The following is a 57,671-nucleotide window of genomic DNA, read 5'->3' as shown; positions in this document are numbered from 1 at the left end:
AGCTAAGCATATCCGCGGTATTGAGCTTTAAAAACTCGCCGGATTCTTCTTTGCCGGCATTATTGATCAGCAGCTCTACCGACATACCCTCAGTTTCATTGATCACATGCTCTACCCCTTGGGAAGTGGACAGATCCGCGGCAATAACTTTTACCGCTATGCCATAACGCTTGGATAATTCTTCGCTGATCTCATGGAGTTTTCCCCTGTTGCGGGCCACCAAAATAAGCGACTGCTTGCTTTGGGCCAATTCCCAGGCATAGGCCAGGCCGATACCGCTGGAAGCGCCGGTGATCAGTGCCCAGCGGTGTTTGCTTTTGTTACCCTTGTTATTTATTTGCGTCATGGTCTTACTCACTTATGTTGCTCTTACTAAATGTTGTATGTATATGCATGCTTTTATGCAAAAGGAAACTTAGGTTCCTGCCAAAGCCTTAACAAAGCTGTCGGATAAGGTGAGGATTTTTTCTACCTCGGTTTTTCCCAGTTTATGAACGATATCCTGCTGAGCCTTCTCCCAAACGGGCAGGGCGCTTTGGTATAGGGTTTCACCTTGTGGTGTCAAACTGATGAGTTTTATCCTGGCATCATTGTCATCTGCTTGCAGACGCAGGTAGCCGTCACGGAACAGGGGTTTAAGATTACGTGATAATGTTGTTTGATCTATGGCTAAAATACCCTGTAACTCTTTGTTAGAGGTTTGCTTTTTAAAATTTACCGCCCGTAAAATGGAGAATTGTCCAGACTTTAATCCCAGTGTGCTTAACCTTTCTTCATAGAATTTGGTAATAAGTCGGCTGGACTTGCGCATGGCTAAATTAAAGCACATTTCAATTTCCATCGGTTTCTCCGGGTGATTAATGTTTCGAGTCTTTTTAATTGTATGTATATGCATGCTTGTTTGTCAATACCGGTTGTGAAATCTGTGCCGTTTACCAGAAAACGGTCATATTTGATCTAATGGGGGTTTAGATACAGGTACTTATTTTTTATTATTGGTGGTGTAAATGGTGTGTTAAATTTATGTTTTTATCGTGTTTGTTTTTGCTTGTCTTAAAATAAATTAAATGGTAAGTTTTTTATAGGAAGAAAATTGCAGTCTCTTCTTGAAGTTATTGAATTATAAGGTAATGAATTCAAACGTACACTTTAATCATTTAACTAAAATAATATGAATAAGGACTGTTATGAAAACTAAAACGATATTGTTGACCGCTGTGATCGCAGCAACTACCTCATTTGCTTCTTTGGCTGCTACCCACCAGACGGTATGGGGCAGCAGTGCCTGGGGCTCTACCTATGGTGAAGCTTACAACGGGGCATACGCGAATATTACTGCCAAGTATCCGGGCGTACATGAGATCCAAATGCAATGTATTGATATGTCCGGTGGTTGGTGGAAGTGCGCAGCGCGTGGCGTTATCGACGTTTAATGGTTGAAATTTTTTTTAACTGTCAGGTATTACTTAATTTGTTCAGTTAAAAAAGTTAAAACCAAAACACCACCCATAGTCTGAAACCTTATACTGTCATTTTGGTTATGGGTGGTGCCTTATTGCTTAAATCCCGTTACCCCTCCCTTGAGTTTTAACTTGTTTGGCTGTAAACCCTTGGTCATAGCCAGCTGATTTCTTAAAAAGTGCAAGAAAATTCCCCATATCCATATTCACTCCATATTTGGGGGCACTAATAAAGGGATTACTAAGGTAAATTGAAAATTAAGCGTGATAACTAAATGCAAAAAATAATGCTTGTGGAAGATAACCGGGAAATTTCCGGGCCGCTAATCAACCTGTTGACGGTGAAGGGGTTTATGACTTCACTTTGTGAATGTGGCGATCTGGCTGTTGGTGAGGTAAAGCAATTTCAGCCGGATTTGCTGTTGCTGGATGTCAAACTCCCCGGACTTGATGGTTTTGAGATTTGTCAAAAGGTTCGGCAATTCTCGCAAATCCCTGTTATTTTCATGTCGGCGGTGGTCAGTACCGAGATGCATATTAAGGCTTTTAAACTCGGGGCCGATGACTTTTTGGATAAACCTTTTTGTATGTCGGAATTGCTGCTGCGAATTAATGCCGTGTTAAAAAGAAGTATGGATTAGCAGGAAAAAGTATTTGTGAATTAACCGATCAATGTTTTAATACGCCCTAGTGGATAAACGGTACATACAAATCTTGTTAGCTTGTGTGTTTTACCCGTTTATCTTAAGGGATCGTCATCGCCATAAGGAAGTAACAGGCAGTTTACCTATCATGACTCATTATCTTAAGTTCCTATTTTTCATTGTTTTATTTACCCTGAGTCAAGCCGTTTTGGCCGTATCGCAACAGATGGTTGCATTGGAAGAGCGTCTTAAAAGCTTGACCGGGCAGGACAGAATTCCTGTGCTGATTGAATTAAGCGGTTATTACGTTGAAGAAGACCCCGAAAAGGCGAGTGTCTTGGCAGAGGAAACACGGCAATTGCTTAGCCGTTATCCAAATAACTCACAATCATTACTGATCAACCATCATCTGGCGAATGCTTATTTTAACTTAGGGAAAGTTGAACAGGCTGCGGCGCTGGTGATTGAAAATGAAAAGCTGGCGCTGGAAAAAGGTAATCTCGATGAAAAAGCCACGGCAGCCAAAGACATCGCCTATTCGATCATGAATAAAGAGGGCAATTACCTCAAGGCGATTGCTTATTTTCAGCAGGCATTAACAGACTACCGAGAGCTCAAGCACTCTTATGAAATAGGTGTGACTTTGAGTGATATCGGGTTAATGTATTATTACAACGGCGATTATGATCAGGCGCTATCCTACTATAACCAAGCGCTGGAGCAGGGAGGTTATATCCAAAAGATTGAAGCCACCCGTACCTTTAGCGATATTGCCCAGGTGTATATGCATTATGGCCGTTATCATGAAGCCATTCCCCACTATAATAAAGCCCTGGCTCACGCCCGCAAATTTGACCAGGCTACCTGGGTCGCAGAGCAACTGCTTAACGCCAGTGTTGCCTATTTGATGGATAAAAATAACGATAAAGCCATTGTCTACCTGAACGAGGCATTGCCTTTAGAAAAAACCATTGGCAATCAGCATAATTTATTTTTTATCAACAAACGCCTGGGGGAAGCATATCGCAGTAAGGAAGAATACTCACGCGCACTGGAATATCATCGTAAGGCGCTTGCCCTGGCAACCGAGATGGACAGCAAGGCGCTGATTATCCAGAGTCAAATCGATTTGGGTATTATTCACTCCTGGCTGGAGCAGTATGAAGACTCGATGGAGAACTTTCAAAAAGCGTTAACCATGGCGGTTGAGATTGATCATCTGGATATGAAAGCTGAAGCCCATAAAAATGTCTCCAACCTTTATAAGCAATTAAATAATCATGAAAAAGCTTATGAGCACCTGGCGGAACATCATAAATTCAAAGCAGAGCAGGCGGCGCAAAACCATCAGGATCAAGTCAGTGAGTTATCCGATACCTTTAAAACCGAGCAAATCGTCAATGAGTTTAAACTGCTGACCCACCAGGAAGAGCTGGCGCAATTAAAGTTTCAACATCAGCGTAATTATGCCCTGGTCGCTTTTGTGCTGCTGGTGCTGTTGGTGACTTTCTTTATTTACCGGCAAAACAAAAAGCGGCAGCTGGTGATCCAGCGCTCGCAAATGATGGCGGAGTTGGTGGAAAAGAAAAACCAGTTGCTGGCGGATGTTTCTCATGAGCTGCGTACGCCGCTGACGGTGCTGCAGTTAAAGGTTGAAGCACTGCAGCATAACCTGGTCAGGGACGTGAACGCTTCTTATGACGGCTTAATTATAAAAATCGGGGAAATTAATCGCCTGATCAGTGATATTTACCAGGTGGCGCAATCGGATATCGGTGCGCTGAAGCTGGACTTGGCCGAGTATAATTGCCTGTCGACGTTAACTTCGTGGACGCAGGAGTTGGAAGAGACGGTAACAGCCAAAGGTTATAAATGGTCGCAAAGCATTGATATCCCCGATGATATAAGCATTTCCTTTGATCAGGGCAAGATCAAGCAAGTGATTAGTAATCTGATTGATAACAGCATGACCTATACCGATTTGCCCGGGCAGATTGTCTTTGACACCCGGGTGAGAAATGATCGGTTAGATATTCGCATCCAGGACAGTGCTCCCGGGGTTTGTAAGCAAGAATTGCCGCTTATTTTTGAGCGTTTATACCGGGTGGAGGCGTCTCGCAGCCGGGCCACGGGAGGATCCGGATTAGGTCTTTCCATTTGTAAAAGTATTATTGAAGCACACAGGGGAACAATTATGTCTTCACAAAGCCACTATAAAGGATTAGCCATCACCATTCACCTTCCATTGAGCCAGGCGGAGTCGTAGCATGGCCGATATTCTTATTGTTGAAGATGATCTGGAAATTGCTGAAAATGTCGCGCTGTTTTTACAGGCCAGTAACTTTACTACCCGGCATCTGGAAACCGGTGAACATGTGGTTGAAACCGTCAGGGAAAATGAGCCGGATCTCATTTTACTGGACTTGATGCTGCCGGTTATGGATGGTTTGGAATGCTGCAAACAAATCAGAACCTTCTCGGAGGTGCCTATCGTGATGTTGACAGCCAAAACCCAGGAGATCAGCCGCTTGATCGGGCTTGAGGCCGGGGCCGATGATTATATTTGTAAACCTTTCAGCGCGCCCGAGCTGGTATTGCGAATAAAAGCGATTTTAAAGCGTACCCAAAAACATAAGGCCCCTGTGGTTGAGGAAGGCTTATTGTTGAATATGGACAGTTTCCGGCTTAGTTACCGGGGGCAAAGCACGGAATTGACGCACCTGGAGTTTAATTTATTTTCCCTGTTATACCAGCACCCCCAGCGTATTTATTCCCGGGCACAAATTCTGGATTTAGCCTATCCGGATATGCGGGATATTTCTGATCGCGCTATCGACAGCCATGTGAAAAACATTCGCTTGAAAGCGAAAAAAATCGGTCTGGAAACCAATATTATCGAGTCTGTTTATGGTGCCGGTTACCGTTATGTGAAGCCTTAAATCTTGCCTTGGGGTTTTCTATTCTTCCGGATAGGTTAGGTGTTGAGGCAGATCGTCATTGATGCAACACCAGCCTACTTTGGATTGGGTCCAGATATGTTGCTCGGGAGCGGGCAGCTTGTCGCTGTCGAGTACCCCCAGGGGAATGGCGATCATCTGCGGGTATTCAATCGATTCAAACCACAAGGGGGAACCGCAGTTTAAACAAAAACAGCGAATACCCCGTCCGGAATTAAATTTGCCTATTTCGCTGTTTGATGTCGTGATGGTTAAGTTTGCCGTTTCTGCCATGCCCCAGGCTGCAGGGGAGGTGCCGGCAAATTTCCGGCAATGGCTGCAGTGACAGTAGCGCACTGCCGTGATACCGCCACTGAGCTTGAAATCGATGGAGCGACATAAACAAGAGCCCCGGAGCAAATCCTGGTTTTTCATTAGGTATTATTCATCATCAAACGGCGGGCAAAGGGTGCCCTGGTGAAACAGCATCTGCCAGTTGTCTTCTTTAAGCTGCCATAAAGTGCTGCGCAGGGAATAGCTGGTTTGCGCTGCGCCTGCCTTGAGCATAGTGGCTTTATAAAGCAGCTGCACCAGGTTGTCGCTGAGTTGGCGTAATTCAAAATCTTGGGCCGAGAAGGTTGGCGGTGTTTCCTGTGGTAAACGGCTAAGCACTTCATCTTTACCGAAACTTCTGCCGGAGCCGCCAATTTCCAGGAAATCATCACTGATCAGGCGGTCCAGAGCAGATGGCGAGCGCCTGACTTCAGGTTTAAGCAAATCCATTTCAAGGGTGATGATCTCATCCTGTAAACTCACGGCGATTTCTCCTTTCATTGAAGATAAGTCAATTAGATATCAATAATTTCTGCGATTTCTATACTACCACCGCTGGCTAAAATCGGGCAAGCTTTGGCCTGGTCGCAGGCCTCTTCTATGCTGGCTGCCGCGATTATGCTGTAGCCGCTGGCGGGATTACTGCCGCCATTGTTGACGATACTGCCGTCACTGTTGACGGTTGTCGATAATCCCACCGGGTTACCGCTGTCAATCACCGCATCTCCCATAGAGGTAAACCAGTCCCGCCATGCCTGGATAACGCTTTCAAGCTCTGCCGGATCTGAAGTTTTGTTGCCGCCGTGGTATACAAAAAGATAATTCGCCATGTTGATGTCCTTTTTATTTGCTGCTGGTCAGTTGCTATTAAAAAATAGTGTAAATTTTACCGATCAGCGAATGCAGATATTGTCACTTTAGTGAAAAAATATTAATCTGCGGTTTTATGGTTAAGGATTTACTTCCCGGATTTTTATAGATAAGCAATTGAAATGAAGCTCTTTATTAAAAACATGGTGTGCGGGCGCTGTAAGTTTGTGGTTGAAAATGAACTCAAGGCGCTTGATATAACCCCTTTGTCGGTGAGCCTGGGAGAAGTTGATTTTGGTAATGCCACACCGGGACCTGAGCAAGTTGAAATTTTTCGAACCCGCCTGGAAGCCTTGGGTTTTGAGCTGATCAACGATAAAAAAGGCCGGTTAATCGAGCAGACCAAAAAACATGTGATCGCCCTGGTGCAGCAGCCGATGGGGGAAAAGGTTAAATTATCCCGCTTCTTGTCCGAGCATATTTTTAAAGACTACAACTATTTAAGTAACCTGTTTTCTTCGGTGGAAGGGATCACCATAGAGCAGTTTTATATTCAGCAAAAAATAGAGAAAGTGAAAGAGCTGCTGGTTTATGACGAACTCTCCCTCACCGAAATTGCCTTTCGCCTTGATTACTCCAGTGTTGCCCATCTGAGCAACCAATTTAAAAAAATCACCGGGTTAACCCCCAGTGATTTTAAGGCCAATTGCGGTTCACATGCCCGAAAAGCGATTGATGAGCTATAAGCTGTAAATCCTGTAACAGATAGCTGAAATCTTGTAACGGTTTTTTCCCTGAACTGTTTCATACTGCTGTTATTACTATTTTATGAGCAGCAGTTGATGGTTTTTTCTCTTTATTTATTCCAAGACATTCTCTTTATTTTCCCTTTGGGGCTTATACCCGGCTATTGCACCAACCCTTTTTATGAAACAGGAGCTTTGCTATGAGCCAGACCCTGCATTTATCCATTGAAGGCATGAGCTGTGCCGGTTGTGTCGCTTCCATTGAAAAGGCGATTAACGGCGTAGACTCTGTGACTTCCGCCAATGTTAATTTTGCCGAACATACCGCCACCGTTGAGGGCAGTACCAATGCCGAGGCGGTGATTGCCGCAATTCGTTTGGCTGGTTATCAGGCCAGTGAACTTAGTAGCCTTGATGATACCGCCGATAAAGAACAGGCCGAATTTGTCTATTACCGGCAGTTATTAAAGCAGGCAACCCTTGCCGCCCTGGTAGGAGCGCCATTATTTATTGCCGGCATGGCAGGTATACTGCCGCCGTTAACCGGCCCCAATGGCCCGTTATTTTGGTTGCTGATAGCGCTGGCCACCCTGGGAGTTATGATTTATTCGGGAGGACATTTTTTTCTCGGCGCGGTTAAATCGGTGCGGCAGCATAATGCCAATATGGACTTGCTTATCGCTCTTGGGACCGGCACCGCCTGGCTTTATTCTTTGGTGATTGTCATTAAACCTGAGTTAGTACCCGCTTTGGCGCAACACGTTTACTTTGAAGCCGCTGCGGTGATTATCGCGTTAATTAACCTGGGATCGGCGCTTGAAATGCGGGCACGGGGCAAAACTTCGCAAGCAATTAAACAACTTATCGGTTTGCAGCCAAAAACAGCCTGTGTTGTGCGTGATAACAAAGAGGTGAATATCTTAATTGAAGAGGTGGTTATTGATGATATTTTACGGGTCAAGCCCGGGGAGCGCATCGCGGTAGACGGCGTGGTTATTCAGGGCCATTCCAGCCTGGATGAGTCGATGATCAGTGGCGAGCCACTGGCGGTAGAAAAACAGCCGGGAGACCAAGTGCTTGCGGGTACCATCAATAAGTCCGGCAGCTTTTTGTTTCAGGCCAAGCGCATAGGTAAAGACACTACGTTGGCGCAGATCATCAATATGGTACGAACCGCCCAGTCGTCCAAGCCGGCCATTGGCCGTTTGGTGGATAAGATTGCCTCGGTATTTGTTCCTGCCGTGCTCATTATTGCGGTATTAGCTTTTCTTGCCTGGATTAACTTTTCAGGTGGTGAGCAGGCGCTGACATACGCGATAGTGACTATGATGACAGTACTGATTATTGCCTGCCCTTGTGCTTTGGGTTTGGCTACGCCGATTTCTATCATGGCGGGGGTAGGGAAAGCGGCGTTATATCAAACTCTGATCCGCAATGGCGACGCCCTGCAACAGGCGGGCAAACTTGAGACGATAGTGCTGGATAAAACCGGCACGGTAACCCAGGGCAAACCCGGAATAAGCAAAATGATCCCCCGGGGTAACTGGGATGAGAATTCTCTGCTGTTATGGGCAGGCAGCGCCGAAGCCAATTCAGAACATCCTTTGGCTGAGGCAATCGTTTCGGCGGCAAAAGAGCAGCAGCTAGAGCTGTTGCCGGTCACGGACTTTGCTGCTATTGCCGGGCAGGGGATCCGCGCCGAGCTTGAAAATAAGTCTTTGCTGCTGGGTACCCGCAAGTTAATGCAAAGTTTTGATATTGATATCCAGGCGCTTGTAAGCCAGGCGGCTGAGCTGGAGCAAGAGGCCAATACGGTGATCTTTATCGCCATTGACGGCGAACTGGCGGGCATCATAGGTATCAGTGATGCGATCAAAAGTGACTCTTTTGCTGCCATCGAACGCATGCACCAGCTGGGGCTGGAGGTGATGTTATTAACCGGCGATAACCGGGCTACCGCCGATGCCGTTGCCAGGCAGCTCGGTATAGATAAAGTGATTGCCGAAGTCTTACCCCAGGATAAGGCCGGCCAAATTGCGCAATTGCAGCGGCAGGGAAAAGTGGTCGCTATGGTGGGAGACGGCATCAATGATGCACCTGCGCTGGCACTGGCTGATGTCGGCTTTGCCATCGGTACAGGCACGGATGTTGCCATAGAAAGTGCCGATATCACCCTGATGTCGGGCTCTTTACATGGCGTAGTCGATGCGATTGAAATTTCCCGGGCAACGGTGAAAAACATCAAGCAAAACCTGTTCGGCGCCTTTATTTATAATGGGTTGGGCATACCGATAGCGGCGGGTGTTCTTTTTCCCTTTACCGGTTTATTGCTTAACCCTATGATCGCCGGCGCCGCCATGGCGATGTCATCCTTAACTGTGGTGACTAATGCCAACCGTTTACGCTTTTTTAAACCCTCCGGGCGGCAGGTGTTGGTTAAGGAGACTCAGTTATGAATATGTTGATGATAAACCTGGCAGGACTTTTTGTTATTTTATTGATTGTTTGGTGGTTTTGGCTTGCTCCTTTGCAATCATCGCCAACAAAAGCTAAAACCAAAAAGCAGCAGGGCAATTAAGCGTACATCCGCATTCGGGTCTTTCGGATAAAAGTCGGCTAAGCTTATTTAAATACCTGTTGTCGTGAGCCGGGCAATTTCCCGGCAAACTGCTCGGCAATTAATGGGCAAAGATGTCCGTCCCCGGAAAGAGGAATTCTCATTTTTGGTACGAGGTAGTGGTCGTTGATGTTATTGAGACGATCACATCCTAAGATGAGGAGTAAGTATGGCGCTTTCTATTTGGGATGTCGGGGATATTATTTCCCGCTGGTTAATTTACATGGGGGTTGCCGCTGCCGTCGGCGGCCCATTTATCGGCGCTTTGATCCGCGCCAACACCAATATCCAAGCTATTATCCGCTATACCCGGCTATGCCTGTGTCTTGGTATAACAGCCGTGATCATTAACTTTTTAATTGGCGTGGGCGCCGTTTCGCAGGCGGGTTTTTTCGGTATGTTTGACGGTGAAAGCTTGCGTCAGCTCTGGCATGGTCCGTTGGGAGATGCCCTGTTTTGGCGGCTATTCGGCTTTACAGCCATTGCTGCTTTATTTTTGCTGCATTTAAGAAGAAAACCCGAGGCTCAGGCCTCGAACCGGAAATTGTTTTTCTTGTGTTACCTGAGCGGAATAGTGGCGTTAAGTTATTCTTTCACCCTGGTGGGCAATACCGCAGAGCTTGGCAGCAGCGCAAGCTGGCTGATGGCCCTGCATATCATAACTTCCGCCTGGTGGCTGGGGGCTTTATATCCCTTGTTGATCTGTTATCAGCTGCTTAACCTGTCGAACCTGTATCGGGTGATGCGCTTTTTTGGCCAACTTACCCTGATCATGGTGCCTTTGCTATTGATTGGCGGCGGGGGATTATTAAGCCAGATGCTGGCAAGTACGGGAGATTTGTTTACTACCACTTACGGGCAAACCATGTTGCTGAAATTAATCACAGTCACTACCGTCTTCCTGCTGGTGGTCTTGCATAAGCATAAATACAAACACAGCCTGGTGCCGGTATTAAATCAGGTGCAGGTGTTAACCCTGAAAAAAAATGCCATCGTCAGTGAGCTGTTCCTGGCGGATATTATCTTAGTGATCACTGCAGTATTATCGAGTATTCTTGGACCGACAGTTTTGTCTTAGTTGCTTTCCCCGGCTGTTATATTGCAGCCGGGGAATTCATTTCTATTGCTCATTTTGGCCCGAAGATTTAAGCCTTTCCTTTCTCCCTTATCGACACTTTGCTTCCTGACAAGCCGTAATAGGCAATAAAGCCGTAACATAGGATGGGCAAGCAAAAAGATGCCTGTATGCCAATGTTATCTGCCAAGACACCCTGAAGCAGAGGAATGATGGCGCCGCCGACGATTGCCAAACATAAAATACCCGAGCCCTGGCTGGTAAACTTGCCTAAACCGTTGAGGGCCAGGCTGAAAATGGTAGGAAACATGATGGAGTTACAAAGTCCCACCAATAAAATCGCTGACATGGCCAATTGTCCGGAAGTAAACATCGCCACTAACACCAATGCCATGGCCACGGCGGCATTGAAACACAGGGCTTTACCTGCGGCTATTTTTTGCATGGCGGCTGCACCGATAAAACGTCCCACCATAGCGCCTCCCCAGTAATAAGCGATATATTTGGCGGCGGCCGACTCTTCCATGGCGCCGATATTCGGATCGGTGAAAAAATTCACCAGGAAACTACCGATAGCCACTTCGGCGCCGACATAGACAAAAATGCCGACAGCGCCAAGCACCAGATGGCGATAGTGCCAGGCACTTTTGAGTTCATGGTTTTCCCCGCCTGTTTTACTGGTCTGGTTTTGGATGCTTTGAGCTGACATATCCGGCAGTTTTAAGGCGGCAAAGATGGCGGCGAGTAGCAGCAACAAAGCGGCCAATAACAAATAGGGCATTTGTACTTGTTGTGCTGAAGCCGTTGCTGATACTGCCTCGGCTGCTTGTTCCAAGATTAAATACGCGCCGAAAAATGGTGCTACTGTGGTGCCCAGGGAGTTAAAAGCCTGGGTCATGGTCAGCCGGGAGGAGGCGGTTTTCACTTCTCCCAGAATACTGACATAGGGATTGGCGGAGACTTGCAGTAGGGTGATGCCGCTGGCCAGGATAAACAGGGCCAATAAGAAAATAGCGTAGCTGTGCAGGCTTGCGGCAGGATAAAAGCATAAACATCCCAGGGCGGCGATCACTAGCCCCAGTACTATGCCTTTTTGATACCCCAGTCGTTTCACCAGTGCGCCTGAGGGCAGGGAGACAACAAAATAAGCGCCAAAAAAGCAAAATTGCACCAGCATTGCCTGGCTGTAGGATAAATCGAAAACCCCTTTTAAATGGGGGATCAGGATATCATTGAGACAGGTAATAAAGCCCCACATAAAAAACAGTGAGGTTAACGATGTCAGTGCGAAACGGTAGTCCTTACCTGCTTGTGCCTCAGGTAGTTGCTCTGCAGGATATGATTTTGAAAATGTTGCCATAATTTCCCCATTAACTTGTTTTGATATGCTTTTATATTTTGTTGAGCATAAAGCGGCTACCGGGAACAAGTTTGTAAGCTTGTTGGTAAACTTCACACATTATTTTCATAAACATAAATAAAAGCGGTTGATCTTTAATACAGAAAACACTAGGCTTGAAAAATGAAAGCGCTTTCATCGTGTTGTTGAAAGCATTAAAAACCAGAAGCAAAAAATTTTCAAGTGATTTGTAAGCGCTTACATTTTTATGTAATAGTCAAAGATAAAGTGTAAGCGGCTAATATTTAGTTGATTTTTTCTTAATGAGATCACCCTGACAGGCAGCAATGTAAATGATGACTAAAATTTCTTTACCCGTTAATTCGCCCATGCTCTCCGCCGATTTTACCTATGGCGTGGCCACGGCTTCTTTCCAAATTGAAGGGGGGGCTGAGCACAGGTTGGCCAGCATCTGGGATCGTTTTTGTGCAACAGAGGGGAAAATAGCCGACGGCTCTAACGGGGAAGTCGCCTGTGATCATTTCAACCTTTGGCGTCAGGATATTGAGCTGATTGAATCTTTAGGGGTGGATGCCTACCGTTTATCCATTTCCTGGCCCCGGGTGATCACCCGGGAGGGTACATTGAACCAGGCCGGGGTGGACTTTTACTTAGGCATACTCGATGACCTCGAGCGTAAAAATATCAAAGCCTTTGTCACCCTATATCACTGGGATTTGCCCCAGCACCTGGAAGATAACGGCGGCTGGCTTAACCGTGAAACCGCTTACCTTTTCCGTGATTATGTCGACTTGATCACCAAAGCCTTCGGTGACCGGGTTTATGCCTATGCCACCTTAAACGAACCTTTTTGCAGTGCCTATTTAGGCTATGAAGTCGGGGTCCATGCTCCGGGCATAGTGGGTAAAGAATACGGCAAAAAAGCCGCCCATCATTTATTGCTGGCTCATGGCCTGGCAATGCAGGTATTGGCGAAAAACAGTCCGGATACCTTAAACGGTATTGTGCTTAACTTTACCCCTTGCTATCCGGCGTCAAATAGCTCGGAAGATAAAGGGGCTGCCCATTTCGCCGATGATTATTTTAATCAGTGGTATATCAAACCCCTGTTTGATGGTGAATACCCGGAAATTTTATCCCAACTGCCAAAGGCGCATCATCCCGACATCCATCAGGGAGATATGGCAATTATCGCTCAGCCGATGGACTTTTTAGGGGTCAACTATTATACCCGGGCAATTTACCGCGCAGATAAGCAGCAAGACTTTGTTGAATTACCGGCGCTTGAGCCGAGAACCGATATCGGCTGGGAAATTTATCCTAAGGCCCTGACTAAATTGCTGGTTTCCTTAAATGAAAAATATTCGCTGCCGCCACTGTATATTACCGAAAACGGTGCCGCCATGGCGGATGAACTCAAGGACGGTTCCGTTAATGACTTAGATAGGATAGATTACTACCAAAGCCACCTGAGCGCGGTACATGATGCCATAGGGCAGGGCGTGGATATCCGCGGCTACTTTGCCTGGTCGCTGATGGATAACTTTGAATGGGCGGAAGGTTATCTTAAACGCTTCGGTATCGTTTATGTTGATTATGCCAGCCAGCAAAGAACGGTTAAAGCCAGTGGTAACGCCTATAAAAACTTTATCAGTAGCCGGGTAGCGAAAAAATAATAATAACAAGTACCATCAAAGGACAGCAGCATGATCAGCATCAGAGAAAAAATAGCCTATGGCTTAGGGGATACCGCAAGCAACATCATTTTTCAGACCGTGATGATGTTTTTATTACTCTTTTACACTGATGTCATGGGTTTATCGCCGGCAACCGTCGGTACCATGTTCTTAGTGGTGCGTATCTTTGATGCTGTCACCGACCCTTTGATGGGCAATATTGCCGACCGTACCAAAAGCCGTTGGGGGCAGTTTCGGCCCTATCTTTTGTGGCTGGCGTTGCCTTTTGCCATTATCAGCATCTTGGCGTTTACCACCCCGGATTTATCCGCCGACAATAAACTGCTCTATGCGTTTGTCACCTATACCTTGTTGATGGTGGCCTATACCGCCATCAACATTCCCTATTGCGCCCTGGGCGGGGTATTAACTGCCGATGCCAAAGAGCGGGTGACGGTGCAGTCGTATCGTTTTGTCTTTGGTATGCTGGGCGGGGTGATCGTGGCCGGGGCAACTATGCCTATGGTGGAATGGTTCGGGCAGGGGGATACCGCCAAAGGTTACCAGCTGACTATGGTAACCATGAGCACCTTGGGACTGGTGATGTTTTTATTATGTTTTATCGGTACCAAAGAGCGCATTTCGCTGCCGGAAGATCAGCGCAACTCTTTTAAGGCCAGTATGCGCTCCCTGTGGCAAAACGATCAGTGGCGCATCCTGTGTGTGGCCGCCTTATTCCTGCTGACCGGACAGGTATTGCGCTTTACCCTGGCAGTCTATTATGTGAAATATTTCCTTGGCCGCGAAGACTTGATCACTTACTTTTTAACCTTAGGGGTTATCGGCAGCATGGTTGGCTGCGCCGTAGCTCAGCCGCTGGCAAAGCGGGTGTGTAAAATCAAGGCTTATATTGCCTTGCAAGCCATCTCTGCCTGTATTTGTGTACTCAGTTTCTTTATTGGCAGCGACCAGCTGGTACTGGCGTTTGTCGCCTTTATTGCCTGGAAGTTTTTCCTGGATATGGCTACGCCGCTGCTGTGGGCAAAAATGGCGGATACCATAGACTACGGCCACCAGAAAACCGGATTGCGTGTTACCGGTATGGTGTATTCCGGGGTGGTGTTCTTTATCAAGATGGGGGTAGCCCTGGGCGGAGCTGCTGCCGGCTGGTTGTTGGCGTTTTATGATTACCAGGCGGATGTCGCGCAAACCGAGGCTACCAAGCAGGGCATCTTGCTTTCTTTTACCCTGCTGCCGGCCATAGGCTCCTTTATCGTTGCCTGGGTGATGCGCAAATATACCTTAAGCGATGAAAAAATAGAGCATATTCAAAGCGAACTTAGGGCCCCGGCTAGTTAAGTCCGGCGGGAGTATGCTAGTATCTCCCCAATTAATTTTTACCTTTTGCTTTAACGTGCCGGAGTATTATGGCGACTATATATGAAGTATCAAAACTTGCGGGTGTATCCCTGGCGACGGTTTCCCGGGTCACCAGCAATAATGCGCTGGTCAGTGATAAAACCCGGCAAAAAGTCATCGATGCCATGGAGCAGCTGGGATATCGTCCCAACTCCATTGCCCAGTCGCTGGCGTCCAAGCGCACCAACAGCGTAGGTATCCTGGTTTCTGAGCTGCACGGCCCTTTTTTCGGCCAGATGATGGCGGGCATTGAAACCGAGTTACGCCTGGCCGGTAAACATGTCATTATCACCACAGGGCACAGTGAAGAAGATAAAGAAAAAGACGGTATTGAATTTCTCAAAAGCAGAAACTGCGATGCGCTGATAGTGCATGTCGAAGCGGTATCAGATGAGTATTTGTTTGATTTATGTCAGGGAGATATTCCCGTATATATCATGAGCCGGTTGGTGCCTGGGGTAGAGCAAAATTGCATCAGCCTGGACAATGAACTTGGCGGCTACCTGGCCACGAAAGCCGTAATTGATCAGGGACATAGCGATATCGCCTATATCGCCGGCCAGCAGTTTAAAGCAGATGCCCGCAACCGGTTAATTGGCCATAAACGGGCGCTGGCGGAAAACAATATCGAGTTTAAGGAATCCCTGGTGTATATGGGGGACTTTAAAGAAACCGGCGGCAGTGAAGGCCTGAAACATTTTGTTGAAAACAAACAAAGTTTTACCGCCCTGGTTTGCGCTAATGATGAAATAGCCTCCGGCGCCATGACCTGTGCCCGCGAGCTGGGTTTTAACTTGCCGCAGGATTTATCCATTATTGGTTTTGATAATGTTATCCTTGCCCGTTATATCTACCCCAAACTCACCACCATAGATAACCCGGTGAATGAAATGGGGCAGATGGCGGCTAAATTAGTGCTGAAAAATGTCTATCAGCAGGATAAGCTGGAGATACAGCAGACCTTTGAACCCAGCTTGATCACCCGGGATTCTGTTCTCCCCAGATAAAAGTCACCATCCCCTCTGCTTTGTATCTTTATCAGGGCCGTTTCAGGGCCGGCGATCTAAAATGACCGGTCCTGTGCCTTCCTGTGCCAGGGTATCGTCCGGGTTATAAAGCGGGCAATTTTTCATCGACAAACAGCCGCAGCCGATACAGCCAGTGAGGGAATCCCTTAACTTTTCCATATAGGCGATACGCTGGTTGAGCTCTTGTTGCCATTGTGTTGATAACCTGGCCCAGTCATCTTTATCCGGGGTGCGCTGATCGGGTAATTGATTAAACATTTCCTGAATATTGGCCAGGGTAATGCCCACTTTCTGTGCCGCCTTGATCACTGAGATGCGCCGCAGGACATCCCGCTTGTAACGGCGCTGGTTACCCTGGTTGCGCCAGCTGCGGATCAGGCCTTTTTCTTCATAAAAATGCAAAGCCGAGACTTTAATACCGCAGCGTTTTGCCACCTGACCTACCGAGAGCTTAGCTTCTTCGTGTTGTCCTGTTGCCATCTTTCCTCCAGAAATCCTTATAAAACTTTTTTTACTTTATTGAAAAAAACACTTTACCTCAAGTTAGGTCGAGGTTTTAAAGTGGCCACATCAAGGCAAATCACGGGTAAAGCCGTAGTCACTTAAGGAGATAAACAGATGAAAAATATGACTCAGGAAAATGTAAAAAATACTTTAGCAGGCAAGCACTTTTTCAACACCTTTTACCGTTTATTCAATGATGCTATGAGCGGAAAATAATCTCGGCTTAGAAAAAGCGGTGAGCACTGGCAGTCCAAATAACAGGGGAAATCAAATGAAAAATACAGAGCAAATAAAAGCAGGCAATAACCTGGCGCCTAATTACTTTCTTAACGCCTTTTACCGTGTGTACAACGGTACTATGTGCACTAAGTAACTCTTGGCAAATGAGGAAAGGGCTGAGGCCTTAGCAGGGCGGTATTGAGGATAAGTTCTGCTAAGGTTTAAATTTTACCGGCTGCAATGATGTTGACCGGGGAAATTTGCCGGGTAAATTAGTTGGAGTGATTTAAAAATGACAACAGGCGTGATTTTTCAGGGGCCGGAAATAAAAAATGCAACTCAGAGAGTCGCATTTTTCTACTAGCTTATTTGTGCATCCTGCACTGTTTAGTGTCCCTCATCTTCCCTGAAAACCTATCCCTGATTTATATCCTGTATCCTTACAGCTTCCAAACCATCCCGGGCAATACATCATCCTGACATATTCACATTACTGTGGGTTCCATGGCTTTCCCTGGCCACTTGTATCTATCTTCCTGACAGATACCTATCCGTGTTTTCCTTTCGTGATGTCCTATCACATGACTTCATCCTGAAGTCTTCCTTTAAGGCGTCCTGCCCTGCGTCGTCCTGACAAAGTAAATATTACGTGAATGAAATTCTTTTTTTAGGTTAATGATCTTCAAATTAAATGGAAATAATGGACAGATTTATTTACGGGTTATATTTTGTTGTTATTTTTTAAGTGTTTACATATTTTAAAATAGAGATGACGTCAACAAATGCCATGATATCGCACCTGTTTGTAGGATATGTCTTACACCAATCCGGGCGTTTGGCTGCTGTGGTTGATTTGAGTGATTTTCCTCGCCGGGTAAAGTGCTGAGGATTAACTGCTCCGGGGGACTCTAATTGCTGGAAAATAAAATTTGAGGGAGGAATTTTGTGCTGATGTCGCTAATCAAGCAAATAGCAATGAGCCGGTGTGCTACTGGCGGTCTTCCATAAACTCCTGCTTGTATCGGGTCAGACTTTTGTTGAGCATTTTTTGAATGTCGCCTTTGGATTTCATGCCTTTAATAAAAGCATTCATCTTTTGGTGAAATTCCCGGTAGCGGCCTGCTTTTTTTGAAAACAGGAAGTAAAGCTCGTTGCTGTTAATGGTTTTACCAATGGGAACAATTTCGACATCAGCAGGAATTTTACCCTGTTGTTTTAAGGTAAAGATCAAGACTTCCATATTCCATCGATTCATGGGGGCATAATCAATGCGGTTGAATGCCAGCTGAGTGAGCACTTGTTCCGGGCGGGCAACTTCTTGCCATTGTGTCGGCGACAGATCTTGTATAAAAGTATCAAAACTTTTGCCATAGCTATTTTCGAAGATACCACCACCGCGAAATTGCTGCAGCGAATCTAATGCTTCAAAGTGCAGTTGTTTATTTTTATTTTTAAAGAGTTGAACAATATCCTGGGCAATAAATTCGTCGATATAATCACCCCATAATTGGCGCTCTGCGGTTTTATAGGCGCCGAGCACTAAATCTATTTTTCCCGACTCGGCCAGTTTCAGGCAGCGGGCCCAGCTGTTGAGGGGGATCAGCTCCAGTTCAACCTGTTCTTTTTCAAAAAAGCGCTTGGCGACCTCTATGGTGGCTCCTTCAAGGCTGGTTGCCGTTTCCCAGTTAAACGGCACGAATAAGGTGCTGGTGCAGGCGGTAACCTTTTCTGCCGCCAGGGCAAAAGGGCATAACGCGAGTATTATCAAAGCTAATGGTTTAAGCAATACGGACAAAACTTCTCCCGTTAAAACACTTTTTTTAAAGCATATCTGATTTTACTTGCTCACCTGCGATGCATGCCGTGATTAAGGTGGCGCTTTTATTCGGCAACCAGGCTCCCGGTCTGGCTTTGTCTTTGCCGGCTATGGGCAAAGCCTTGCAACAGGGCGTATTGGGCAAAGTAATAACTGATCATAATGAAAAACTGGGCCTGGGGGATGCTCAGGTAAAACTTGTTTAATCCTATCATGGCATCTGAGATCACAAAAGATAAACCGCCGATCACCATCCAGGTATTGGACTTTGTTGAGAGCAGGGCGGTAATGGCCATGACCAGTAAAATACTCATATAGGCAATCACAGGCACCAGGAGTTCACCCAGTCCGGGCAGCAGGAGATTAAGTACCAGGCCGCCGCCTGCCAGGTAGGCGAGGACAGCATAAACTTTGGCACCGTTGATTTTTGTGATCGGCATAAGCGCAGCAATATAGGCGATATGGGCAATAAAAAATGCTCCTAAGCCAAAAATAAACCAGTGGTGGCTGTCATAGCCGAGAAAGAAGTCTCCGAGCACAGAGAACACCAGCCCGGCTAAGAATAACTTTTGGGTTTTATCCCCAGGCCAGCCCCTGACGCTAATGATCAATAAGGCTACCGGCAGCATTTTTAACAACCAATGTCCCGGGTGAGGGGGCAGTAAAATTGAAAAACAGTACAGGGTGGCAAAAAAGATAAACAACAGTTTTATTTTTATGGTCATTTTTGTTTTATCCGGTGAAAAGTTATCGCGAATGTCAGAGATTTTCCAGTGTAGCGCTAAGCGAATAAAATTTACACTGGTTTTACCACTTAAGGGAGAAGTTAGGCTTTTTTATGTAAATCACGGATCAATGCCGTTAACCATTGATGACTGGCTTTGCCTGCATTGAGCTTATGGTAGTAAAGGTTGAGTTGGTAGTCAGGCACTGCCAGTGGCGGGGAGTAAAGTTCAATATCCAGATGCTGCACCATTTGCTCTGCCACCAAACGGGGTAGGGTCAGCAGCAGATCCGAATGTAAGATGGTATAGGGAGCGGCCAGAACACTGGTGAGCTGCAGCGCGACATGACGCTTTTTTTGTAATTTTGCCAGTGCCTGATCTACCACGCCAAGTTTTTCTCCCCAGGGAGAGATCCTGACATGGGATAAGGCCAAAAAGGTCTCCAGGTCCAGCCCATGCTTCAGGGCCGGGTGATTTTTCCTGGCAATGGTACAGTAACTGTCTTCAAGCCAGGTTTGATGCATAACCGTGCTAGAGCCTTCTATTTCATGGCTGAAACCCAAGGCAAAGTCGAGCTCGCCGGTGATTAACTTGTCTGTTGGAATTTTATTGTCGGCAGAATAAACGGTGATGTTGATTTTAGGGGCCAGCTGATTGATTTTGCCGATCAAGCGGGGCAACAGGCTGTATTGTGTATAGTCGGTGGCGGCAAAGGTCAGCTCCAATTCGCTGTGCTCGGGTGAAAATCCGGCATTGGTGTTAATGCCGCCATGCAGTATGTTCAGGGCCTGGCTGACACTTTCAGCCAGCTGCTGAGCCCGGTCGGTGGGGGTCATGACATTATTGATGCGCACAAACAATTCATCCCCCAGGCGTTTACGCAAGCGGGTCAGGCCGTGGCTGAAGGCCGACTGACTCAGGCAGATTTCATCGGCGGCAGCGCTCACCGAGCGGTGGCGGTACAGGGCGTCGAATAACACCAGTAAGTTAAGATCAAGCTGATATAAGTCCATGCTGAATATTATACATATATATATGTAGATAATGCACTGTTGTCATAAGTGTAGGAGGAGTATCATGCCTGTCTTGATATCAGTATTTACACCAGCGGGCTTAACGTGATTTGGCCTTGCTTTACACTCAGCGGAGTAGTTAATGAGTTCTCTTACCATACGTGAAGCCGTGGCAGATGACGCGGCCCTGATTTTACACTTTATCACCGAGCTGGCGATTTATGAAAAAGCCGAGCATGAGGTATTGGCAACCGAGCAGACGATAAAAGCGTCTATCTTTAATGACAATCCCCATGTTTTTGGTTTGATTTGTGAGTGCGACGGCCAGGCCATAGGTTTTGCCGTGTACTTTTTTAATTATTCCACCTGGCTGGCAAAACCCGGTTTATATCTTGAAGACTTGTATGTTTCTCCCGAGCACAGGGGCGCCGGTGGCGGCAAGCTGCTACTGAAGAAAATGGCGCAAATCGCCCTGGAAAAAGGTTGTGGCCGTTTTGAATGGAGCTGTTTAGATTGGAATAAACCTTCGCGTGATTTTTATGAATCAATCGGTGCCGTCTCCCAGGATGAATGGGTTGGTTATCGTATGTCGGGGCAGACCTTAGTGGATTTCGCTAAAGATTAACTTAAGTTGGCTCCCGATTTAAATGGCCGCCTTGCTGTTTTGCTAAACAGCAAGGCGGAAAGTCTTTTCCCGGATGAAATTATACCTTCACCACTATCTTGCCCATCTGCTGATTTGACTCCATGTATCTGTGGGCCTCGCGGATATCGTCCAAAGCAAACACCTTATCGATAACAGGCTCTAGTTGTCCGCTTTCACCCCCTTTACCTTCAAATAAGGGCAATAAAGCTGCTTTTGCCTGTGCCAGACGGTTTTTATCTTGCGTGAATTCAAACAAGGTATAGCCACGTATGGTCAGGCCTTTACCCAGGGCGGTAAAGAGCGGGTACGGGGTTGGCCTGTTATCCAGTGCGCCATATTCTATTATGGTGGCAGCCGGTGCCGACACTTCTGCCAGCTGCTCCAGCAACGGACCGCCGACAGGGTCAAAAACCAGGTTAATCCCCTGGCCGCCGGTAATTTCTGCGCTGCGGGCAACCAGGTCTTCGCTATCGGTTTGAATGACATGATCCGCGCCCTGGTTAGTTAAGAAATCAACCTTGGTGTTGCCGCGGGTGGTGGCGATAACTACAGCGCCCAGGCTTTTGCCCAGTTGAATGGCGGCGACACCGACACTGCTGCTGGCGGCAGTCACTAACAGGTATTGTCCGGCCTGTAAATTAGCCAGTTCCACCAGGGCGCCATAAGCGGTCAGGTATTGCATCCAGATAGCCGTGCTTTGCTCGGCAGAAAAGTTTTCCGGCGATTTTGCCACCGCATGTACCGGCACCACGGCACTTTCGCCGTAAACGCCATATTGGCTCATGGAAAAAGCCGGGATAGTGCTGACCCTGTCACCAATTTTAAATTCACTGACTCCCGGGCCAATGGCATCAACTACCCCTGACGCCTCATAACCGATTCGGGCAGGAAGCTGTGGCGTATCTAAATAAGCGCCGTTTCTGAACATCACTTCGGCGCGGTTAAGGCCAAGGGCTTCAACTTTTAAGCGAACTTCATTTTCTCCCGGCTCGGATAAGGGCAGTTGTTCAATATCCAGTACCGAGGCATCGCCGGTTTGATGAAAGCGGACGGTTTTTACTGTGGGCTTGTTCATAAGGTTTCCTTAATCGGCTAAAAAATAACTGACGCCTTTATTAAAACTTAAAAGTTAAAAGTTAAAGGCTGAGCAGCAGTGAAAGTTGACATAGCTTAAGGTTGGATAAATAATTGCACAATAATCAAAAAGTGAACTGATTGTTTTGTTTTTTAAACAATTGAGCCATTATGAATAATCTTAAACTTTTACCCTGGTTGTTAACCTTTGCAGAAGTCGCTCAGCGAAAGTCTTTCACCCAGGCCGCCAAGCAGCTTGGTTTGAGCAAGTCGGCGGTGAGCCAGCAGATAAAACGGTTAGAGCAGCACCTTGGCCAGCAGCTACTGTCCCGCCATACCCGGGGTATGTCGCTTACCAGCACAGGTGAAAAGTTGCTCGGGCGCTGTGAATTGTTGCAGGCCCAGGTGGATTTGGCGTTGGAAGAGGTCAACAGCTCGAAAGAAGCCCCTTCCGGTACTTTTGCCCTGACCATACCCCATTCCTGTGAGCGGGATATAGTGATCCCGGCCCTGAATCAATTATGTTTAGAGTTCCCCAAAATCGAACCTAAAATTCTCGTCACCGATGAAGCGAAAGACTTGATCAAGGATAAGCTGGATGTGGCTATTTACGGCGGCAAGCTAAAAGACAGCAATTACCGGGCATTGCCATTAGGCAGCATGAGGGAAGTCTTTTGTGCTGCGCCCGGTTATATCTCGCAAAAAGGCTTACTGGAAAGCCCCGGGGATATGGCCGCTCACCGATGGATATCGCCTCCTTGGCAGGGGAGCAATATTACTTTTTATCCCAATCATGATCTCAATAACGGCATTTCGATGACGTTTGAAGCTTTTGCCCATACCAATACCTTGCCCAGTGCCCTGGAAATGGCGCTGCAGAATATGGGCATTGCCCTGTTGCCGGAAGTGACCTTGCAGTCGCATATCCGCGAAGGCCGCCTGATTAGAGTCTTACCCGCTTACCAGGGAGCCCAGTGGGACTTTCATCTGGTGCACAGGTTTTTGGGAGAAAAACCCGTGCATATAACCCGTTTCTATCAACTGGTACGCCACTTTTTTGATAAAGCCCATTTAGCGGTGAACTAGCCCCGAGTCGCCCTGATTTTTACCTCTGTTTTGATGCTGTTTTCGCCCAAAAATGCAAAAGACATATTTGTGCCATCTTTTTGCCACAATTGAACAGGGCATTGCCACAACAAGATGGTAACACAATGATAAAATTTAACTTATCTATCAATTAGCGACGAGTCTCGTTTGCCGTAATGCCAGCTTGGTGGTCGCTATTTACTCGTTAAGCAGGAAAGTCCTTTGTTAGTTGAATTTATCTCGGTCAGTGGTTTCGCCTTATTTTGTGCGCCAATTGTCGGCTACCTGGTGGCATTGCAGTTGATTACCCTGATTGAACATAAAGCCTTTGGCAAAAATCTTTAACCTTCCTTTGAAATTATGGGATCTAATGTGTTGTTTATGAAATCATCTCTGGTGCCTACTTCCGGCTCTTATCAGGGTATCCGTCAAGTGTTCTGTTGCGTTGCAACTTTGTTTGTTTTCACTTTGCTGTCGGCAAAAGCTGGTGCCGGTGAGCTTTATACCGACTTTCCCGAAAAGATCCGCGGCGGGGAAAAATATGTTTTTTATTCACACGGTTTTATTGTTGAAGGCACAAATCCCAGGCCGGAAAATAAGCGCTGGGGCATTTATGAATTTCCGGCGATAAAACGGGCGCTGTCGGCGCCGGGCTACAACCTGATCGCCTACCACAGGCCGGCAAAAACCAATCCGGTGACCTTTGCCGAGAAAATGGCCGGCGATATCCGCACTTTATTAAGTCAGGGGATTAAGGCACAAGACATATACCTGATGGGCTTTTCCCGGGGCGGGGCGATTTCGATATTAACCAGCAATGTCTTAAAACTGGACAAAATCAACCTAGTGATCCTGGCGGGTTGCTCTAAATACATGAAAAACAATAGCCAATACCGGATGTACGGCAAGGTTTATTCTATTTATGAAACCAGCGACGGCGTAGGCTCGTGCCAGTTTGTGGTTGACCGCAGCCCCCGGGTACAAGGTTTTGAAGAAATTGCCATCAGCACGGGCAAAGAGCACGGCGCCTTTTACCGGCCGATCCCGCAATGGCTAGTGCCGGTGAAAAAATGGCTCAACGGCGCCGAGGCGTTATAACTTCTTTCTCCCCGGTGATTTATGACAAATTCAGGCCTGTTAAAAAATCATGATGTTGAAGCGAAAGTCTTTTCCTCGCGCATGATACTGGCGGTTATCGGGGCATTTTTGCTGCTGCTGTTATTGTTTTATAACCTTTTTACCCTGCAGGTAAGCAATTATCAAAAGTACCAGACCCGCTCTAATGAAAACCGTATCAAGGTAGTGCCGATAGCTCCCAACCGCGGACGGATATTTGACCGTAATGGGGTTTTGCTGGCGGACAATACCCCGGTATACAGCCTGGAAATGATCCCGGAACAGGTGAAAGACATCAATAATACCCTGGCGGCTTTACAGGACTTGCTCGGATTAAGTGATGAAGAGCTTGCCCGGGCGCAGAAAAAGATCAAAGGCAAGCGGCGCTTTAAGGCCATAGAAGTCAAGGGGCGTTTAAGCGAGCTGGATCTGGCACGTTTTTCGGTGGAGCAGCATAAGTTTCCCGGGGTCTTTATCGATGCCAGGTTAAGGCGCGACTATCCGTTTGCCGAATTAACCACCCATGCCCTGGGGTATGTCGGACGGATAAACCAGCAGGACTTGCTCAAACTTGACCAGGAAGGTATAGCCGGCAATTATGCCGCTACCCGCAATATCGGCAAACTCGGCATAGAAAAGTTTTACCAGCAGGAATTACACGGCAGTATCGGCAATGAAAAGGTCGAAATCAACAATCAGGGCAGGGTGATCCGCACCCTGGATTATACCCCGCCGGTGCCCGGTAAAGATCTGACTTTAACCCTGGATATCGAGCTACAAATGATCGCCAAACGGGCATTGACCGGCAAACGGGGCGCGGTGGTGGCCATTGATCCCCGTGACGGCGCCTTGCTGGCCATGTACAGCAACCCCAGTTATGATCCCAATCCTTTTGTCCACGGCATCAGCAGCCGGGACTATAAAAAGCTGCTCTCTAAAGACAGGCCTTTGCTGAACCGGGTGACCCAGGGGGTCTATCCGCCGGCTTCGACCATCAAACCTTTTCTGGGGTTAACCGGGCTGGCCCATGGTGTGATTACCGAGCATACCCAAGTGAATGATCCCGGCTGGTACCAGCTAAAAAATGTTAAACGTAAGTTTCGCGATCACTTAAGCTGGGGCCATGGCAAGATAGACCTGCACCGGGCGCTGATGAAGTCCTGCAATACCTATTTTTATCACCTGGCCTTTGAACTGGGCATCAATAATATTGCCGATATGATGGAAAGGTTCGGCTTTGGCGAAACAACCGGCATCGATATTTTCGAGGAATACCAGGCGGTACTGCCGAGCCGTTATTGGAAGCGCAGCCAGTATAACCAGCCCTGGTACCAGGGAGATACCATCAATATAGGTATAGGGCAGGGCTTTTGGGCAGTGACCCCGTTACAATTGGCGCAGGCGACGTCTGTGTTAGTTAACCGAGGTGAGGTGAAAACACCGCATTTGCTGATGTCCCGGCAAGGAAGTGTGGTCGAAGGCCAATTGCCGCTTAGTGAGCAAAACAACACTTTCGCTCATCCTTTAGAGGAAGAGCGGCCGCCGATGTCGTTAGTTAAGGATAAGCATTGGGACATTATTTTAAATGCCATGCACGACACCGTGCAGGTTAAAGGGGGCACAGGTTATAACGCCTTTAAAGGCAGCTTTTATGATGCCGCCGGTAAGTCCGGTACCGCCGAGCTGGTGGGCCTGGATGAAAACCAGAAATATGAGGACATCAAAACTCGCGAGCACTTGCGTGACAATGCCATGTTTATCGCCTATGCGCCGTTTGATAACCCGGAAATTGTCGTAGCGGTGGCGCTGGAAAATTCAGGTCATGGCGGTGTTTCCGCCGGGCCTGTGGCCAGGCAGGTGATGGATCAATATTTTGCCCACAGGAGCTTTATTTCACAGGCGAATGGCGGGGGAAATAAATCCGGGAAGTGAGATAGCTTCCCGGATCTAAGTTGGTTTTATAGCCTTAGCCGACGTTAAATAGCCGGTCAGGCTGAAGGTTTAATAAGGGGTGCAATCAGGATTGCCGTCCAGGGTACAAACCCGCTTGCCGCCTGTGGTCCAGCGTTTATAAGTCAGGTTGCCGATAGTGACCGCCAGGGATTGTTTATGCACGACGATATTGCCGACGGAGAACGAGAAGTTGTCGTTGATGATGGTCTCTTTAGCTAACTTGTCCCGGATAACCTGCCCGTAATCTATTCCCTGGAACATGAGTTCGTTCAGCGGGATATATTCTTTTACCCCAAAAAACGACAAGCTGAATGCGTCACCGCCATTATAGAGATAGTTCAGATCTGCCGGCAGCTGTGAATTGATTTTATCGTCGACGATAGAATCAACCAGGGGATCTAAGATATCGCCAATGATCGGGATACTCAGGTCAACATCAACATCTGCCGTTAGCGGGGCGTGAAAGTCGGTAACATTAACAACGCCGTTGAAATAGTCATATTCGCCTGTGATGTTGATGTTATTGATATTCGCTCTGATGGTGCCTTCGGCGTACCAGCTTTTTTCGACCTTGGCATAACCGGTCAGGTTAATGCCGTTAATGGTAAAGTTGAGGGTATTGGGCTTACTGCTGGGGGTGAAGTTGGTCGTTAAGGTTCCGGAAGTATAGACATTTTTATATTTTATGCTCAGACCTTCATCGTTTGCCAGTTTGGTAAGAGCTTCGTTGGTTGCTTCCACCATAGGATTGTCGATGGCATTGTATCTGGCATGGGTAATTTTCTGCAAGGTACCGTCTGCCCATAGATCCCTGTTGGGGAAATCGCGACGGTAGAATTCCGCGCCGTTATATAAACCGGCTTCATGTAAGGCCGCATAATAAATGAATCCGTGAGTATTGCTGTCGGGCAGGGCTGAACTGGTCGTTGATACCGAGAGTAATAATGCGGTACCGGCGGCGGTGACAAGTGTCTTTTTCATTTTACATCCTTATTTTGTGTTTAATAAATGTTAAAATTATCAGTGTAAAATGTAAACATCAACGAGGTAAGATAAACTTATAGTAAGAAAAAGTAACAATAGCTGCACAACCGGCAACAGCAAAAAAGCTAAGAATGTGATTACGGCAAGCGTAAACACCTGCCCGCACTGTGATGCCGACTTTAAACACAAGTAATACCAGTTCGTTAAATTAATTTGTTATTATTTTGGATTACTTGCTAATGGCTCACCTTTGTTGCCATCACAGAGCATAAGAATAATAGGGGCAGGGAAGCATTTATAGCCGGAGTAAAAGTATTTACGCCGGGCTGTAAGATAAGAAAATAAATCCTGATTTTCGGTGACGGAATGAATAACGCTGGCGGACATGAGTTTCCACGAAACCCGTGTAGCCGGCGTTTTATATGCATAACTCCCGGTGTTTATTGTATGAACGATGCGCTAAACGCAGGGAAAACCGAGTTGTTAGGATCAGATCATGTTAGAACTGATGGAATATGCGCTGTGGATGCAGCGTACCAAAGCCGGGATCAATAAGCCCAGAAGCAGTGCCCTGAAAAATATCGATAATAAGCTCAAATGTTATCATCTGCGGGGCAGAAGCCCAGCCCTGAGACAGGAAGTCGCCACCGCCGTTGACATCTGGCAGCAAGAAAAAGGTGTCGCCTGGAAAAACAGCATACGTAATACCAATGGCGCGGTCAGCGACTTAATCAAGCAAATCAATAACGAGTTTGAGTTAAGTGAGCTGGATCAAACGGCAATCCGCTACCTGCAAGATCACCGTCGTCAATATATTGTCCATTTGTTCCAGGGGCGGGAAATAAAACTCTCCAGTAAGTTTTATACCGCTTATGAAGTGACAACTTCTGTTTATCAGGCGGGCAGTGTCGGCAGTGCCGCATATAGCCAGGCGAAAAACCTGGTGAACCTGATCTTGGGTAATGCGGTTAATGATCCCGGGATGATGGCGCTGATCAAAGATATTCTCGGCAAAAGTTTATCGGAATTTATCACTGAAATAGCTCCAGGGGTCGGGCTGGCCTACTCGACCTCTATGGCGACTTATAACAGTTATTTGGCACTTTCTGCTGCCCGTTCGGCCCACAGCATTAAAAATGCCCGGCAAGGTTTGTTACCCGGCGATCCCACAGCCGCTTTTCTGGCGGTGAAAACCCTGATAGAAAGGGAAAGGAATGCCTGCGCCGCCCATGCCGGTATTTATGCCGTGGAGGCGACGGCCAAAGCCGCGGGGATCTTTTTGGATGCGGGGGCGGCCACAGGCACCGCCGCGTCAATTATCGGTATGACTTCCCGGTTGTTAATCACTTTATACCTGCTGAAAAAAGACTGGGATGAGATGCAGGCGGTGAAAGGTTTGTTCCAGAAACCCTGGGAGATAGACAATAGTTTATTTGCCAAGAGTCCCTTGCTCGGCTGTTACTTCCTGTTAAGCGCCGATACTTGGGTGATCGTTAACCTGATCTGCAGCGATTTCGGTAAACCCGGTTATAAATACCAGGTAGAGCAGGCGGTGAAAAATCACTTAAACCCACTAATGGTGGTGGCCGGGCAATGTATCGTCAACCACAGGATGACGTTGACCGGGCCGGTGCCGAAACTTACGGTTGAGCGTGAAGATGACCTGACGCAAATTGCTATCAGGGACGCCAAGCTGGCGGATCAAATCAACAGCAGTTTATATAACAAGTTATACAACAAGCTCTTTAAAACCGAGCTGCAAGGTTACTTTAAATAAACTGTCAGAAAATTGTTGAATTTGACTAAGGCACGACTCTTGCTTTCACTTAGCGGTATTTTTTTATTTATTAAATTATCTGCAAGTATATTATCTGCGAGAGCTGCAAGAGCTATGCTAAACAGGTAGATGTTCATTATAAGGAAGTCTTATGGTAACTAATATCATTCTTGGTACTAATGACCTGGCCAAGGCCGAACAATTTTACGATTCCTTGCTGGCCCTTTTTGGCGCTAAACAAACAATAAAAAATGATAGCTCCGTTTTGTGGAAGTCGGAAACGAACAGTGTCGGTATTGCGGTATGTATACCTTTTGACGGCCTTCCGGCAAGTAACGGCAATGGTACTATGATCGGGCTAAAAGCCGAATCGTTCGACCACCTGAAAAATGTTTATAAAACTGCCCTGATCTTGGGGGGTACCTGTGAAGGGGAGCCGGAAGAGCGTGAGCCGGGTGTTTATGCCGCTTATTTCAGGGATCTTGATCACAATAAGTTTGGTGTGTTTTACCTGAGTGAAAAGTAGTCATTAATTAAAGCAGGTTATTGAAGGAGATAATATCCCGGTAACCTGCTCTCTCTTCATTGGCAAGAAAATATGCCATCCAGCCTAATCGTCCGAAACCTCTAATAAACCAGGTCTCCCCAGCAACCAGGATATAAAGCTTGAAGCTCACGACCATCTCCGGTGTAGTGCTTTTTCATTCTTAGCATCTTTTTCAGGTGTTGTGGCTATGGCAATGAATGCTTTCTCTTCCTGGTAGTACAGGAAGCAAAGTTTTATTCAATTATTCTTTAAGTTTATGGCTTACTGTATTAATAATATTACCTGGTCACTATAAGAGCACTTTAACCAGCAGATGATGCCGGTATCATACGCACAGAAAAAGGAAAATAATGCTGATGAAAATATCTAGAAGGGGGTTTTTAAGGACTCTCGGAATGACAACCGTTATGAGTTTTGATTATTTCTATTGTTCCAGCGCATTCGCCAAATCGGAGCGCTTTTCCTGGACACAGGGCAATGCACTGAATACCCCCATTCAAGAGATATATCCAAGCGTATTTAATGGCGAGATTTATGTTGCCGGTGGCTTTATTCCCAGCAACAGCCCGGTATTCTTCGGGCTGGCGCCTTCCAACCAGGTGCATATCTATACGCCGAATAGGAATAGCTGGCGATACGGTGCTAAGCTGCCAGAAGCGCGGCATCACCTTGGCATGGCCAGTAATTCGCAGTACTTGTATGGCATTGGCGGCTTTTATGGCAGTAAGGGGAATGCATGGCAAGCAAAAGACAGTGTTTACAAGTTAGCAGCGAATGGAAAAGCCTGGCAATCAGCTCCGTCTTTGCCTATTCCATTGGCTGAATCTGTTTATGCTGCTCATGCTGAGAATATTCACGTTATCGGTGGCAAGACATTTGATAAGCTGGCGAGAAGAAACATAGATACGAATAGTCATTTTGTTCTCGTAGACAACAAGCATTGGGAAAAAGCTGCGCCAGCGACAATAACCAGAAACTCTGCGGCTTGTGCAGTATTGGACAAGAAAATATTCGTTATTGGCGGTAGAAAAGCCGGCACTAAAGCGCAAAACATGCAGTTTGCTGAAGTGTACGACACTAAAGCTGACAAGTGGGAAGCTATTAAACCTTTGCCGGCTGCCTTGGCCGGTTTAACTGCTGTAGTGTTAAATAAAAAGATAGTTGTCGCAGGAGGAGAGGCATTCGGGCCTAACGGGAATTGGCGAACAGGAAAAGCATTTAGCCAAATATGGGCATACGACCCGGTCAAAGATTCGTGGACACAAGAGCTGAATATGCCTCAACCCAGGCATGGTCATGGCGCCATAACGCTTAATGATAAAATGTACATTATCGGTGGGGCTGCTAAGGTCGGACCGCAAGAGACATTATCATCGTTACTTATTATGGAAGAGCGGGCTTAAACATTCAGAAAGTGGGGCTGGGCACCAAAAACAGACTTTAGTAAAAACGTCCATGTTCAATCTGGATGTCCGGCTCTACTTTTGCAGCAAGGCGGTTAAAGTTTCACGTTTTGGCGACTATGAACCTTAAGCAGCGAAAAAAACACAACAGGCGGTTATCGCTTACAGGTACCGGCAATCCCATGCTGTAAACCCGGCAGGTTATCTGCTCTTAACCTGCTATCTCATGCTTAAGTTAATCCATAGTGCAATAAAAGTGTTTGACTCTTTGGGCGATTTCAATCACTATTTGGGCGTTATTTATAGTTAACCAATTTAATCAACAAGGAGAATTTGATGATAGTCTTCAACCTAACGCCGGCGACAAAGATCTGAGCTGAAAAAGTTTATCTGCCATTTTATTTTGGCTTTTAGTGATAAATTTGCGTTAAACCTGATAAGTTAAGGCAAGTCCTTGCTTACCATTTTATCGTTCTACCGTTTTTATATTTTTCATATCAAGCGATCTTTGTGATCCCGCTTATTCGTGCCCGTTTCCTTAATAAACTGATGACAAATCAGGAAACTAAGCATTAAGCGATCTCTTACGTCCGGCCCTCACTTTTTCTATTACCTTTTGCCGGAGCAAAACATTGAATTTTTCTAAATTACAGCCACTTGGCTGGTCAAACTATTTTTTACAACAAATGGCTTTAGCCGACACCCTGACGGAAAACGGTCCGCAGCCTTTTCGTATCAGTGCTATTTACCGAAGCCGTATCGATGCCATAGGGGAGCAAGGGGAACAGACCTTAATGTGTCCCGAGCACTTTCTGCCGGTCAGGCAGCATCTTGCCGTGGGAGACTGGGTGCTGGCACGCAGGCGGCATGAGCACTTTTACATCGAAAACATCCTGATGGCGAAAAACCGTATTGAGCGATACTCGGGGCATGAACACCAGCTGATAGCCGCCAATCTCGATTATCTGTGGATAGTTACCAGCGCCAATGAAGACTTTAACCTCAAACGCTTGCAGCGCTATCTGGCACTGGCCTATGAATTTTCCGTTGAGCCTGTGGTGATACTGACAAAGACGGATCTCGGCGACAAAGAAGCCTATCTTAAGCAGATCCGCTCCCTGAGCATCAGTGAAGTGCACGCGGTTTGTGCGCATCAGCTAGAAACCTTGGCGCCGCTATCGGCTTATTTTCATCCCGGCAATACCATAGCTTTGGTGGGCTCTTCCGGCGTGGGAAAATCAACCCTGGTCAATCTTGTTTCAAAGGGAGAGCAGCTCACCCGGGAGATCCGCAGCGATGACGGTAAAGGCAAGCATACCACCACCAGCCGGCAACTGTTTTTCAGTGAGCAGCAGGTCGCATTTATCGATACTCCGGGTATGCGGGAATTACAGCTACCCGGGGCAGCCGAGGGCATTAAGCAGGTTTTTGCCGAAATTGATGAACTGGCGCATGCCTGCAAGTTTAGCAATTGCCATCATGGCGAAGAGCCCGGTTGTGCGGTGCAGGCGGCGATAACAAACGGCAGCCTGAGCGAAGAGCAGTTTGCCGGTTATCAAAAATTATTGAAGGAGGATGCTTTTTTACAGCGCCGTGATGCAGGCACTTATGCCATGAAACAGCAGCAAAGGGCGTTTGCTAAAATGGTCAACAGCCATAAAAAGGAAAAATGGTAGCCTTGCCGGTCGGGGTTGACTATTTTTTCTGCCCGGGCAATAGCCGCAGTTGCTTGCGGCTATTGCTTTATTTTGCCATTTTTTAGCGCCGGTTTGTCGGCAGTTAAAAATTATGGCTTATGATCAACTATAGGGGAACAGCTTATATGAGGTCCTAACATGCCCGCCGGGTTCTTTGCCCTTGTTTGTTTCTTTTTGCTGCTGGTTTTGTGGCCATTGATCTTTATGGATATTATGTTGCTGGCGTTGGTGAAACTTGGTATCCCGCCTTTTTTCGGCTTGTTTATTATTTTGGCGATTGTCGTCGGCAGTTTTATTAATATCCCGTTGAAGCGTTATCGCTTTCGCGAAGAAATCAAGTCCAACTGGCTGAAGTTATATGGCTTAGAGCACAGGTTTTTGCCGTTAAGGCTAAAACAAAATGAAATGGTGATTGCCGTTAATGTCGGCGGTTGTCTGGTGCCCTTACTGCTTGCCCTGTACCAGCTGGGGCGTTTATCCATGACCGGGGGACTGTTGATGGCGATGGCGGCCATTATTATTAATGTCGTGATCTGCTACCGCCTGTCTAAAGTAAAACCCGGGATTGGCATCTTGTTACCGGCTTTTTATCCCGGCATTATTGCCGGGCTTTGCGGGCTGTTATTTTATCCGCAAAACCCCTCGGCGGTGGCTTTTTGCTCCGGTATTCTCGGGCCGTTAATCGGTGCTGATCTTCTTAATTTAAAACAAATTGTTCAATTAAGGGCGGGCACGGCCAGCATAGGCGGTGCCGGTACTTTCGACGGTATAGTCATTTCTGGTTTTATCGCATTATTGCTGACCTGAAAAATTTTGGATACTTATGGCTCCTTCGCCTTGAAGCTAGTTTCCAGGTAATCGAGCAGCGCCCTGAGTTTAGGCATGGCACCTTTATGGCTGGGATAAAGGGCGTAAATATCGGCTTTTTTATAGTGCCACTGTGGCAGGATACGCACCAGGGTTCCCTGATTAACCGCCTGCTGGCCAATATAATCAGGCAATACCGTAATACCGGCATCATCCTGGGCCAGGCGGCACAAGACATTAAAATCATCGCAGCAAAAGGCCGCTTGGATCTCTACCCGACAGCTTTTTTTGCCCTGGTACAGCTGCCACTGCTGCTTACTGTCCAGGCTGGTCATCAATAAGCAGTCTAAGTTTGCAAGCTGCTCGGGGGAGTGAAAATCACCGGCTTTCATCTTCACCGACGTTAAATATCCCGGGGAAGCATAAAGGTAAAGCTCCCGGCTGCAGAGTTTTTTCGCCATCAGGTTAGAGTCTTCGAGTTCACCGACCCTCAAGGTTAAATCATAACCCTCCTCAATTAAGTCTACCCGGCGGTTGCTGAGGTTGAGCTCCAGCCGTACCTCGGGATAGAGGCGCTTAAATCCGGCGAGGTAGGGGGAGAGCAGGCCCTGGCCAACGGCAACTGAGGTACAGATCTTAAGTTTACCCCTAGGGGAGGCCATTAAGGTATTCACCGACAACTCGGCGCTTTGCATTTCTTCCTGAATGCGTAAGCAATGTTGGTAATAGACCTTGCCCACCTCCGTCAGGTGCTGGGCGCGGGTAGAGCGCTCCAGCAGGCGCGCCCCCAGACTTTGCTCCAGCCGGGTAATTTTGCGGCTGATATTGGACTTGGGCAAGTCATAGGCCAGGGCAGCAGCGGTGAAACTGCCTTTCTCGACAACGGTGGCAAATACCAACATATCATTTAAGTTTTTCACCTTTACCTCTTGTTTGTTACTCCAAATAGAACATTGATTTACTTTTTAACTTATATATCCATTTAGTGCAATTAGATAAGCTGTGATCCGTCATTTAGCAGAACCTAAAACCAAGCGGAGAGCGCCAATGCGATTATTACACTTTAACGATCTGCCCCAAGGGGGCTTTGCCGGACTGAGAGAACGTCAACTGGTGATCGACCCAAAAATGAACCGTGGCCGGGTCCACCCGACTGCCGCCAGCGGCATAGGCAATTTTGTTTATCTGGCGGATGCCAATTTTAAGCCCAAAGGGGAAACCGGACTGCACCCCCACCGGGAAGTAGATGTGATTTCTGTGATGGTGGACGGGCGCATCAGCCATGCCGGTTCGCTGGAGCACGGCCAGCAGCTTAATGCCGGTTCGGTGCAGGTGCAGCGCGCCGGTGGCGAAGGCTTCAGCCATAACGAAATCAATCCCGACAACAAAGAAAATAACATGATCCAGTTATGGGTGTTGCCTGAGCAACCCGGGCAGAAAGCCGGTTACAAGGTTTATCAGCCGCAAGCAGGACAGCGCATGCGTATTTACGGCGGCAGCGAAGGGCAAGAAGACACTTTTGCCAGCAAAACTGCAATTGATATTGCCCAGCCCCTGGCCGGCGAGCAACTGGAGCACAAGGGCAAAGTGATGGCCTATATCGTTAAAGGCTCGGCCAGCTTTAACGGACAGACGGTGAAGCCCCGCACCCTGGTGCGCAGTGACGGCTTAACCATTAAAGCGATATCGGACAGTAAAATCATCCTGATTTATGTGTGCTGATATTGAGAGAAACCCGGGGAGAAAAAGCCTGGCTCAGAGCCTGCTGATGCACTCCAACTTACATTCACTAACCAAGAGACTAACTAAGAGAGTAATCATGAAAAAATTTAAAACCTTTACTGCGTTATTAACCGCTGCAACGCTGGCTTTGAGCTCTATGAGCTGGGCTAAAACTGAGCCGGTGGCAAACAAATTTTCTGAAACCCTAACCCCGGACAATGCCATGCTGGCGATGATTGACCATCAAACCGGTTTATTGGTAGGGGTCAGGGATCTCGATCCTATGTTGCTAAAAAACAATATCCGCGGCTTAACCGCCATGGCTAAAGTACTGGACTTACCCAGTGTTATTACTTCCAGTTATCCGGGCGGGCCAAACGGTCCCATCATGCCGGATATCCTGGAAAACCTGCCCGATGCCCCTGTGATTAACCGCCAGGGGGAAATCAATGCCTGGAAATCACCGGAATTTAAAAAAGCCATAGAAAAAACCGGCCGTAAAAAAATCATTATGGCGGGTCTGGTCACCGACGTGTGCTTGTTATTCCCGGCCCTAAGCGCTGTGGCGGAAGGCTATGATGTTTATGCGGTCATTGATGCTTCCGGTACCTGGAATGACACGGTACAACAGGCAGCGATTGCCCGCATGACTCAGGCGGGGGTGAAGGTGACTACTTGGGGCTCGGTACTTGCAGAAATCATGGACGACTGGCGCAGCCCTAAAGGTATGGAGCTTGGCGGAGTATTAGGTGAGCATACCTCTTACGGCTGGGTGTATAGCAGTTATATGTCTCAGGCCAGTCAAGGTAAATAACAAAGTACTACCGGAGGCGGGCAGCTTTAACGGCTGCCCGTTTATAATTCATTTCAGAGTGAGGTTTTATCCTGACAATAGACTGGGCTATATTTTCGTTGACTGTTGCTGCCCTGTAACAAGCCATCAACCTCTATTTTTATTCATATCTTTCATATGGTTGGTGTGTTCGTACTGCTATCAATACAGTACGGACAATTAGCATAAACATTAAATTCCAACCCAGGGAGATTTTTCCGGTATTTTGTACTATCACTAACAGGTGAATTCCCCGTCAGTGGAGGTGTTTAAAGCAGAGAACCAGCAGATAAACCAAGCGCTGCCCCTAAGTGGACCAACACTCAGAGACAGCTAACCACAACAGATATACGAGGTATCCATCATGGCTAAATCTAATGATATGCCAGAGTTTCACTCGGTTAAAGTTTCTTTAACAGAAAATATACCACCCCCCACCGTCAGGCAGCCACCATCAGCTTATGCCAGCAACTATACGCAGTTAACCGGCAAGGGAGGAAACCGTCATGTCTGAATCAAACCTACCACTCACTGAGGATGCAATCAAAAGAGAACAGCTGTCGAGCGATTTTGTCAATCTTGGTGACGATTTTGCTAAATTCAGTGAAGAATGCGCCTTCCTGTTCGATGCGTTCGCAGCGGTTACCCGCGAGCCCGAATGCATCACGGAGCACACCAGTGAAGGTATCAGGCACCTGTGCTATTGGCTCAAATATCAGGTTATCGGCTACCGGGAGAAAATAGGCGAGATGCAAGCATGCTGGAGAGTGCTCAGCCGCAAGAAGTAATGTTAACTACGTAAGATTGACTATGAGGTAAACAGAGCAAAAGCCGGGCGGGTTAACGGCAATAAGAGTTTCAACTATGCCAATAACCCGTCCGGTACTAAATGCAATCCTGGCAACCCTGAGAGGAATTGCCTTCCTGTTCACGCATGTTAACTTAAGCGCTAGTGTTTACCTGTCCGTCACTAGCAATTCATACATTTCATCGCTACTGGCTAGTAATCCTGATGTCGTGATAATCCCCCGTATAGCTGAACTTTTCATACCGCAGAAGAATTAACAGCAACACTAAATGCAAACAAAGCCATAGACTGTCAGGGAGCCGGAGGGAAACAGCTATCTAGATGCTTGTTACCCAAGAACTTTTATCTTAATCTAGCGTCATGCGCAGTGAATAAGCAATCCCGGTTGAAGGGGAACAAATGATAGCTCTGGTTTTAATCAATAGCCTGGTGGTGATTGTATCGGTATTGGTACATTACGAATTTCTTTACCGTCTGAGCCTGTATATCCCGAAAATGAAAATACATCACAGGTACCGGATTGTCATTGGCGTGCTTGGCGCCTTAACGGCACATGCCTTTGAGATCTGGATTTTTGCTTTCGCTTATTATTTTTTCAACAGCGTTGAAGGTTGGGGGCACCTGAGCGGCAATGTTAGCGGCAGTTTATTGGACTGCGGTTATTTTTCCTTTACTGTATTTACCACCTTAGGCTTTGGCGACATCCAGCCGGAGGGAGATTTAAGGTATTTGACCGGCATTGAGTCATTAACCGGGCTGGTGCTGATCACCTGGACCGCTTCGTTTTTATACTATGAAATGCAAAAACACTGGGGGCTTGATTAGGGCCTGTTTATCTTTTTATGCAACGAATTAACAGAAGAAATAAACAAGTCAAAAAAGGCCGGACTCAGTTAGGGCTGTGTCCGGCCTTCGTTTACTCGTTAAGCACAGGCTTAACGGAAAGCCGCAATTTCAGTTTTGGTGGTATTTAATACCAAAGCGTTGAAGCTGCTGGCTTCTGTGCCCATCACGTCACCGTTATACTGGACAAAAGGGTTTGACCAATAGTTGATACGGGTACAACCGCGGCGACAGTTATACGCCATAATGGTGCGCCATCCTGCACGGTCGGCCTGGTAGCCGTGGCCGTAGGCATAAGGGGTTTTGGTCGGATCGTTCTTCGGATCGTGGCGGGCAGACTGCAGATGGCCGACCTCGTGACCGAAAGAGTAATAGCCAGTGGCGCAGTCATAATGTACCGCGGCAAAAGCGGTTTCTGCCGTTGAGCCGATACCGGAAGCCAAGCCGCAATATTGGCCGTTGTCTATCATCAGCATACCGACATCAGCGCTGATTTGATCCCGGGTATTGTGGATGTTATCCATCACGCCGTCACTGGTTTCACGGTAACGGGCAAGATCGGTTTCAAAGCTGCCGCTTTCGGTGTAGTTCACCTGGTATTTACCGGCAAGTTCCATATTAATGGTCACACCGGCATTGGCATATCCCTGGTTGGTTTCGGCAATAGCCAAATCAATCAAGCCGTTGATATCACCGCTGGCGGCCGCTGCTGCCGGCGTATAATGTACCATGATACGAATCGTTTCAGTCGGTCCCGGATCCGGTGGTGTGCCCGGATCAGTGCCCGGTTTGGCCTGGATTGCCGCTTTTATGTCCTGCTTGGCGGCTTTGGCGATATGGTCGAACTCTGCCGGGTGATCTGCCGGTGCCTGGCTCTCATCAACCGTGATCAGGGCATGACCAGAACCTGCCAGCGGGCGTAATTGATACAGCTCACCTTCAAGACGGATATTGGCGGTCACTTTATTATTGTTACGGACAAAAGTGACGGAATTACGCGGGTCTAAACCTGTAGTCGCGCTGGCGGTTTCCAGGATGTTACCCGCCCAAATCAGGGTGCCGTTGCCGGTTTGTTTGGCGCTGTTCTTTAATATCGTAAGATCGCGGCCGTTAACGCTCAGACTGATTTCATCACTGTCTAACATAATACTTTGGGCATCAAGCTCTACCAGGTCGATGGCGCGTGACTGGGCTTTACCGGCGATATTCTGTAATACCCTGTCCTTGCCCCAGGCATTGGCCTGAGCACTGGCATTCATGATGGAATTAACTGGCTTGGCTGCCATGGCAGCTGTGGTTAATAAGCTTAAGCCAAGTGCTAAAGCAATTTTGCTTTTGATCATGTACTTTCTTCCTTTTTATCGGCAGCGGGCATTGTCTGAACTGCTGCTGCACTTTGTTTATAGTTATTATGTTCTTGTTGTCGTTAAGGTCTTTAGTTACTTAAGCTGTCACCATCAGTTGCCTGATATTTCTGCTAAGAAATGCTCGGTAACTCATATCGGGCTTTACCGCAACAAGTGATTTGAGGTTAACAAAGAGCTGGTTTAAGGGATCGCACTGGTGCGACAGAAATTCGAACAATTACGACACGGTAAATTATTCATTGGTGAGTAAAAAATTATTTGTTTAAAACACAGTAACTAAAAATTATGGTCTGATGAGTTGCCGGGATGAAATATATCAATTTAAAATTATTTTCTGTCATGCTTTGTATAATATTCAATCGATAAAGCCACAGCAGAAATAAAAAATTACCTTTACCTGGGATTTTTTATTTCCTCAGCTTGTTTGAAAATCGACCGGGCAAGGTGAGTTGGCCGGTCGGCGTATGAAAAAAAGTTAGCAGCTTTTACTCAAGTGTCTTTTCCAGTCCCCGCGCCAGCTCCTCTATCCCCGGGTTGCGCCAGGGGGTGGATAAGATCTGCCGGTAAAGCTGCTCCGCTTGCTCTGTTTGGCCAAGCTTAAGGTAGCTTTTCGCCAGCAGGGTTTTGCTGTCGGCATTGGGACGGGCATTGAAGTTGAGCTGGGCGCTGCTCAGCAGTGCCGGGTGGGTTTGCTCCAGGGTAAGCAGGCGTTCGACAAAATGTCCGGCGGCGGCTTCGGGGTACATTTGCTGTCTGAGGGTAAACTCTGCCATGGCTTCATTGTGTAATTGCTCGGCTTCTTCCGTCTGTCCGTGTTGCTCAAGCAGCAAGTCTGCCAGCGCCAGTTTTAATTCCGGGTTGGGGTTTTCAGACACCAGCGCCCGGTACATGTCTTTGGCCTCTTGCTTTTTCCCCGTCAGGGTGAGTATTTCGGCGATATGTTCTTCAATCAGCCAGTAGCCGGAGTAGGCGCGGTCGGCGGTTTGATAAAACGCCAGCGCCAGATCATAGTTTTCCTGTTCCAACTCCAGCAAGCCTTGTTGCAGCTTGACCCAGGCATATTGATAAAGCTGTTTGGCGGAAAGCATCTCACCGGCTTGCTGATACAAGGCTCTGGCCCGGTCAGGCTCACCGGTATTAAGGGAGTAGTGGGCGAGGCGGACCAGGTTTTCCCAGCCGGGGGCATCTGCTATCAAGGCCTGTAGCAGGTTTTCTGCCTGGCGGTACTGGCCAAGTTGCAGGGCAATATCAAGGCGTAATGCCCGTACCGGTGTGCTCTCTTGTGCCTGTGGCGGTAAGCTGTCAAGCAATCTGGTGGCATTATCGAACCTGTGCATGCCGGCATTAAAGTTGGCTTTGGCATAACGCAGCGCGGGCGGATCATTTAGTTGACCGGACATCTTATTGAGTAATAACTCAAGTTTCTGATAATCCTGATACCTGCCGGTGAGTACGGCTTTTCTATGGTAGAGCTCGCTGAGTTTGATCAGCAGCTGCTTGGGGGCCTGAGTAATAGCCGCTGGCGGGATAGGCGCTTTACTGTGTTTGCTGGCAACTGCCTTCTCTGCCGTTTCATTGTTATTTTTACCGTCGACCTTAAGCCCGAGCTGGGCGTTGAGCTTGGCAATATCTTGCTGCAACTGTTGCATATCTTGCTGATACGCGCTGACAACAGGTTCGCTGCAGGCGCTTAGCAGCGCCGTGAATATGCATAAGCATAAAGGCGGCAGCAGACGGGGAATAACACCGCTTATTCCCCTTGGTACTTTGATTAACATATCATCAAAAATCATTTGGCTCACCGGCTGTGCTATCTGTTGCGGTATTCATATTCTTCCTCCTGGATATCGCCGCCGGGCCAGGGCGGAGGCATATAAGGAAAGCTTTTGCTAAACGGGGCGTCGTTAAACAGCGGGTTGGGCGGGTTTTTCGGCATTACCGGGGCCTTGTCCCATAAACTTAAATCCCCCAGGGTTTCGACATTACATTTTTGTCCGCCGCAGCCTGATTTCATATCTAAAAAGGTCGACAGGAAGCGGGTCGCTACCTGGTCTTCAAAGCGGCGGCCAAAGGGCCAGGTGCCTGTGGTGTCCATGTCGATGGAGGTCAGGTTGGGAATAAAGAGTTCAAAGGTGCGCCTAAGGGGTATGTCTTTGCCAGAGTTATTCCAGCTGTCATCCGGCATGTTCAACTCCTGGAAGAAGCATTTTTTCGCCCGCGGGAAGGCCTTGGTGGCCAGTTTATAAGTTTTATACACGGAAATCGGTGAGTTGTCGTGGTCGAAACAGGTGTCTATGCCCAGCGCCGTCACCGAAGGGCCAAAACCCCAGCCGAGATGGCCGAAACGTTTAACAAAGTGCAGCGATAACTTGAGGTTGTTGGCGCCGATGTTTCTGTCGTCGTAACGCTCGCTTAAACCGGCATCCAGAAATGGTACTCCCACGGTATCGACCCGGTTGTAGTTGGCATCGTTATCGTTAAATTCCTGTGCGGTCGGGTCGTTGCCGAAGAAGCTGGCGATACCCAGCCACAGGTTTTGCCAGAAGGAGGGGGCATAATGGGCAATTTTGCTCGACGCTTTGGAGACCCAGCTTTCTCCCCAGATGCGCACTATGCGGTCGTTTTGCGGCTTTTTCGTGATAAAGGTCAGTGGTACTTCAAAAACCAATCCGTTGATATTACGGCCTTTTTGCGCATCCATTCCGCTGTAGACCAGACGGTAGTTTCCCTGGGCATCGGTTTTGTATCGTTTGGCGTCCAGGGTGATTTTGGCGTCTTCGGGCAGATAGAACTTGGTGGTGACGCCGTGGCCGGGATGCTCGGGATCGTAATTAAATAAGGTATTGCCCTCTATTTCCAGCAGGGTTTTCGGGATCGGCAGTTCGCGGTGATCCATAGGGTCGGTATCCGGGATGCGGTAATATTGCGGGCCGTAGTTAATGGAGCGAAAGAAACCGGGCAAGTCGTTAAAGAAGGGATCATCGCGCCCGCCGAGGAAGGTTTTGATTTTATGGCCTGCCGGGGTAGTAATATCCAGGGTTTTATTGGTATCGATCACCTTGGAAAAATCCCCTTCGGGAAAACCTAAAAAGTCGACCTTGGCGCGGTTATCTGTGCTGAAGGTCACCCGGATTTCGGCGGCTTTAAGGCGCAGGTATTTATCTTTTAAGCCGTCAACATAAGAGGCGATGCCTTTTAAGCTGTGCTCTTCAAGTTTGATTGAATGCCTGGGCTCGGCGTTGACCTTGATTTTATAGAGCATGTCCCGGTCAAAAATACCGGTTTTTGGCAGCGGGGCGAAGGTCAGTGCCAGTACCACTTTTTCACCGTCAGACTTATCGTCACTGGGATAACCGAACATGCCGTAGAGATCTGCCGAGCTCACCGGAATGTTGGAAAAAATGGAATTCACCGCATTGGGATCGTTATGGTCGGCGGCCGGGGCGACAAAACTCCAGCTCGTTAACAGCAGCGCAATCAAGGCCGGGCTTTTTATTAAGCTTTTAATCAAGGTATTGAGTTTCATAGGTTGTCCATTTTTAAGGTGTTAAAGTCCAAATGTTTTATCCGATTTAAGGGAGTTGGCGCATGGCCTTGTCATCCTGTATTAACTGTTTCGTCAGCTGATAGCCCAATTCCCGATAGGATTCAAATTGCCGCTCGTCAAAAAACTGATCTGAGGTTGGCTGGTTCGGGTATTCCGGATTGGCGGCCTTATAAGCATATAAATCCCGCGGCAGTCTATTCACTAAAGTGGCTTTGATATAAACCAGTTTGCCGACAAAAGCCTTATTTTCACCGACCGTGGGATAGACGATGTCACCAATAGCATAACCGCGCTGGGCCAGCTGATCTTCCTGCTCGCCGATAATATTGCTGTCGGTTTTCTCATCGCTTTGCTCGGGTCTGAGGGCCGCGCTGCCGGGGGACATGCCCCAGAGGTTAAATTCCGGGTCGGGAAAGCGGATGCGGACACCAAAATCGACCCGGATACGTTCTACCGCATTGCCAAAATCATCATAATGGGCATGGGGATCGGCACTGCCGTCAGAGAGGATGATCACAGGCAAACGGCGGCGCACCAGCTCATACAGCGCGGTATTGTCGAAATGGCCGCCGTCGGATAATTCAATGAAATCGCTGTCTTCTTCATGGCCGAAGTTGAATAAGTTGCCGGTGCCGGGACGGATATAGTTGGGTTTGCGCTTTTGATCTTTTTCTGTGGTGTGCTTGGGGTTCAAGGCCCAATAACCCAGGCGCATGCCGAAAAAGGTCAGCAGGTAAGACACCAGTGGCGTCGTGGTTTTGCCTATGCCGGAAACGCCTGCCTGGGGATTTAATGCCGCCCCGGAAATAGACATGGCGGTGGCCAGGGTTAATTTACCGTCGATAAAGATATCTGTTGCCACATAGCTGGTGGCGTCGCTGCCGCAATAAAGGGGGGAGAGCACAAAGCTGTCCCCCAGGCGTCCCCGGTATTTAGGGTGGCTGGCATTATTGAGTATGATATTGGTATTGATCAAATGATACGGCGACCAGTTATTCCCCTGCGCCAGCTCTGACAGCAGGGAGTCGTTGGCGTCTTTTCCCCGCATCTGCAGCTTGTCGCTTGCTGCAACGTTGGGATCTTTTAAAAAGGTTTCCATCAGGCGGTCGCGATACATTTTATGGGGACTGATTTGGTTGGTATTAACCCCCAGGCCAAAGAAGGCGGTTAATGCCAGTGCCAGTATCAGCCATAGTCCCTGGCCGTCAGCCGCTAAAGTGAGCAGTAATTCCGCCAATAAATAGGCAACCACCAGTACCACAAACACCAGGGCAATGACGATTAATGAGCTGATCAGCTTGTCGGCCATACCCGGCGGTTTGCTGTTATCGCTGTCGTTTTTCATTTGTCTCAGGGAGACCAATACTCCAAGCACGCTGCTCAATGAAGCGCCTCCAACCATAGAGCCGCTCCATAAGGGGCTGGAGATTTGCGGATCGACAAACTGTGCGGCAAGGGGCAGGGCGGCCAAAGCCAGCGTGGCTGCCAGGGCGCGCACCAGGTAACCGAGAAACTTTTGTACCTTTATTCGAAAAGGATAATTGCGTGCCAGCCAGTGCATAAAATACGAGCTGATCCCATAAACCAAGGTGGTGGCGGCAAACAGCACGGCAACGGCTGCCAGCAGGAGAAGGGCGACGCAAAAAAAATCAAACCTGGCAGAGCCGGTATTGACATCCAAAACACCGGCCAATACGCCGAAAAACTGCATCAAGACCAGGAATAAAAAACACATCAGCAGGGTGTAGGCGATCAGGGAGTGGAAAATACTCAACAGTACCGTGCCCACTAAAGAAGCGCCTCCTAACTGGTGCGGGGTCAGGTATTTGCCGTGCTGGCGGATATAACTTAAGGTGCTGTTTTCCCTTTCGCTGTTGTGCTGGCTACCGGCATAAGTGCTGCGCTTGCCAAAAGGAAAAAAGTTAAACTTTTTCTGATACCAGCTCAGGGCAGAGCCGGCGTAGCCGCCGCCGGAAGCGGTAGACAGATAGCTGAGTTTATGAAAAATGCTCGGGCGTTTATTGTCACTCTGACGGGTTTTTAATCCCTGGATCACCCCGATGGCAAAAGAGGCTGAACGGATGCCGCCCCCCGATATCGCCAGGGCGTATTCAGGGGCGTCTTTTGCCGGGTAATCGGCGGCCTCGATATCCGGATAACGTGCTTTATCCGGATTGCCACCGTTAACGGCATTGCCATCGAGCAGGCGCTGATAGCCTTTATTCAGGTATTTTGGGTAATCCTGCTGTAAATAGTCTTTATCTTCCTCCGTGCTGAAATGGGCCAGGAACTGCTCCCTGACCCGGGCTTTTTCATCTGCGATTACTTCATCGGCATTGAGGTTAGTGGTTTTATCCATAACTATTCTCTGGCAGCGCTGACTGGGGCGGTATCTGCTTGTTCAGGCGGTGTTACCTTGCTTTCGGTTTGCCCCGCTACTTTTGCCGGTGCTTGCCTGATACCGGCGGCATCCTGCTGCAAAATCACGTCGGCGGCTTTTTCCCCTATCATGTAAATGGCGCTGACAATGAAAAAGCCGGGGATTTTATGGAAGCTGGAGGCGTCCACCACCCTGAGATTGGGGGTGCCGCGTACGATAAACTCGCTGTCGAGTACGGCCATGGGATCCTCGTCTGTGCCTATCGGGCAGGTGCAGGAGGCATGGTGTCCCCAGGCATGGTCGCGGACAAACTTTTTCAGCTGTTCGTCGGTTTGTACTTCGCTTCCGGGTAACTCTTCTTCGGCGATAATGCCTTTTTCAATCAGCGGCTGGGTCATCTTGCGGACAAATTTGATCCCTTCCACCACAGAGTCGAGATCTTCTCCCTTAGCATCATTGCCCTCTTCAAAATAGCGGAAATTGATATAGGGAGTATCCGTGGGATCGCTCGACCTTAACGTCACTTCGCCGCCGGTGTTTTTGGTATGGGCCTTAAGCACCGCCCAGGTGAGGTAGTTGAGGTTGTCTGCCAACACTTTGGAGTAAGTGGGGAAATAACCGCGAAACAGCGCCAGCAGTGCGAAACAGAACAAATCCGGCAGCGGCCTTTCCTGCATGGATTTTTTGATCACCGCCAGCACCGCGCCATTGGTGGTATAAACCCCTTTACGCTCTTTTTCCCATTGCTCGTACTGGGGATCTCCCTTGGCGTATTTGGCTCCCTCAAGCACTTCCCAGGTATCAAAGTTCATGCGGTTAACGACACCGACTTCATACCTGTCCTGTAGATTCTTGCCGACTCCTTCTAAGGGGATGCGTACCTTGATGCCGTGTTCTTCCAGGGTGGCTTTCGGCCCTATACCCGAGAGCATCAACAATTGTGGGCTGTTAAAGGCGCCGCCGGATAAAATCACTTCTTTGGTGGCGTTGACCACCCTAAAGTCCGAGCTTTCATTGCGGGGCAGGGAATGGGCTTTATACAGGCGGTTCCCCTTAAGGTATTCCACGCCGGTGGCGCGGTTATAGTCATCGAACAATACCCGGGTAACCAGGGCATCGAGCTCGATATGCAGGTTGTCGGGGTATTTCTCCTGGACTTCGAGTAAACGCTCGCGCGAACCCATTCTTTCGTGGTTGCGGGTCGCCAGCGGCGGATAGCGCAGGCCAAAGGCGTTGTCTTCCACCAAACGCCAGTCGTTGGGATCCCCCAGGCCCTGTATTTGCCACCAGTTACGTTGCAACGGCTCTTTTAAGTCCTCAAAAGCGACTTTGGCGGATTTGACTATGGTTTTTACCAAGTCTTCATCCCCCAGGGCGCTTTTCGGGATAGACTTTTCTGTTTGCAGCCAGCCGTCATAGCCGTGACGGCTACCGTTGATGCCTAAGGTTTTACCTAAGAAACGTTTGAATGGCCTGTGATGGCAGTTTTCCAGTTTCTGGAAATAATTACGCATATTGTCGGCATTCCAGGAATCATCGCCGGTAAGTTTGGCGATATCATTCCAGTCGTCGTTATGGGGGTAGACGGTTATCATGGCATTATGGGCGGTGCAGCCGCCGAGGCAGCCGGCCCTGGGATACAGGACGCCGTCGACCTTTTCCCCCTGGAATTCGCCGGTATACTTGGGATCTTTTTTCTGCTGTTCGTCATTGCCGTAATGGCGGACGAAATAATCCCATTTCATGGCATTATTTTCCGTGCTAAAGGCATGGAAAACCGGCACCTGGTAATCATCCGGCAGGCGGTCTTCGTCCGGTTTGACCGCATCGGATCCGGACGAGGTCATGGGGTCGCTGCCGGACTCCAGCACCAATACCTTCTTGCCGCTTTCTGCCAGCCGGGCGGCCAGGGTACCGCCGCCGGCCCCTGAGCCCACGACGATATATTCGAATTCATCGGTCATTTTCAGCGTCCTTATCTAAAATGTCTTCAGGAACTTGATTAAGTCTTGTTTTTGTTTGTTACTGAGGGCAACCGCGTTTTTATCGTATTGGGTGCCGAAGTAATGACCTCTGTTGACCACGTAATCGGGGCACTTGCTGGCATCAATCAAGGGGTCGACCAGGTCTTTAAAGATCGCACGCGCCTGTTCGTCGCTGGCGTCTTTTGGCAGGGCCTTGAGGTCTTTTTTGATTTTCAGCAGCAGTTTCAGCACTTTTTTGCGCTGCTCCAGATCCAGATTGGACAGCATAGAAACCGGGGTGCCGCTTGGGATAGGACCTATTTCTATGCCGTCACCGCTAAACAGCCAGGGAAGCAGGTCCGCCAAAGTGCCTTCGAGCGCCTGTAAAAAGCCCGGCAGGTAGCCGGAGGAGACCCGCAAATAACTTTGCTCTGTGGTTTTGTCGATAATGCCCGGGTGTTTTAATCCGGATTTGGTGACGACGGTAAAGTCGCCGTCACGTTTTTCCGGCCACAACAGCTGCTCTATGGCATCGTCAAAGGCCTTCATCCGATCTTGAACCGTACCGCTATACTCGAAGCGGCCTAAAGTATTGTTGAGCAAGAAAGGCGCGGTACTCCAAAGGCTCACCAGGGAGGCGGGGCGGGTATAGCCGCGGCCGCCGCCGGGCATTTCATATTTGCTTACTTCGCCGCTGTAGGGGTGCTGTACTTCTATCGTCCCCACCGACGGCAGGTTTTTATAGGTCTCGGAAGAGAAATTATCCCAGATATTATCTTTCAAGGCGTTGGTGGCCAGCGGGCTGCAGGCATTGGTTTCGAGCTGGCTTACCGGGATACGCATTTCGGTGGAGAGGAAGTTATTGTCGAGGAAATCATCTGCGTTGACGATTTTTCTCATCTGATGCTTGAATTCATCGGTCTGGGTCCAGTCCCAGTATTTGCTCCAGCAGGCGAGGTAGTTGCCGTTATTACAACCCTGATCCGGGAAGAAGCTGATGGTTTTATCCGGGAATTTGCTCGAGTGGCAGCGGGCGCAGGTATCGGCAAAGACATTTTTACCATTGGCCATCTCTTCCTCGGTGGCGTTTAAATAGGCATCGCCGCCGGGGGCGTCTTTCAGATAATCCGGTGTGGCAGAGGCTAAAAAGAATAACGCTAAATCAGGGGTTTGCGCCTCGTTGGCATTCCAGAAAGAGGAGTTTTTCCGGGCATCTGCTATTTTGATCGGGCTGATTTCTTTACCGCCTACCAAGGGCATAAAGTGTTGCAGCCATTCGTCGCTGAACAGGCCGATATTGAGATAAACCCGGTTTAAAGCCCCTAAGGCGCCGACAGAATCCGCCCCGTCTTTAAGCACCCTGGGGGTGAAGACGGTATTCGGCTCCTGGTAAAACTGGGTCAACGGGCTGTTTGCAGGCACATATTCATTGAGCTGGGCATTGTTGCTGCTGCCGCCGGAGAGTTCTTCCTTGCCGAATTTAGCCGCCAGCTCCATGCGCGCCCCCAGATTATAGATGGCGTTCATGGTACGGGGGTTATTGATATAGTCGGTGGAAACAAAAGAGGTATCCAGCGCTCCCGGTCTTGAGGTATGGAATAGCTGGTAGGCGAAGTTTGAAGCATCCGCCCCCCACATAAAGATGCGGTCAATCCAGAAGTATTGTGCCCCCGGGTTGGAGTTGAGGTTGGCCCACTCGGGATTTTCATGATCGGCAGGCGGGTTGCTCGGGTTTGGCCCGACATGACAAAAACCACAGGACATACCGACGCGGTAAGGTTTCACCAGGTCTTTATTAAGATAATAACTGGGGTCGTTATAGTAGCGCTCCGGATCCCAGTTTTTTTCTGCTTCGGCGTCAAATGCCGGGTTGGGGAACAGTCTTAAACCGATAACGCCGCTGCCGTAGCCGTAATAGGAGCCAAGCGGCATGTTATCGCCTCTGGCGCCTATTTTGATCCCCGGATATTTTTCTTCGTTCTCAAACGGGTCAGGGGCACAACCTTCGGCCCGTTCATCCAGCCATAAACCGTAGCGATCGGCCCTGGGGCCGGTGGCTTTTTTAAAGCAAGGTTCGTTGACCAGGCCGAAATAAGACCAGCGGTTATCCCGGCTGTATTTGGTTAAACTGGGGTGGGAGGAAAGGGTTTTGAGAAAGTCGAGGTTGCCGACGCTGGCTTTGGATAACTCGTCCCAGAGGGTGTCGTTGCCTGCGGTCCAGACGATCCAGTTATTGCGTCCCTTGACGAAGGCATCAACCGCCTGGCCGTTGGTGATCCCCGGGACATAAGGGGCAAGGCGGCTTTGGATCAATGCGGGATCTTTACTGACGCCGTAATCCATATCGGCATAATAATCTTCATCGGCGCCGGGCAGGGAATCTGCTTCCCGTCCTACGCATTTCGCTTCATCTAAGGTTTTTCCGATTCCCTTGCCACAAGGTGCCTCACTGCATCCCTGAATCACGAGGAAAAAGACCACGAAAAAGGTTGAACGGGCTAAAAACCTTTTCATAAATAATTTCCTTATTCGAACTGAATTATATTATTTTTTGTTCCCCGCCAAGGGGTTGTAATAAACTATAGGTGATAATAGTCAGTTCGCAACAAGGTTTTGTTTTTCTGTTAACAACAAAAAAAGTTTTTTGTTCCGTCATTTCCAGGCAAAGGGGCTGTCATAATTGCAGGTGATAATAGTCAGTTCGCAACAAGGTTTTGTTTTTCTGTTAACAACAAAAAAAGTTTTTTGTTCCGTCATTTCCAGGCAAAGGGGCTGTCATAATTGCAGGTGATAATAGTCAGTTCGCAACAAGGTTTTGTTTTTCTGTTAACAACAAAAAAAGTTTTTTGTTCCGTCATTTCCAGGCAAAGGGGCTGTCATAATTGCAGGTGATAATAGTCAGTTCGCAACAAGGTTTTGTTTTTCTGTTAACAACAAAAAAAGTTTTTTGTTCCGTCATTTCCAGGCAAAGGGGCTGTCATAATTGCAGGTGATAATAGTCAGTTCGCAACAAGGTTTTGCTTTTCTGTTAACAACAAAAAAAGTTTTTTGTTCCGTCATTTCCAGGCAAAGGGGCTGTCATAATTGCAGGTGATAATGATCCCTTGTGGTTCTTTTTCCTAAAGGATTGCCATAAATTACAAGTGATTAAAAAAAGGCGTATTAACCCGGCAACTGATAGCAGGAATTAAAAGGATAAATGGCTGAAAAGTAAAAGCAGAAATTTGATGTTGCATTGCACAATAAGGTTGACATGTTGAAAATTTCAACATAAATTAACTTGTGTTGCGGCGCAGCATGTTGTTATGTACATGTAGCTAAGGTTAGCAAGAATATTAGCAATAAAACTAATAAAATTTGATTTAAGGATAGATCATGAAAGATAACCAGACACCATTTAACCAACCCTTTTCTTTTCCTCTGGTTCAGGCTGCCACGCTTGGCCAGTCCTTCATCAGTGACTTGATCTCCAGTCAAAGCCAGTTCCTTGAAGCGAGCTTTAATAATGCGGTAGAGCAGGTACAGAAAATATCTACCCTTGATGATACTAAGGATTTTTGGGAACTTCAGCAAAGTTATTTGCAAAAACAAAGTCAGCAATTCTCTGAGTTTGCTGGAGAAGTTGTTGAAAACATCAATAAGGTTCAGGCGGAATACCCGACGATATTTAATTTTACCCAGCCTGGCGATAAGGAAAAAACCAGTGTTGCGGTACCGGCGGAATTAGTGGTGAAAAAGCCGAAAAAAGCCGCAGAGAAAAAGCCTCGGGCTGCAAGTAAGAAAGCGCCGGCTAAAGGTAAAGGTGCAGCCACCAAGGCGGGCGCTAAATCTGGTGCTAAAGCAACCAAGGCAAAAGCCGTTACTAAACCTGCCGCTAAGGCGAAACCGGCGGCAGCAGCGAAACCAGCGGCAGTAGCAAAAACCGAACCCCAGTCCCAGCTGGTGATCCCCCAGGTGGATAAGAGTAACGGCGCAACCCCAAGCTCGCCACTGAAGCCAGCCGCCACCCCGGCTAAATCATAATTTTCTTTGTTGATAGCAAGCCCGACAGATGTTGGGCTTTTGGCTGTTGACCCCTTTTAAATTTGCGCTATCTCAGTGTTAACACAATACTGACTAGTGCTGAGTTTATTTGTATCAAGATTTTTGCCTGACAGGGCAGATAGCGGAGTAGTTTTATGGGTAGCGGTAAGGCAGTAGGTCAAGATTTTATCCAATATTTAAACGATGAAACCAGCAAGATGCTGGCAAATTTTTCTTCCACAGAAACCAAGCAGGCCATTGAAGATTTTAGTCAGCAGTGGTTCAAACTCACCCAGGATGCCTTGAAAGATCCTGCTTCCTGGTTAAGCCTGGTAGAGCAATATCAGCAACAACATATGAAATTATGGACTGCTTTGGTAGGCGGTCAGCCGGCTCAGGCCGCAGAGAAGGCCAAAGAGCTGACCGGCTCTTTGGAGCAGTATCAGAATAATCCCGTATTTGAGTATATTAAGCAGTCATACTTGATGACCTCGAAATTGCTTAATGAGAGTGCAGCCAGTGCCGGCCTTGATAGCGCAGAGCAGGAAAAGCTGGTGTTTTATACCAAGCAATTCATCGATGCCATGTCGCCGGATAATTTTGCCATGACCAATCCTGATGTGATCAAGGAGGCGGTTGAAACCAATGGCCAGAGCCTGGTGAACGGTTTGAATAACCTGCTCTCGGACATGGATAAAGGCCGCATCAGTATGACGGATGAAAGCGCCTTTGTGCTTGGGGAGAACCTGGCGGTTACCGAAGGGGCAGTGGTTTATGAAAATGAACTGTTTCAGCTCATTCATTACAAACCGTTAACGCAGAAGGTTTACCAGCAGCCGGTGTTGATTGTGCCTCCCTGTATCAATAAATACTATATTCTTGATTTACAAGAGCATAACTCTTTTGTCCGTTATTGCCTTGAACAGGAGCAAAATACTTTTTTGATCTCTTGGGTTAATCCCACGAAAGAACAGGGCTCGCTGAGTTGGGATGATTATGTTGAACTCGGGGTGATCAATGCTATTAACCGGGTGAAAGAAATTACCGGGCAAAAATCCCTGCATGCCTTATCCTGGTGTGTCGGTGGTACTTTGCTGGCCTGTGCCCAGGCGGTATTGTCGGATCGTAAAGATAATTCGGTGGCTTCGGCAACTTTCTTAACCACTTTAGTGGACTTTGAAGAGCCGGGTGATATCTCTGTGTTTATCGACCCCCAGCAAATAGAGTCCCTGCTGGCCCAGGCGAAGCAAAAGGGCGTGCTCAGCGGCCGGAATCTGGCGGTGGCCTTTAATATGCTCAGGGCCAATGATTTGATTTGGTCTTATGTGGTGAGAAATTATCTTAAAGGCAAGCAACCGGCGCCGTTTGATATTTTATACTGGAACGGTGATTCGACCAACCTGCCTTATGAAATGTACCGTTTTTATATTACCCAGATGTACCTGGAAAATAACCTGAGCAAACCCGATGCCCTCAATATCTGCGGCAGCGATATTAACCTGGGCAATATAGAGATCCCTTGTTATTTCCTTTCCACCATAGGGGACCATATCGCGCCATGGCAAAGTACCTACAAGGGGATGGAGCTTTTTGGCGGCAATAAGGAATTTGTCTTGGGGGCCAGCGGCCATGTTGCCGGGGTGATCAATCCCGTGAGTAAAAACCGCCGTCATTATTGGGTAGACGGCAATGCTGACCAGGGGGCTGAGCACTGGCTGGCGACGGCAGAGAAAAAAGAAGGCTCCTGGTGGGCGCACTGGAGTGACTGGATTAAGAAAAGTGCCGGCAAGAAAATCGCCGCGCCTGAGCTTGGCTCGAAACAATATCCCGTGATTGAAGCGGCGCCCGGGCGTTATGTGAAAGTGAAACTGGAAGATATCGACAATACGCCGTTGAATGAAGCGGTATAACCTTTAAAGGCAAGTCGTTAACAGCACAGCTAAGGACATCGGGGGAAGCGGGGAGCCGTCTCCCCTGGTGTCCTTTCTGCTAAATAGCCTTTTAATTTACAGGGCCTGCTCCATGCTTTCTTGCTTAGCATTATCCCTGGGTTGATTATATGTGGTAATAAAGCGTCTGATCAGCGGGCCTATTTCCTGGCGGAACCTGCGGCCGTTAAATACGCCGTAGTGGCCGACATCTTCTTGTACATAGTGAAACTTCATGTCTTCGGGGATGCCGGTTAAGATATGGTGTGCGGCCTCGGTTTGTCCCACCCCGGTGATGTCATCGTTTTCGCCTTCTATGGTCAGCAGGGCGACCTGGTCGACCTTGGAGCAATCAATGATTTTTCCCTGATACTCCATTTTTCCCTGAGGCAGTTGGTGTTCGATAAAGACCCGGCGTATGGTGTCGAGATAATAGTCGGCGGGCATATCCATGACCGCCAGGTATTCATTGTAAAATTTTCTGTGGTTTTCGGCGCTGTCGCCATCTCCTTTGATCAGATCGCCGAAAAAAGTGAAATGCTTATGGACATGGCTATTGTAATTCATGCTTAAAAAGCCGGTGAGCTGGATAAAGCCCGGATACACCTTTTGCCCGACGCCGGTGTATGTCTCGGGCACGGTACAGATGACGTTTTCCTCAAACCATTGCAGCTCCTTGGAGATGGCATAATCATTGACATCCGTCGGACTGATCCGGGTATCTATCGGGCCGCCGAGTAAGGTCATGGATTTGGGCTGGAAATCGACTTTTCTTTCGGCCATTACCGTGGCAGCCACTATGCTGGGCACGGTTGCCTGGCAAATGGCCACAATATGAACATCTGATAAAAATTCACAAAAATCAATCAGGTAACTAATATAGTCGTCCAGGGAAAAGCCACCATGGCTGACAGGCACATCCCGGACATTTTCCCAGTCGGTAATATAGACTTCGTGATCTGAAATAAGGTGTTCAACCGTGCCCCTGAGCAAGGTGGCATGGTGGCCGGATAAAGGGGCGACTACCAGTAGTTTGGGCTGATCAAAGGTGGCATTGCGTTTAAAGTGGCGCAATTTGCAAAAAGGTTTATCAACAACAATCTCTTCTGTGACCGCGATTTTATTGCCGCTGATATCGGCATATTTAATGCCGAATTCCGGCTTATGGTAATTCTCGGTGATCCGCTCCACCACTTCAGCGGCGGCGGCGATGGTTTTACCTGTCATGGTATAACTTAGCGGGGACCAGGGCTGGGTGCAAAAATTGCGCATATGCTGCATATAAGCATTAATCGGGGCAACTGTTTGGGTATAGGCCTGGTGTAATTGATATAGCATATAATCACCTTTGCAAAATTACTTGTAACGAAAAAACGGCTTATGACGTCAGCGATAATTTCTTGTAGCGATACTTGTAGCAATACTAGGTTTTCATCAATCAAGTCACAAAATTTTCATAAAACATAAGTACACTTCCCTTTAAGTTGATTGACGCAGGGCAAGCCCTTGGATGTTGCTTTGCAGCAAATAAATCTATAGATGAGTTTTTTTACAATGTAAAGCCAGCTTTATGCCTGTCGGGCCGGGGATTGTTGCCGTTTTGGCTGGAAGTTAACGAAATTCTATTATTTTTCAATGCTATATAAAAAAATAATATCTAATTACCCTAAGTTACTGGTATTTGTAAAATAATGAAATACAATGGTTATTCTTTACCCGAAAATAGAACTAGGATGTTATTTTCGGTAAAGCTAAAAGTAGCCGTTGAGTGAGTGGTTTGGGTATAAATGAATAGCTGGAAAACATTTTTTACCTGAAAGTTTTTCAGTTTTAACCGTAAGCAGGATTTTCAATCCGCTGTATTTATTTCAGGCATTAACACCCGAAATAAAAGGTTGAATGTAGCGTGGCACGGTCATGAAGATCCGTTGTTAATCACAGCTATACTCAGAAAAGAATTTTTAACAACCATAAAAAACACAAGGAAAGGTTTATGACTCAAAAAGTAGCTTTAGTAACCGGTGGTACAGGTGGTATAGGTACTGCGATTTGCCAATCTCTGGTAAAAAGCGGGTATCGTGTCGTCGCAGGTTATAATAGAGGCGGTGATCATGAACAGGCCAGAGCATGGCAAGCCACACAGCGTGAACAGGGTTTTGAAATCGACATCAGCTATGGCGATGTCACCGATTTTAGGTCTTGTGCCATTTGTATCGCTGATGTAAAAGAAAAAACTCGCAGTAATATCAGTGTCCTGGTAAACAATGCCGGCATTACCCGGGACACCCAATTTAAAAAGATGGACCAGGATGACTGGCGCGATGTCATTACCACCAACCTGGACAGTGTTTATAATATGACTCGCCAGGTGATCAATGACATGATCACCGATGGTTACGGGCGCATCGTGAACATTTCATCGGTTAATGGCCAGAAGGGCCAATTCGGCCAGACCAACTATTCTGCCGCCAAAGCCGGCCTCCATGGTTTTACCAAAGCTCTGGCACAGGAAGTTGCCCGTAAAGGAGTCACGGTAAACACCCTTTCTCCCGGTTATGTACTAACGCCTATGGTGGCGAAAATAGCGCCGGAAATTCAGCAAAAAATCATTGAAGGTATCCCGGTAGGACGGATGGGCTCAGTGGATGAAATAGCGGCTGCCGTAGCCTATTTAACTTCCCCTGATTCCGGTTATATTACCGGCTCTAATCTGGCCATTAACGGCGGCCAGCACATGTATTAATGCCTAAGGAAAGATGCCCTGAGAGAAAATCAGGGCATGGCTGTTAACGAAAGGCCGGTGTTATTGCTACACCGGCCTTTTTCTTATTTATCGCTTTAGCCTTGGATATCAATTCATTTCAATCACAGGTACACTTACTGGCAAATGATGAAATTTATATGAAATAAAGAATAAGGTTTTCAATTATGTCAGACTCCCGGATCATCAAAAAATATCCTAACCGCCGTTTATATGATACCGGCGAAAGCCGTTATATTACCCTGAGCGATATCCGCAGCCTGGTATTAACCGGCGTTGAATTTCAGGTGCAGGACAGCAATAGCGGTGAAGATTTGACCCGGTCGATTTTACTGCAGATCATTATGGAAGAAGAGTCCAACGACAAACCTATTTTCAGCGTCGCGGTATTATCACAATTGATACGTTTTTATGGCGGCACGGTGCAGGGGGTTTTTGCCCAATATTTGGAAGAAAGCCTGTCTATGTTTGCCAAGCAGCAAAACATGTTTACTCCAACTGCGGGGCAGGATCCGCTGCAAAACGTCAGTAAGTTGGCGCAGCAAAATATGAAGATGTGGTCTGATATGCAGAAGGCTTTTTTGCAATCAACCGGTCTTGGAGATCGGGATGATAAAGACGGCAAATAACGGGCCAGAAGTCCTGTTTTTAGCAGGAAAAAAACTGCCTGAATAGGTTTGACATCGATTAAAAAATAAACCATTATGCAGAAGGAATGTTGCGGCGCACAATTGCCGACACAAGGTTCATTTTATAGCAACAGGAGCGGCTATTATGGTTAATTTCACAGATAACATGGGCTTATATAAAGAAGTCGGCGAGAAAAGCTTTAAAGGGATAAGTTCACTCGGACAGATCAATTTAAATGCCTGGCAGAAACTGGCCCAGAAGCAAATGGAAATTTTCTCCCTGGCAACCGAAGCCGGGATCAGCAGTTTAAAATCTTTTGGTGATAAACCTGACTTTCAACAAATCTCTTCGCAGCAGGCTGAAATCACCAAGCAATTAGGCGAAGAAATCAGCAGCAAAAACCAAGAACTGTTAGAGCTGACCACAGAATTACGTGACGAATACATAGCCTTTACCGAAGAACAAATATCCGGCATTAATTTCCTCAATCGCTGATGTGAAAAACAGCACGATTTGCTGCTGTTCACTTATCAAAGCATGAATTATCAATGAGCTCTCCCCGGGTGAATAGTCTGCTATTTATTTGCCCGGAGAAGGCGCAACCGATGAGAGGTTTCATCCGCAGCCTTATTTTCCCGTCCTTTACCTCCAAGTTCTTTTATCTGTAAAAGTCTTTTTAAATCAATGATAAATGTTAAAGAATCAATTTTTGTTGCGCTGCACAAAAATAGTGGTGGCTTTTCTTTTTATTAGCGGGTAAACTTGTTTTGAACTCAATTGCTGCAGTGCAGCGTAACAGTGGAAGAGGGAACTTAAATATGTTTAATCAATTTACCCAACAATTTACTAACGTGATGAAACCTTTAAATACTCTGGCTGATATCAATGCAAAAGCGGCAGAGCAACTTGTTAATCAACAAGCTTCATTTGTCACTTCACTTATGCAGGACAGCGTAGCCCATACCAAGGAAATGGCCGGGAAAAGTGATATCGCCAGTGCGGTTGAATCCCATAAGATTTTTGTCGACAGCTTTCAGTCTAAAATCACCAAAACGGCAACAGATGCTTATGCCGTCGTGACTAAAACCACAGAAGAGGTGAGCAACCTTTGGAAAGACAACCTGGCTCAAGTGGCCAAGTAGTTTATTGCGGTTACTGAGCTTATCCGACGCTCTTGATATAAAACGGCCCTTTACTTTAGGTAAAGGGCCGTTGTGATTTTATGACACTGTACTTTGAGAGAGCGGTGCAAGTTTTATCTTTCCTTAATGTTTCTATTACGCCTGTCCTGGCGGCTGCGTTGATATTTGTGATTGCTGCGCTTGGCGTTATGCTTGGCACTCGCTGAGCTTTTTGGCCGGACACTTTTGTTGGTGTTCATCGGGCGGTTATAGC

Annotated in this window: 52 protein-coding genes (2 of these 52 cut by a window edge); 31 read left to right on the top strand and 21 right to left on the bottom strand. The window is 47.6% G+C overall.

Annotation, left to right across the window (positions count from 1 at the left end):
- Positions 1 to 346, bottom strand: the 5' end (the start) of a protein-coding gene (locus tag QL234_RS13620; RefSeq protein ID WP_281558377.1) for an SDR family NAD(P)-dependent oxidoreductase. The gene continues 494 nt to the left of window position 1, outside the view; the window shows 346 of its 840 coding nt (coding positions 1–346); the start codon lies at positions 344 to 346; the stop codon falls past the left edge of the window.
- 69 nt (positions 347 to 415) lie between these two features.
- Entirely contained in the window at positions 416 to 841 is a 426-nt protein-coding gene (locus tag QL234_RS13615; RefSeq protein ID WP_281558376.1) for a MarR family winged helix-turn-helix transcriptional regulator, read from the bottom strand.
- Positions 842 to 1,217: 376 nt separating this feature from the next.
- On the opposite strand from QL234_RS13615, the gene QL234_RS13610 reads away from it, so the two are divergent.
- The 4 genes from QL234_RS13610 (at position 1,218) to QL234_RS13595 (ending at position 5,043) form a co-directional block, all read left to right on the top strand.
- Complete coding sequence (locus QL234_RS13610; protein WP_281558375.1) at positions 1,218 to 1,433, top strand: hypothetical protein; 216 nt, start codon at positions 1,218 to 1,220, stop codon at positions 1,431 to 1,433.
- A 302-nt stretch (positions 1,434 to 1,735) separates the two neighbouring features.
- Positions 1,736 to 2,101 (top strand): response regulator transcription factor, encoded by a 366-nt coding sequence (locus QL234_RS13605; protein WP_281558374.1) that lies wholly within the window; start codon positions 1,736 to 1,738, stop codon positions 2,099 to 2,101.
- 229 nt (positions 2,102 to 2,330) lie between these two features.
- Positions 2,331 to 4,370 carry a tetratricopeptide repeat protein gene (locus QL234_RS13600; protein ID WP_281558373.1) on the top strand — a complete coding sequence of 680 codons (2,040 nt, stop codon included), beginning with the start codon at positions 2,331 to 2,333 and terminating at the stop codon, positions 4,368 to 4,370.
- A gap of 1 nt (position 4,371) precedes the next feature.
- Positions 4,372 to 5,043 (top strand): response regulator, encoded by a 672-nt coding sequence (locus QL234_RS13595; RefSeq protein ID WP_281558372.1) that lies wholly within the window; start codon positions 4,372 to 4,374, stop codon positions 5,041 to 5,043.
- Between the two features lie 18 nt (positions 5,044 to 5,061).
- On the opposite strand, the gene QL234_RS13590 is transcribed toward QL234_RS13595, so the two are convergent.
- The 3 genes from QL234_RS13590 to QL234_RS13580 are packed head-to-tail and all read right to left on the bottom strand — an operon-like array spanning position 5,062 to position 6,203.
- Positions 5,062 to 5,475, bottom strand: a complete 414-nt coding sequence (locus QL234_RS13590; RefSeq protein ID WP_281558371.1) for a GFA family protein — start codon at positions 5,473 to 5,475, stop codon at positions 5,062 to 5,064.
- A gap of 6 nt (positions 5,476 to 5,481) precedes the next feature.
- Positions 5,482 to 5,856 carry a DUF4440 domain-containing protein gene (locus QL234_RS13585; protein ID WP_281558370.1) on the bottom strand — a complete coding sequence of 125 codons (375 nt, stop codon included), beginning with the start codon at positions 5,854 to 5,856 and terminating at the stop codon, positions 5,482 to 5,484.
- A gap of 32 nt (positions 5,857 to 5,888) precedes the next feature.
- Positions 5,889 to 6,203: a hypothetical protein gene (locus QL234_RS13580; RefSeq protein WP_281558369.1), complete on the bottom strand. Its 315-nt coding sequence runs from the start codon at positions 6,201 to 6,203 to the stop codon at positions 5,889 to 5,891.
- 162 nt (positions 6,204 to 6,365) lie between these two features.
- Between QL234_RS13580 and QL234_RS13575 the strand changes: the two genes are divergently transcribed.
- The 3 genes from QL234_RS13575 (at position 6,366) to QL234_RS13565 (ending at position 10,624) form a co-directional block, all read left to right on the top strand.
- Positions 6,366 to 6,929: an AraC family transcriptional regulator gene (locus tag QL234_RS13575; RefSeq protein WP_281558368.1), complete on the top strand. Its 564-nt coding sequence runs from the start codon at positions 6,366 to 6,368 to the stop codon at positions 6,927 to 6,929.
- A 200-nt stretch (positions 6,930 to 7,129) separates the two neighbouring features.
- Complete coding sequence (locus QL234_RS13570) at positions 7,130 to 9,385, top strand: heavy metal translocating P-type ATPase (protein WP_281558367.1); 2,256 nt, start codon at positions 7,130 to 7,132, stop codon at positions 9,383 to 9,385.
- A gap of 330 nt (positions 9,386 to 9,715) precedes the next feature.
- Positions 9,716 to 10,624 (top strand): CopD family protein, encoded by a 909-nt coding sequence (locus QL234_RS13565; protein ID WP_281558366.1) that lies wholly within the window; start codon positions 9,716 to 9,718, stop codon positions 10,622 to 10,624.
- A gap of 67 nt (positions 10,625 to 10,691) precedes the next feature.
- Here QL234_RS13565 and QL234_RS13560 read toward each other — a convergent pair whose 3' ends face one another.
- On the bottom strand, positions 10,692 to 11,981 hold the full coding sequence (locus QL234_RS13560) for a sugar MFS transporter (RefSeq protein ID WP_281558365.1): 1,290 nt from the start codon (positions 11,979 to 11,981) through the stop codon (positions 10,692 to 10,694).
- A gap of 335 nt (positions 11,982 to 12,316) precedes the next feature.
- Here QL234_RS13560 and QL234_RS13555 point away from each other — a divergent pair, with 335 nt between their 5' ends.
- The 3 genes from QL234_RS13555 to QL234_RS13545 all read left to right on the top strand — a co-directional run bounded on the left by QL234_RS13555 (position 12,317) and on the right by QL234_RS13545 (position 16,083).
- On the top strand, positions 12,317 to 13,657 hold the full coding sequence (locus tag QL234_RS13555) for a GH1 family beta-glucosidase (protein ID WP_281558626.1): 1,341 nt from the start codon (positions 12,317 to 12,319) through the stop codon (positions 13,655 to 13,657).
- 30 nt (positions 13,658 to 13,687) lie between these two features.
- Positions 13,688 to 15,016 carry an MFS transporter gene (locus tag QL234_RS13550; protein WP_281558364.1) on the top strand — a complete coding sequence of 443 codons (1,329 nt, stop codon included), beginning with the start codon at positions 13,688 to 13,690 and terminating at the stop codon, positions 15,014 to 15,016.
- 68 nt (positions 15,017 to 15,084) lie between these two features.
- Positions 15,085 to 16,083 carry a LacI family DNA-binding transcriptional regulator gene (locus tag QL234_RS13545; protein ID WP_281558363.1) on the top strand — a complete coding sequence of 333 codons (999 nt, stop codon included), beginning with the start codon at positions 15,085 to 15,087 and terminating at the stop codon, positions 16,081 to 16,083.
- 42 nt (positions 16,084 to 16,125) lie between these two features.
- On the opposite strand, the gene soxR is transcribed toward QL234_RS13545, so the two are convergent.
- The 4 genes from soxR to QL234_RS13525 form a co-directional block, all read right to left on the bottom strand.
- Positions 16,126 to 16,584, bottom strand: coding sequence for a redox-sensitive transcriptional activator SoxR (soxR, locus tag QL234_RS13540; protein WP_281558362.1), 459 nt, complete (start codon positions 16,582 to 16,584; stop codon positions 16,126 to 16,128).
- Positions 16,585 to 17,815: 1,231 nt separating this feature from the next.
- Positions 17,816 to 18,622 (bottom strand): transporter substrate-binding domain-containing protein, encoded by an 807-nt coding sequence (locus QL234_RS13535; protein ID WP_281558361.1) that lies wholly within the window; start codon positions 18,620 to 18,622, stop codon positions 17,816 to 17,818.
- Between the two features lie 86 nt (positions 18,623 to 18,708).
- Positions 18,709 to 19,368, bottom strand: a complete 660-nt coding sequence (locus QL234_RS13530; RefSeq protein ID WP_281558360.1) for a lysoplasmalogenase — start codon at positions 19,366 to 19,368, stop codon at positions 18,709 to 18,711.
- 101 nt (positions 19,369 to 19,469) lie between these two features.
- Positions 19,470 to 20,381, bottom strand: coding sequence for a LysR family transcriptional regulator (locus tag QL234_RS13525; protein ID WP_281558359.1), 912 nt, complete (start codon positions 20,379 to 20,381; stop codon positions 19,470 to 19,472).
- Between the two features lie 142 nt (positions 20,382 to 20,523).
- Here QL234_RS13525 and QL234_RS13520 point away from each other — a divergent pair, with 142 nt between their 5' ends.
- Complete coding sequence (locus QL234_RS13520) at positions 20,524 to 21,006, top strand: GNAT family N-acetyltransferase (protein WP_281558358.1); 483 nt, start codon at positions 20,524 to 20,526, stop codon at positions 21,004 to 21,006.
- A 79-nt stretch (positions 21,007 to 21,085) separates the two neighbouring features.
- On the opposite strand, the gene QL234_RS13515 is transcribed toward QL234_RS13520, so the two are convergent.
- On the bottom strand, positions 21,086 to 22,102 hold the full coding sequence (locus QL234_RS13515; RefSeq protein WP_281558357.1) for a zinc-dependent alcohol dehydrogenase family protein: 1,017 nt from the start codon (positions 22,100 to 22,102) through the stop codon (positions 21,086 to 21,088).
- 170 nt (positions 22,103 to 22,272) lie between these two features.
- On the opposite strand from QL234_RS13515, the gene QL234_RS13510 reads away from it, so the two are divergent.
- The 4 genes from QL234_RS13510 to mrdA all read left to right on the top strand — a co-directional run bounded on the left by QL234_RS13510 (position 22,273) and on the right by mrdA (position 26,235).
- Entirely contained in the window at positions 22,273 to 23,187 is a 915-nt protein-coding gene (locus QL234_RS13510; RefSeq protein ID WP_281558356.1) for a LysR family transcriptional regulator, read from the top strand.
- A gap of 222 nt (positions 23,188 to 23,409) precedes the next feature.
- Positions 23,410 to 23,532, top strand: coding sequence for a hypothetical protein (locus QL234_RS13505; protein ID WP_281558355.1), 123 nt, complete (start codon positions 23,410 to 23,412; stop codon positions 23,530 to 23,532).
- Between the two features lie 36 nt (positions 23,533 to 23,568).
- On the top strand, positions 23,569 to 24,285 hold the full coding sequence (locus tag QL234_RS13500) for an alpha/beta hydrolase (protein ID WP_281558354.1): 717 nt from the start codon (positions 23,569 to 23,571) through the stop codon (positions 24,283 to 24,285).
- Positions 24,286 to 24,306: 21 nt separating this feature from the next.
- The gene (gene mrdA / locus QL234_RS13495; protein WP_281558353.1) at positions 24,307 to 26,235 is read left to right on the top strand and encodes a penicillin-binding protein 2; all 1,929 of its coding nucleotides are present in this window, start codon (positions 24,307 to 24,309) and stop codon (positions 26,233 to 26,235) included.
- A gap of 69 nt (positions 26,236 to 26,304) precedes the next feature.
- Here the strand turns inward: mrdA and QL234_RS13490 are convergent, their stop codons facing one another.
- Positions 26,305 to 27,237 carry a hypothetical protein gene (locus QL234_RS13490; protein ID WP_281558352.1) on the bottom strand — a complete coding sequence of 311 codons (933 nt, stop codon included), beginning with the start codon at positions 27,235 to 27,237 and terminating at the stop codon, positions 26,305 to 26,307.
- A 499-nt stretch (positions 27,238 to 27,736) separates the two neighbouring features.
- Here QL234_RS13490 and QL234_RS13485 point away from each other — a divergent pair, with 499 nt between their 5' ends.
- The 5 genes from QL234_RS13485 to QL234_RS13465 all read left to right on the top strand — a co-directional run bounded on the left by QL234_RS13485 (position 27,737) and on the right by QL234_RS13465 (position 33,471).
- Positions 27,737 to 29,017, top strand: coding sequence for a hypothetical protein (locus tag QL234_RS13485; RefSeq protein ID WP_281558351.1), 1,281 nt, complete (start codon positions 27,737 to 27,739; stop codon positions 29,015 to 29,017).
- 151 nt (positions 29,018 to 29,168) lie between these two features.
- Positions 29,169 to 29,543 carry a hypothetical protein gene (locus QL234_RS13480; RefSeq protein WP_044832002.1) on the top strand — a complete coding sequence of 125 codons (375 nt, stop codon included), beginning with the start codon at positions 29,169 to 29,171 and terminating at the stop codon, positions 29,541 to 29,543.
- 416 nt (positions 29,544 to 29,959) lie between these two features.
- A complete protein-coding gene (locus QL234_RS13475; protein ID WP_281558350.1) occupies positions 29,960 to 30,967 on the top strand; it encodes a kelch repeat-containing protein in 1,008 nt (335 codons plus the stop codon).
- 632 nt (positions 30,968 to 31,599) lie between these two features.
- Positions 31,600 to 32,643 (top strand): ribosome small subunit-dependent GTPase A, encoded by a 1,044-nt coding sequence (gene rsgA / locus QL234_RS13470; RefSeq protein ID WP_281558349.1) that lies wholly within the window; start codon positions 31,600 to 31,602, stop codon positions 32,641 to 32,643.
- 225 nt (positions 32,644 to 32,868) lie between these two features.
- Positions 32,869 to 33,471: a DUF1614 domain-containing protein gene (locus QL234_RS13465; protein ID WP_281558348.1), complete on the top strand. Its 603-nt coding sequence runs from the start codon at positions 32,869 to 32,871 to the stop codon at positions 33,469 to 33,471.
- Positions 33,472 to 33,485: 14 nt separating this feature from the next.
- Here the strand turns inward: QL234_RS13465 and QL234_RS13460 are convergent, their stop codons facing one another.
- The gene (locus QL234_RS13460) at positions 33,486 to 34,391 is read right to left on the bottom strand and encodes a LysR family transcriptional regulator (RefSeq protein ID WP_281558347.1); all 906 of its coding nucleotides are present in this window, start codon (positions 34,389 to 34,391) and stop codon (positions 33,486 to 33,488) included.
- A 127-nt stretch (positions 34,392 to 34,518) separates the two neighbouring features.
- On the opposite strand from QL234_RS13460, the gene QL234_RS13455 reads away from it, so the two are divergent.
- The 5 genes from QL234_RS13455 (at position 34,519) to QL234_RS13435 (ending at position 37,658) form a co-directional block, all read left to right on the top strand.
- A complete protein-coding gene (locus QL234_RS13455; RefSeq protein WP_281558346.1) occupies positions 34,519 to 35,193 on the top strand; it encodes a pirin family protein in 675 nt (224 codons plus the stop codon).
- A 97-nt stretch (positions 35,194 to 35,290) separates the two neighbouring features.
- Complete coding sequence (locus QL234_RS13450; RefSeq protein WP_281558345.1) at positions 35,291 to 36,007, top strand: hydrolase; 717 nt, start codon at positions 35,291 to 35,293, stop codon at positions 36,005 to 36,007.
- 382 nt (positions 36,008 to 36,389) lie between these two features.
- Entirely contained in the window at positions 36,390 to 36,539 is a 150-nt protein-coding gene (locus tag QL234_RS13445) for a hypothetical protein (protein ID WP_281558344.1), read from the top strand.
- Positions 36,532 to 36,813, top strand: coding sequence for a hypothetical protein (locus QL234_RS13440; RefSeq protein ID WP_281558343.1), 282 nt, complete (start codon positions 36,532 to 36,534; stop codon positions 36,811 to 36,813). The genes QL234_RS13445 and QL234_RS13440 overlap by 8 nt, the downstream gene beginning before the upstream one ends.
- Positions 36,814 to 37,232: 419 nt before the next feature.
- Positions 37,233 to 37,658 (top strand): potassium channel family protein, encoded by a 426-nt coding sequence (locus QL234_RS13435; RefSeq protein ID WP_281558342.1) that lies wholly within the window; start codon positions 37,233 to 37,235, stop codon positions 37,656 to 37,658.
- Positions 37,659 to 37,768: 110 nt separating this feature from the next.
- On the opposite strand, the gene QL234_RS13430 is transcribed toward QL234_RS13435, so the two are convergent.
- The 6 genes from QL234_RS13430 to QL234_RS13405 all read right to left on the bottom strand — a co-directional run bounded on the left by QL234_RS13430 (position 37,769) and on the right by QL234_RS13405 (position 49,448).
- The gene (locus QL234_RS13430; RefSeq protein ID WP_281558341.1) at positions 37,769 to 39,019 is read right to left on the bottom strand and encodes a M12 family metallo-peptidase; all 1,251 of its coding nucleotides are present in this window, start codon (positions 39,017 to 39,019) and stop codon (positions 37,769 to 37,771) included.
- 509 nt (positions 39,020 to 39,528) lie between these two features.
- Entirely contained in the window at positions 39,529 to 40,836 is a 1,308-nt protein-coding gene (locus tag QL234_RS13425; protein WP_281558340.1) for a tetratricopeptide repeat protein, read from the bottom strand.
- Between the two features lie 17 nt (positions 40,837 to 40,853).
- On the bottom strand, positions 40,854 to 42,569 hold the full coding sequence (locus QL234_RS13420; RefSeq protein ID WP_281558339.1) for a hypothetical protein: 1,716 nt from the start codon (positions 42,567 to 42,569) through the stop codon (positions 40,854 to 40,856).
- A gap of 46 nt (positions 42,570 to 42,615) precedes the next feature.
- Positions 42,616 to 44,949, bottom strand: coding sequence for a hypothetical protein (locus tag QL234_RS13415; RefSeq protein ID WP_281558338.1), 2,334 nt, complete (start codon positions 44,947 to 44,949; stop codon positions 42,616 to 42,618).
- 2 nt (positions 44,950 to 44,951) lie between these two features.
- Positions 44,952 to 46,934: a GMC family oxidoreductase gene (locus QL234_RS13410; protein ID WP_281558337.1), complete on the bottom strand. Its 1,983-nt coding sequence runs from the start codon at positions 46,932 to 46,934 to the stop codon at positions 44,952 to 44,954.
- A gap of 15 nt (positions 46,935 to 46,949) precedes the next feature.
- Positions 46,950 to 49,448 carry a hypothetical protein gene (locus QL234_RS13405; RefSeq protein ID WP_281558336.1) on the bottom strand — a complete coding sequence of 833 codons (2,499 nt, stop codon included), beginning with the start codon at positions 49,446 to 49,448 and terminating at the stop codon, positions 46,950 to 46,952.
- 861 nt (positions 49,449 to 50,309) lie between these two features.
- Between QL234_RS13405 and QL234_RS13400 the strand changes: the two genes are divergently transcribed.
- Both QL234_RS13400 and phaC read left to right on the top strand, forming a co-directional pair.
- The gene (locus QL234_RS13400) at positions 50,310 to 50,957 is read left to right on the top strand and encodes a phasin family protein (protein WP_281558335.1); all 648 of its coding nucleotides are present in this window, start codon (positions 50,310 to 50,312) and stop codon (positions 50,955 to 50,957) included.
- A gap of 155 nt (positions 50,958 to 51,112) precedes the next feature.
- Positions 51,113 to 52,867 (top strand): class I poly(R)-hydroxyalkanoic acid synthase, encoded by a 1,755-nt coding sequence (phaC, locus tag QL234_RS13395; RefSeq protein WP_281558334.1) that lies wholly within the window; start codon positions 51,113 to 51,115, stop codon positions 52,865 to 52,867.
- A gap of 96 nt (positions 52,868 to 52,963) precedes the next feature.
- Here phaC and phaZ read toward each other — a convergent pair whose 3' ends face one another.
- Positions 52,964 to 54,223 (bottom strand): polyhydroxyalkanoate depolymerase, encoded by a 1,260-nt coding sequence (gene phaZ, locus QL234_RS13390; protein ID WP_281558333.1) that lies wholly within the window; start codon positions 54,221 to 54,223, stop codon positions 52,964 to 52,966.
- 655 nt (positions 54,224 to 54,878) lie between these two features.
- Between phaZ and phbB the strand changes: the two genes are divergently transcribed.
- From phbB to phaP, 4 genes are all read left to right on the top strand, one after another.
- Positions 54,879 to 55,628 carry an acetoacetyl-CoA reductase gene (gene phbB, locus QL234_RS13385; RefSeq protein WP_044835546.1) on the top strand — a complete coding sequence of 250 codons (750 nt, stop codon included), beginning with the start codon at positions 54,879 to 54,881 and terminating at the stop codon, positions 55,626 to 55,628.
- 185 nt (positions 55,629 to 55,813) lie between these two features.
- On the top strand, positions 55,814 to 56,275 hold the full coding sequence (phaR, locus tag QL234_RS13380) for a polyhydroxyalkanoate synthesis repressor PhaR (RefSeq protein ID WP_044835547.1): 462 nt from the start codon (positions 55,814 to 55,816) through the stop codon (positions 56,273 to 56,275).
- A gap of 145 nt (positions 56,276 to 56,420) precedes the next feature.
- The gene (locus QL234_RS13375) at positions 56,421 to 56,771 is read left to right on the top strand and encodes a phasin family protein (protein WP_281558332.1); all 351 of its coding nucleotides are present in this window, start codon (positions 56,421 to 56,423) and stop codon (positions 56,769 to 56,771) included.
- Positions 56,772 to 57,094: 323 nt separating this feature from the next.
- Entirely contained in the window at positions 57,095 to 57,418 is a 324-nt protein-coding gene (gene phaP, locus QL234_RS13370; RefSeq protein ID WP_044835549.1) for a TIGR01841 family phasin, read from the top strand.
- Positions 57,419 to 57,531: 113 nt separating this feature from the next.
- Here phaP and QL234_RS13365 read toward each other — a convergent pair whose 3' ends face one another.
- Positions 57,532 to 57,671, bottom strand: partial view of a DUF3300 domain-containing protein gene (locus QL234_RS13365; RefSeq protein WP_281558331.1) — the 3' portion only. The gene runs 1,306 nt beyond the window's last position; 140 of the gene's 1,446 nt are visible here — the last part of the coding sequence; its start codon lies off the right edge, out of view; its stop codon occupies positions 57,532 to 57,534.

The sequence above is a fragment of the Thalassomonas sp. RHCl1 genome (genome assembly GCF_947387555.1).
Classification (GTDB): Bacteria; Pseudomonadota; Gammaproteobacteria; order Enterobacterales; family Alteromonadaceae; genus Thalassomonas.
This window is presented reverse-complemented; position numbering and strand designations above follow the sequence as displayed.

What these genes read in the sequence shown, in the direction of transcription:
- QL234_RS13405 (WP_281558336.1), bottom strand. Translation starts at nt 49,448, where the DNA reads ATGAAAAGGTTTTTAGCCCGTTCAACCTTTTTCGTGGTCTTTTTCCTC.
- QL234_RS13615 (WP_281558376.1), bottom strand. Translation starts at nt 841, where the DNA reads ATGGAAATTGAAATGTGCTTTAATTTAGCCATGCGCAAGTCCAGCCGA.
- QL234_RS13450 (WP_281558345.1), top strand. Translation starts at nt 35,291, where the DNA reads ATGAAAAAATTTAAAACCTTTACTGCGTTATTAACCGCTGCAACGCTG.
- QL234_RS13455 (WP_281558346.1), top strand. Translation starts at nt 34,519, where the DNA reads ATGCGATTATTACACTTTAACGATCTGCCCCAAGGGGGCTTTGCCGGA.
- QL234_RS13420 (WP_281558339.1), bottom strand. Translation starts at nt 42,569, where the DNA reads ATGAAACTCAATACCTTGATTAAAAGCTTAATAAAAAGCCCGGCCTTG.
- QL234_RS13530 (WP_281558360.1), bottom strand. Translation starts at nt 19,368, where the DNA reads ATGACCATAAAAATAAAACTGTTGTTTATCTTTTTTGCCACCCTGTAC.
- QL234_RS13525 (WP_281558359.1), bottom strand. Translation starts at nt 20,381, where the DNA reads ATGGACTTATATCAGCTTGATCTTAACTTACTGGTGTTATTCGACGCC.
- QL234_RS13560 (WP_281558365.1), bottom strand. Translation starts at nt 11,981, where the DNA reads ATGGCAACATTTTCAAAATCATATCCTGCAGAGCAACTACCTGAGGCA.
- QL234_RS13555 (WP_281558626.1), top strand. Translation starts at nt 12,317, where the DNA reads ATGACTAAAATTTCTTTACCCGTTAATTCGCCCATGCTCTCCGCCGAT.
- QL234_RS13565 (WP_281558366.1), top strand. Translation starts at nt 9,716, where the DNA reads ATGGCGCTTTCTATTTGGGATGTCGGGGATATTATTTCCCGCTGGTTA.
- QL234_RS13545 (WP_281558363.1), top strand. Translation starts at nt 15,085, where the DNA reads ATGGCGACTATATATGAAGTATCAAAACTTGCGGGTGTATCCCTGGCG.
- soxR (WP_281558362.1), bottom strand. Translation starts at nt 16,584, where the DNA reads ATGGCAACAGGACAACACGAAGAAGCTAAGCTCTCGGTAGGTCAGGTG.
- QL234_RS13480 (WP_044832002.1), top strand. Translation starts at nt 29,169, where the DNA reads ATGGTAACTAATATCATTCTTGGTACTAATGACCTGGCCAAGGCCGAA.
- QL234_RS13475 (WP_281558350.1), top strand. Translation starts at nt 29,960, where the DNA reads ATGACAACCGTTATGAGTTTTGATTATTTCTATTGTTCCAGCGCATTC.
- QL234_RS13400 (WP_281558335.1), top strand. Translation starts at nt 50,310, where the DNA reads ATGAAAGATAACCAGACACCATTTAACCAACCCTTTTCTTTTCCTCTG.
- QL234_RS13500 (WP_281558354.1), top strand. Translation starts at nt 23,569, where the DNA reads ATGAAATCATCTCTGGTGCCTACTTCCGGCTCTTATCAGGGTATCCGT.
- QL234_RS13410 (WP_281558337.1), bottom strand. Translation starts at nt 46,934, where the DNA reads ATGACCGATGAATTCGAATATATCGTCGTGGGCTCAGGGGCCGGCGGC.
- phaZ (WP_281558333.1), bottom strand. Translation starts at nt 54,223, where the DNA reads ATGCTATATCAATTACACCAGGCCTATACCCAAACAGTTGCCCCGATT.
- phaR (WP_044835547.1), top strand. Translation starts at nt 55,814, where the DNA reads ATGTCAGACTCCCGGATCATCAAAAAATATCCTAACCGCCGTTTATAT.
- QL234_RS13415 (WP_281558338.1), bottom strand. Translation starts at nt 44,949, where the DNA reads ATGGATAAAACCACTAACCTCAATGCCGATGAAGTAATCGCAGATGAA.
- QL234_RS13445 (WP_281558344.1), top strand. Translation starts at nt 36,390, where the DNA reads ATGGCTAAATCTAATGATATGCCAGAGTTTCACTCGGTTAAAGTTTCT.
- QL234_RS13425 (WP_281558340.1), bottom strand. Translation starts at nt 40,836, where the DNA reads ATGATTTTTGATGATATGTTAATCAAAGTACCAAGGGGAATAAGCGGT.
- QL234_RS13590 (WP_281558371.1), bottom strand. Translation starts at nt 5,475, where the DNA reads ATGAAAAACCAGGATTTGCTCCGGGGCTCTTGTTTATGTCGCTCCATC.
- QL234_RS13550 (WP_281558364.1), top strand. Translation starts at nt 13,688, where the DNA reads ATGATCAGCATCAGAGAAAAAATAGCCTATGGCTTAGGGGATACCGCA.
- phbB (WP_044835546.1), top strand. Translation starts at nt 54,879, where the DNA reads ATGACTCAAAAAGTAGCTTTAGTAACCGGTGGTACAGGTGGTATAGGT.
- QL234_RS13575 (WP_281558368.1), top strand. Translation starts at nt 6,366, where the DNA reads ATGAAGCTCTTTATTAAAAACATGGTGTGCGGGCGCTGTAAGTTTGTG.
- QL234_RS13435 (WP_281558342.1), top strand. Translation starts at nt 37,233, where the DNA reads ATGATAGCTCTGGTTTTAATCAATAGCCTGGTGGTGATTGTATCGGTA.
- phaC (WP_281558334.1), top strand. Translation starts at nt 51,113, where the DNA reads ATGGGTAGCGGTAAGGCAGTAGGTCAAGATTTTATCCAATATTTAAAC.
- QL234_RS13605 (WP_281558374.1), top strand. Translation starts at nt 1,736, where the DNA reads ATGCAAAAAATAATGCTTGTGGAAGATAACCGGGAAATTTCCGGGCCG.
- QL234_RS13600 (WP_281558373.1), top strand. Translation starts at nt 2,331, where the DNA reads ATGGTTGCATTGGAAGAGCGTCTTAAAAGCTTGACCGGGCAGGACAGA.
- QL234_RS13595 (WP_281558372.1), top strand. Translation starts at nt 4,372, where the DNA reads ATGGCCGATATTCTTATTGTTGAAGATGATCTGGAAATTGCTGAAAAT.
- QL234_RS13580 (WP_281558369.1), bottom strand. Translation starts at nt 6,203, where the DNA reads ATGGCGAATTATCTTTTTGTATACCACGGCGGCAACAAAACTTCAGAT.
- QL234_RS13570 (WP_281558367.1), top strand. Translation starts at nt 7,130, where the DNA reads ATGAGCCAGACCCTGCATTTATCCATTGAAGGCATGAGCTGTGCCGGT.
- QL234_RS13430 (WP_281558341.1), bottom strand. Translation starts at nt 39,019, where the DNA reads ATGATCAAAAGCAAAATTGCTTTAGCACTTGGCTTAAGCTTATTAACC.
- phaP (WP_044835549.1), top strand. Translation starts at nt 57,095, where the DNA reads ATGTTTAATCAATTTACCCAACAATTTACTAACGTGATGAAACCTTTA.
- QL234_RS13490 (WP_281558352.1), bottom strand. Translation starts at nt 27,237, where the DNA reads ATGAAAAAGACACTTGTCACCGCCGCCGGTACCGCATTATTACTCTCG.
- mrdA (WP_281558353.1), top strand. Translation starts at nt 24,307, where the DNA reads ATGACAAATTCAGGCCTGTTAAAAAATCATGATGTTGAAGCGAAAGTC.
- QL234_RS13465 (WP_281558348.1), top strand. Translation starts at nt 32,869, where the DNA reads ATGGATATTATGTTGCTGGCGTTGGTGAAACTTGGTATCCCGCCTTTT.
- QL234_RS13440 (WP_281558343.1), top strand. Translation starts at nt 36,532, where the DNA reads ATGTCTGAATCAAACCTACCACTCACTGAGGATGCAATCAAAAGAGAA.
- QL234_RS13510 (WP_281558356.1), top strand. Translation starts at nt 22,273, where the DNA reads ATGAATAATCTTAAACTTTTACCCTGGTTGTTAACCTTTGCAGAAGTC.
- QL234_RS13485 (WP_281558351.1), top strand. Translation starts at nt 27,737, where the DNA reads ATGTTAGAACTGATGGAATATGCGCTGTGGATGCAGCGTACCAAAGCC.
- QL234_RS13515 (WP_281558357.1), bottom strand. Translation starts at nt 22,102, where the DNA reads ATGAACAAGCCCACAGTAAAAACCGTCCGCTTTCATCAAACCGGCGAT.
- QL234_RS13520 (WP_281558358.1), top strand. Translation starts at nt 20,524, where the DNA reads ATGAGTTCTCTTACCATACGTGAAGCCGTGGCAGATGACGCGGCCCTG.
- QL234_RS13375 (WP_281558332.1), top strand. Translation starts at nt 56,421, where the DNA reads ATGGTTAATTTCACAGATAACATGGGCTTATATAAAGAAGTCGGCGAG.